This window comes from Mycobacterium sp. IDUB_17 (assembly GCF_055419465.1).
Genome location: NZ_JBVAXS010000001.1, coordinates 846,438 through 904,108 on the forward strand (window position 1 = coordinate 846,438; position 57,671 = coordinate 904,108).

Here is a 57,671-nt window from a genome sequence, read left to right on the forward strand (position 1 = left end):
TGTATCCCAGCGCGTAGTTATAGAACGGCACCCCGTAGGTGGTGCCCTCGACGTCGGTGATCGCCGTCAGCGACGGGAAGAAGTCGTTGGGCTCATACCCGGTGGTCGAGGAGATCCGGTCGTTGAGCGGCTCAAGGAACCCGGCTGCGGCGAAATCGTCCATCCACGGGTTGTCCACCACGATCAGGTCGTAGGCCGGCTCGGAAGCCTGGAACGACGACACCAGACGGTCACGCATCTGGTCGAAGGTCATGGTCTCGATCTGGACCTTGATGCTGGGGTACTTCTGGTTGAACTGCCCGACAAGGTTTTTCACGACGTCGGTGTCCGGCACATTCTCCATCAGAACCCGCACGGTGGCGCTGGTGTCGGTCGGAACATCGCCGAGCCCGGATGAGCTCTGCTCACCGGAGCCGCCGGTGCCGGCGCAGCCGGCCAGGGTGAGTCCGGCGGCGGCAACGACCGCAGGCAACCACCGGGTCGCCTTGGACGGGGCACGTCGGGCCGCCCGCCGGCTCAACATCGGAATTTTCATGCGTTCTCACTTTCCCTGATGCGGGTGGGGTGGATCGAGGCGTTCACTGGGACGGATTCCGCTCAATCCATGTAGGCACCGCCGTTGACGGACAGTGCTTCTCCGGTGATGAACCGAGCATCCTCGGAAACCAGGAACGCCACCGCGCGGGCGACGTCGTCGGGGGTCTGCAACCGACCCAGGGGGGTGGCATCGACCCAGGACTGGCGCACGCCGTCGGGAGTGGAGCCGCTGAGGGTGGCCTCCCACTCCAATTCTCGGGTCTGCATCGGGGTGGCGACGAAACCGGGGCACACGCTGTTGACAGTGATGCCGTGGGCGGCAAGCTCATAGGCCATCGCCTGGGTGAGACCCAACACGCCGAACTTGGAGGCTACATAGTCCGCCAGGAACGGCACCCGGCCCTGCTTGGCCGCCATCGATGCGGTGTTGACGATGGTTCCGCGCACGCCGGTGCGGATCATGGCGCGAGCCGCGGCCTGCCCGCATAGGAACACGCCCTTGAGGTTGATGTCGAGGCTGCGGTCGAGTTGCTCGGGAGAAACGTCGACAAAGCTGGCCATCGCCGAGATGCCTGCATTGCTGACCCATGCGTGCAGCCCTGTGCGGTCGGCTACATCATCAGCGAGCCGGCCGGCGGTGGCCGCGTCGGTGACATCGAGCCGGCCGGCCTCATGCCCGGTTCCGGCCAGACCGGCGCGGGTCTGCTCGGCCGCGACATCGTCGATATCGGTTGCCACCACCCGCCAGCCGCGGTCGGCCAGGGTGGTGGCGATCGCCCGGCCGATGCCGGAGCCGGCGCCGGTGACGACGACGGTCTGTGGCGCGTCGGTGGTGGTTGCAGAGTTGCCAGGGGAGGTCATGACCGGGCCTTTCGGGCGATGCGGTGGGAAACGGGGGTGAGCACGTCGCCGAGCTCGCGCCATTCGGTATAGGCCTCGGCGTAACGGTCGACGTGTCGGGGGTTGGGCACAACGGGTTCACCGACGGTCTGGAAGGCCTCGGTGCTGTCCCAGCCCTCGAGCATGCCGGTGCCGACGGCCGCGATGATCGCCGCGCCGAGTGAGGCGCCGGGATGGCCGATGATCGGGGAGAGTGGGGTGTCGAGTACGTCGGCGAGGATCTGCTTCCACAGCACCGATCGGCTGCCGCCGTTGGTGACCAGGGCCCGCCGCAGCGGCACGCCCATCGAGGCGAACACCTCTGTGTGATGTTTGAAGCCGTAGGCGATGGCTTCCAGCACCGAGCGGTACATGTCGGCGCGGTTGTGGGCGAGATCGAGCCCGACGAAGGCGCCGCGCAGATCGGGGTCGTGCAGCGGGCTCTTCTCGCCGAGAAAATAGGGGAGACAGAGGATTTCGGCGGGCCTGCGGGCATCGGCCTCGTCATCCAGTGCCACCAGGTCGATGCCGCCGGACAGGGTCTGGAACCAGCGGATCAGGCTGCCGCTGGTTGCCATGCAGCCGTTGGGCAGCCAGCGGCCCGGAACGGGATGGGCATCGAGGTAGAGCCGGGCGTCGATCACCGGGTGGTCGGCGGCGGCCAGGATGTCTCCGGCGCCGCCAAGCTTCACCAGCCAATCGCCCTCGTTGTTGATCCCGGCCGCGTAGGCCGAGAGCACGTGGTCGGCGCCGCCGACGATCAGCGGTAGCCCTGCGGGCAGGCCGGTGGCGGCCGCGGCGGCGGCACTGAGCTCGCCGGCCTGCGCTCCGGGGGAGAGCACCGTCGGCACCAGCCCGGCTGCCAGGTCGGCCGCGTCATACATGGGCTCGAAGCGGTGTCCGTCGACGGTGCCGAGCCCCGATTCGATGGCCCAGTTCAGCTCGACGTGCGCGGGAGCACCGAGGGCCATGAGCACCCAGTCGTATGAGCCGACCAGGTGTGCGGTGGCGCGCCAGATTTCAGGTTCGTGCCGTTGCAGCCACAGGGCGGTGGGCCCCACGGATTGTTGGGTCACCGCCGATCCGGTGGCTCGCAGCACGGCGTCGTTGTCAAGGGCATCTCGGAGTTCGGTGATCTCCGCTGTGGCGCGCGCATCGTTCTGCAGCAGGGCGCGGCGAACCGGCGCACCGTTGCTGTCGACCGGGACGACCGCCGGGACCATGCCGGTGGTCGACAGCGCGCCGATCCGCTCGGGGGAGATGCCGGAATCGGCCAATACGGCGCGGATCCCGTCGTGCACATTGTCCAGCCACTTGGCCGGGTCGGCTTCCGCCTGCCCGGGGGCGTCCGAATACAGCGGGGCGTCGCAAGTGGCCTGGGCGACGATGCGTGCTTGGCCGATATCGACGAGCACGGTCTTGGTGCCCGTGGTGCCGATGTCGATGCCGATCGTGAACTCCGGCATGCCGTCCTTCCCCTTGGGTTCGCTTGGGTGCGTTGCGCGCAGCCATTGCCGCGGTGGGACCACACTACTGATGCTGTTAGATTCTCACAAGATGTGTGGGATAGTCACGACATCTCACGAGAATCTGTACGATCACTGTGATTTAGTAACAGGTGTTGTAGCGAAACACGCCGATGACGAAGCGGAGAGACGCCCCATGAACAGTTGGCTCGACGACGTATTTGCTGTGCGAAAGCCCGTGATCGCGATGCTGCATCTCGCGGCACTGCCGGGGGACCCGGGATTCGACTCGGCCGCCGGTATTCGTGCGGTCGTGGACCGGGCTCGCGGTGAGCTGGCGGCGCTGCAGGAGGGCGGCGTCGACGGTGTGATGTTCTCCAACGAGTTCAGCCTGCCGTACCTGACCAAGACCGAACCGATCACCGCGATCACCATGGCCCGGGTGATCGGTGAGCTTCTGCCCGATATCTCGGGGCCCTACGGCGTGAACGTGCTGTGGGACGGGCGGGCCTCCATCGATCTGGCGGTGGCCACCGGTGCGCAGTGGGTCCGCGAGATCTTCACCGGCGTGTACGCCAGCGACTTCGGCCTGTGGAACACCAATGTCGGTGAGGTCGCCCGGCACCGTCACCGCATCGGTGGCGACGGGGTGAAGCTGCTGTTCAACATCGTTCCGGAGTCGGCCGTGTATCTGGCCGAGCGTGATCTCGCTTCGGTCACTGCCACCACCGTGTTCGCCACCAAGCCGGACGGTATCTGTGTCTCCGGACTGACCGCGGGTGCATCAACGGATACCCAGGCATTGCAGGTGGTCAAGGACAACGCGGGTGCGGTGCCGGTGTTCGTCAACACGGGAGTGCGCGCCCACAACGCTGCCGACCAGTTGTCGATCGCCGACGGGGCGGTCGTTGGCACCTACTTCAAGGAAGGCGGCATCTTCGAGAACCGCGCCGTGGCCTCCCGTGCCGCCGAATTGATGACCGCGGTCAAGGAATTCCGCAAGACGCTATGAGCGAACAGCTGCGCCGCCTGGCGGTCGAGGCCGCCCGGCATGGGGCCGCGGTGTGCCTGCGGCAGTGGGGTGAACCGGTGCAGGCCGAGACCAAGAGTGCGGCCGGCGATGTGGTGACCATCGTGGACCGTGCCGCCGAAGAGGCGGTGCGCGCGGTGTTGTTGAACGCTCGGCCCGACGATGGTGTGCTCGGCGAGGAGTTGGCCGAGCACACCGGCGTTGGGCCGGTGCAGTGGGTGGTAGACCCGCTCGACGGCACCACCAACTACACCCGGCGTATCGCGTATTTCGGCACGTCGGTGGCGGCGCGGTCGATGGCCGACGGTAGCTGGCTGGCCGGCGCGGTGTGTGCGCCCGCGCTGGCCACAACCTGGAGTGCCGCGAAAAATCTTGGGGCACAGGTCGACTCGGGATCGAGTGAGAGGCGTCTGCCGCTCGCGATGGTGCAATCGTCGGCGCGGCTGGTCGGTACCGGGCTGTCCTACGATCCCGGTCTTCGGCGCAGACAACTGGGCGAACTCGGTGCCCTGATGACCGATTACACCGATATGCGCCGGTTCGGTGCGGCGGCGGTCGATCTGTGTCTGCTGGCTCAGGGCAGTCTCGACGCGTTCGTCGAGGACGACCTGGCGGTGCACGATTGGGCCGCGGGCGCTCTGATCGCCGAGGAGGCCGGGGTCCGGGTGTCGCGGCCCCAGGGGCACGACTCGGTGCTGTCAGCGCGCTGGAGTTGACCGCTCTGCGTTGACGCAGATCACCGAAACTCCGGCCGACTGCAGGGCCTCGACCGCGGGATGCGTCGGCGGGCCGTCGGTGACGAGGATGGAAATGGCCGATACCGGTGCGACATTGATCAGCTGGACTCGGCCGAGCTTGGTGGCATCGGCGGCCACGATCACGCGGTCCGCCGCCCGCATGGCGGCCTGCTTCACATTGCCTTCCTCGCGATGGTATTCCGAAGCACCACGTTTCCCGTCCACTCCGGCGATGCCCATGACATAGGTGTCGCAGTTGTAGCGCTGGTAGAAGTCCTCGGCCTCGGCGCCGATCAGGCTCAGCTCGCCGGGGCGGACCTTTCCTCCGGTCAGCAGGATGGTGGTATCGGGTTCGTCGGCGAGTTCGACGGCCACCAGCACACTGGGCGTTATCACGGTGAGTCCCAGATTGCGGCCCTTGAGGGCCCGGGCCACTGCCAGGACCGTGCTGCCGCTGTCCAAGATCACGGTTTCGCGCGGGGTCAGCAGATCGGCGACCCCGCGGGCGATATGCAGTTTCTCGTCGGCGGCATCGGCGGCCCGCGAGGCAAAGGATGGTTCGGTCGACTTGCCGCCGAACGCGATCGCGCCGCCCAGTACCCGGCGGGCGATGCCTTGTTCCTCGAGCCGTTCGATATCGCGGCGGATGGTCATGGCCGAGACTTCGAATTCGTCGGCCAGGGTGGTGAAATCGACTTCGCGGTCGGTGTGGATCCGCGCGGCGATCGCCGCCCGCCGCGCGTGGGCGTTCATGCCTGGTGCCATGGTTGCAGCGTAGGGGACTGTTGTGAATTATTCACAGCAATCACAGGTGTGGGCGCGCCGGGCCGGATCGGTGCTGATGCCCCAACAGTCAGTGGTCGGAGTCCGCCGCGCTATCACCGGTGGGTCGCACCCGCTCACGCATCGACGCCCACAGCGCCGCGGTGGCCGCGGTGCACGTAGCCGCGCCGGCGACGTGCACCGCGACCAGCACAGCGGGAACCCCGGTGTAGAACTGCACGATCCCGATCAGCCCCTGTCCGCACACCAGTGCCACCAGGACACCGAGGCGGACCATGACCGGGCGTGGTGCGCGCACCGCGGTGAGTCCGAATCCCAACGCGACGATGAGCGACAGGTAGGCGACGAGCAGCGACGAATGCATGTGCACCAGCGTGGTGATCTCGACCTGTAAACGCGGGACCACGCGATCCAGGCTCTTGTCCCCGGCATGCGGGCCGGCGCCGGTCACCAGCGTGCCCGTCACCAGGACTGCGGCCAGGATGACGGCGCTCAGCGCGGTCAACTGCCGCAACGGTTTCGGCGCGGTTGCGGTGGGCGCACCGGAGTCGGGCTGACCGATCTTGACGAACAGCAGAACCGCGAGCCAGACCATCGCCATAGATGCGAGCAGGTGGATGGCCACGGTCCACCACAGCAGGCCGGTCCGCACCGTGATGCCGCCGATGATCGCCTGGACCACGGTGGACGCCGGCATCAGCCAGGCGTAGATCAACACCTCGCGGCGACGGCGGGCCCGGGTCACGGCCAGGACGGCGGCGATGGCGGTCAACACCACCAGGAAGGTGATCATCCGGTTGCCGAACTCGACCACCTGGTGCACGACGGCGACTTCGGCGTGCGGGACGGGCGTGAAGCTGCCCGGGAAACACTGGGGCCAGGTAGGACAGCCCAGGCCGGACGCGGTGACCCGGACGATCGCCCCGGTGACCGAGATACCGCCCTGGGTGAGGATCACCAGGAACGCGATCAGGCGCTGGACCCGAAGGCTCGGCATGGGCAGCAGATCGACCAGTCGCTGGAAAGCTGTTCCGCCGGGCACGGGCTGATCGTAGTTGATCAGGAACTACAGCCCGTAGTAGGGCTGGTGTGAATCAGGTGAACCGGAACCAGCGCAGCGCGCAGATCGCCGCGACGGCACCCCACACCGCCAGGACGGCCACGCCGAACCAGTCCATCGACACCGTCATCGCCTGGGTGAGGGATTCGGTGAGGGCTCCCGATGGCGTCAGCCGGGCAGCCCAACGCAACGCCGACGGAACCGGGCCGCCTTCTAGGGTCAGCGCGCCGAGACCGGCGAACACGAACCACAGCAGGTTCGCCAGGGCCAGCACGATCTCGGCCTTGAGGGTGCCGCCGAGCAACAGCCCCAACGCGGCGAACGTGGCCGTCCCCAGGGCGATGATCACCGCACCCAGCGCCAGCCCTGCCGGTGAAGGGCGCCAGCCCAGCGCGAAACCGATGGCGCCCAACAGGATCGCCTGCAAGAACACGACAGTCACGACTGCCAGCGACTTGCCGGCGATGATTCCCCACACCGGGAGCGCGGTGGCGCCGAGCCGTTTCAGGGCCCCGTAGCGGCGGTCGAAAGCCACCGCGATGGCCTGCCCGGTGAACGCCGTGGAGATCAGGGCCAGGGCCATGATGGCCGGAGTGAAGGTCGCCGCCCGATTGTCGCCGAACGAGCCCAGCGGCAGCAGTGTCATCCCGACCAGCAGCGTGATGGGGATGAACATCGTCAGCAGCAGCTGTTCGCCGTTGCGCAGCAGCAACTTCAGTTCCAGCCCGAACTGGGCGGCCAGCATGGCCGGCACCTTGGCCGGGCGGGGGTCCGGGGAGAAGGTGCCCGGGGCGAATCGATTCGTAGCACTCGTCATGACCGCAGCTCCCGTCCTGTCAGGTCGAGGAAAACATCTTCGAGGCTGCGCTGCTCCACCCGCATATCGGTGGCGAGCACGTCGAGTCGGGCGCACCACGCTGTCACGGTGGCCAGCACCTGCGGATCGATGTGCCCCTCGACCAGGTACTCGCCGGGAGCGGTCTCGGTGGCCTTGTAGTTCTCCGGTAGGGCGGCCGCCAGCAGGGACAGGTCGAGCTTGCGTGGCGCGCTGAACCGCAGCTGGTTCTCGGCACCGCTGCGGGTCAGCTCGGCCGGTGTGCCGGTGGCGACTGCAACGCCGTGATCGATGATGACGATCCGGTCGGCGAGTTCTTCGGCCTCGGTGAGATGGTGGGTCGTCAGCACGACCGTGACACCGTCGCGGCGCAGCGCATCGATCAACTCCCACACCACAATTCGGGCGTGGGCGTCCATGCCGGCGGTGGGCTCGTCGAGGAAGACCAACTCCGGGCGGCCCACTACGGCGCAGGCCAGTGCCAGGCGTTGTTGCTGACCGCCCGACAAACGCCGGTAGGTGGTGCGGGCGGATTCGGTCAGGCCGAGGGTGTCCATCAACCAGGCCGGGTCGAGGGGATCGGCGGCGTAGGAGGCGACCAGATTGAGCATCTCGCCGGCCTTCGCTGCGGGGTACCCGCCGCCGCCCTGCAGCATCACGCCGATCCGCTCGCGCACCTGCGCGTTGTCCGCAACGGGATCCAGGCCGAGGATCTCGACGCGGCCGCCGTCGGGGCGGATGAAGCCCTCGCACATCTCGACGGTGGTGGTCTTGCCCGCGCCGTTGGGGCCGAGCAGGGCGAGCACCTCGGCGCGTTGCACGTCGAGGTCGAGGTTGGCGACCGCTGTTGTCGATCCGTAGCGCTTGCTGACGCCGCGGAGCAGCACCGGATGTTCAGAACGCGAGGTCACGGGGATTCAGCGTAGGCGTCGGGGGACTGCGTGCGTGCCGGCGGTGGGCTTGTGTCCGTCTGACGTGACGCGCGCCACGGTAGCCGGCGCCACGTCAGCCCGATCAGGATCAGCACGATCAGCGCGCTGGCCAGCGTCGCCATCACGATCTGGAACAACGTGAACCGGTCGCCGTTGGCCGTCGGACCGAAGATGCCGACGACCAGCGTGATGGCGATCGTGGATCCGCGGAACCCCGGCCGGGTTGCCCACGCGGCCAACGGGATCACCGCCCACAGCAGGTACCACGGCTGGACCACCGGGAACAGCAGAATCGTGCCGCCGAGGGCGACGCCCAGACCGCCCACGGGGTGCAGGCGGCCGCGCATCACGGCCAGCAGCAGCCAGCTGACCAGGATCGCGATCAGGAAGACGCCGATGGCGCGGGTCAGGGCGAGTACCGCGGTGGTGTGATCGCCGAGCCCCAGCAGGATGCCGACCTGGCCGGTGCCCAGGGCCAGCAGTGTCGGCGGTGACATCCAACTGCGCACCACGTTGGCCGTGCCCAGGGTGCCCAGCCACCCGAAGCCCAGCCCGCTGGCCCAGCCGATCAGGGCCATCACTGCAAGAGACACCGTGCCGAGTGGGATGCTCGCCACGAAAAACGCCTTGATCGTGCCGCCCAGACGCCAGGCCAGGGCCATCGCCACGAATCCGAGTGCCAGTAGTGACGGCAGCTTGACCTGGGAGGACAGGGTGATCAGCACCGTGCCGGCCAGCAGCATCGCCGCGGGATACCAGTGCTCCCAGTCCTCGCGTGAGTGCGGCCAGGTCAGTGGCCGGGGAATTAATGGAGCCGCGGCGTCGATGCCGCGCAACGCGAACTCCGTGCCGGCCAGCATCAGCCCGAGCATCAGCGCCTCGTTGTGGATCCCGGCCACCAGGTGCATGAACAGCAGCGGATTACAGGCGCCCAGCCACAGAGCGCTGACCTCGGCGACGCCACAGCGCCGGGCCAGCCGCGGTGTGGCCCAGACGATGAGGCCGACACCGAGAAGCACCACGACGCGGTGGCACAGCACGGCGGCGACGATGTTCTCGCCGGTCAGGGCGGAGATACTCTCGCCGATCCACAGGAAAAGCGGTCCGTACGGCGCCGGGGTCTCGCGCCACAGGCTGGGCACCGACAACGTGAACACGTGATCGAGCCCGAGACCGGTCGCCGGGCCGACCTTGTAGGGGTTGAGCCCGATGTACCCGATCTCGCTCTGGGCCAGATACGAGTAGACGTCCTTGCTGTACATCGGCGGCGCGATCAGCAGGGGTATGGCCCACAGCAACAGCGTGCGGTCGAGCTGGCTGCGCGACATCCGGCGTGGGCCGAGGGCGAAGCGTCCCAGCATGAGCCAGGCCAGCGTCATCATCACCGCGCCGGTGGTGGTCATGGTCAGCGACACGGTCTGGATGCGGGAGGGCAGGTTGAGCAGCCGGACGCCGAAGGTCGGATCCTGCACGACGGGGCGGGCGCCCGCGCCGAGGGCGCCGATCGCCATGAGTACGGTTCCGGTGGCCCCGAACAGCCGGGTACGGCGCTGCGCGATGACCTCGGCGGGATTGAGCGGGGACCCGACGGTGCGTTCGTCGCCGTGCCACCGGGCGATCGATGAGCTGAAGGTCGACAGGCGGCTTGCCATCAGGGCAGCGTAACCGTCGGCGGACGCGGTCTTCGCCACGCAACGGTGGCCCAGGTCACGTAAGGGTGCCCTTGCTAGAACCCCGCGGGGAATTCCGTCACAATGGTGTTGTGAAAATACGTCGGGCGGCTGCGGGCTCGGCTTCGGTCAGTGCGCCGAAGCCGGTCAACGACGTGGTGCCGGCTTCCGACGGACATACTCGGCGCGCGATCATCCACCTCTTGCTGGAGGGGCCCATCACGGCCGGGCAGATCGGCGAGCGGCTCGGCATTTCGGCTGCCGGCGTGCGTCGTCACCTCGATGCCCTGATCGAGGCCGGCGATGCGCAAGCCAGCGCCGCCGCTGCGTGGCAGCACAACGGTCGGGGTCGCCCCGCCAAGCGCTACCGGTTGACTGCTGCGGGGCGCGCCAAACTCGGCCACACCTACGACGACCTCGCGGTCGCTGCGATTCGGCAGTTGCGCGAAATCGGTGGCAAGGAAGCCGTGCGGACGTTCGCGCGGCGCCGGATGGACACCATCCTGGCCGGGGTCACCGAGGGGCCGGGCGGAGTCGCCGACACCGCCGAGCGGGTGGCCGGCGCGTTGAGCAGGGCCGGGTATGCCACCACAACGAATCCGGTGGACGGCCCGATCCACGGTGTGCAGATCTGTCAGCATCACTGCCCGGTCTCGCACGTCGCCGAAGAGTTCCCGGAGTTCTGTGAGACGGAGAACGAGGCGTTCGCCGAGATTCTGGGCACCCACGTGCAGCGTCTGGCCACCATCGTCAACGGTGACTGCGCCTGCACCACTCACGTCCCACTCGATGCGGACAGCGTCGAAAACAAGGCAAGTACAGACAGTTCGACCAAGGTTCGGAGCACAGCCCGCGCCCGGACGACCGCCACGATCAAACAAGGAGCGGCGACATGACCATCACGCCCGAAACGCCATTGACCCAGGAAGAGACCATCGCGTCGCTGGGTAACTACGGCTACGGCTGGTCGGACTCGGACGTCGCAGGCGCCAGTGCGCAGCGCGGCCTGTCCGAAGCCGTCGTGCGTGACATCTCGGCCAAGAAGAGCGAGCCGGAGTGGATGCTGGAGACCCGGCTGCGGGCGCTGCGCACCTTCGACAAGAAGCCCATGCCGAACTGGGGTTCCAACCTCGAGGGCATCGACTTCGACAACATCAAGTACTTCGTGCGCTCCAGTGAGAAGCAGGCCGCCACGTGGGACGACCTGCCGGCCGACATCAAGAACACCTACGACAAGCTGGGTATCCCGGAGGCTGAGAAACAGCGTCTGGTTTCCGGTGTGGCCGCGCAGTACGAGTCCGAGGTGGTCTACCACTCCATTCGTGAGGACCTCGAGGCCCAGGGTGTGGTCTTCCTGGACACCGATACCGCGCTGCGTGAGCAGCCCGAGATCTTCAAGAAGTACTTCGGCACGGTGATCCCGGCCGGCGACAACAAGTTCTCGGCGCTGAACACCGCGGTGTGGTCGGGCGGTTCGTTCATCTACGTGCCGCCGGGTGTGCACGTCGACATCCCGCTGCAGGCCTACTTCCGGATCAACACCGAGAACATGGGCCAGTTCGAGCGGACGCTGATCATCGCAGACGAGGGCTCCTACGTGCACTACGTCGAGGGTTGTACCGCGCCGATCTACAAGTCCGATTCACTGCACTCCGCTGTCGTGGAGATCATCGTGAAGCCCGGTGCCCGGGTGCGGTACACCACGATCCAGAACTGGTCGAACAACGTCTACAACCTGGTCACCAAGCGGGCCCGGGCCGAGGCCGGCGCCACCATGGAATGGATCGACGGCAACATCGGCTCCAAGGTCACCATGAAGTACCCGGCGGTCTGGATGACCGGTGAGCACGCCAAGGGTGAGGTGCTCTCGGTGGCGTTCGCCGGCGAGGGCCAGCACCAGGACACCGGCGCCAAGATGCTGCATCTGGCCCCGAACACGTCGTCCAACATCGTGTCCAAGTCGGTGGCCCGTGGCGGCGGCCGAGCCTCCTACCGCGGCCTGGTCCAGATCAACAAGGGCGCGCACGGTAGCAAGTCGAGCGTCAAATGCGATGCGCTGCTGGTCGATACGATCAGTCGCTCGGACACCTACCCGTACGTCGACATCCGCGAGGACGACGTGACGATGGGTCATGAGGCCACGGTGTCGAAGGTCAGCGAGGATCAGCTGTTCTACCTGATGAGCCGCGGTATGACCGAGGACGAGGCGATGGCGATGGTGGTGCGTGGCTTTGTCGAGCCCATCGCCAAGGAACTGCCCATGGAATACGCGCTCGAGCTGAACCGGCTGATCGAGCTGCAAATGGAAGGCGCGGTCGGTTAAGTGACACAGAATCTGACTGACGGAGCAACGGCCGCTCACAGCTCAGGCTCAACGTTGGCTGCCGCCAACAAGGGCGAGCTGTTCGCATCGTTCGACGTCAACGCCTTCGAGGTGCCTGGCGGCCGCGACGAGCTGTGGCGGTTCACCCCGCTCAAGAGGCTTCGCGGTCTGCACGACGGCTCGGCTGTGGCGAACGGCAAGGCCGGCATCACCGTGACCGAGCGGCCGGGCGTGACCGTGGAGACCGTCGGCCGCGACGACAAGCGTCTCGGCGAGGGCGGTGTGCCCACCGATCGCGTTGCCGCCCAGGCCTACTCGTCGTTCGAGACGGCCACGGTGGTAACGGTCAAGCGCGACACCGAGGTGGCCGAGCCGATCGAGATCGTCGTCGACGGGCCCGGTGTCGACACCGTGGGTTACGGCCACCTTCAGATCCGGGTGGAGGAACTGTCCCGGGCGATCGTCGTGGTCGATCTGCGCGGCAGCGGAACCTACGCCGACAACGTCGAGATCATCGTCGGTGACGCGGCCGGCCTCGGCGTCATCTGGATCGCCGACTGGGCCGACGACATGGTGCACGTCAGCTCCCACCACGCCAAGCTCGGCAAGGACGCGGTGCTCGGGCACGTCAACGTCACCCTCGGTGGCGATGTCGTGCGCACCTCGGCCACCGTGCGGTTCACCGGGCCCGGCGGTGACGCCAAGATGCTCGGTACGTACTTCGCCGACGACGGTCAGTTCTTCGAGTCGCGGTTGCTGGTCGACCACGCCCAGCCGCACTGTAAGTCCGACGTCCTCTACAAGGGCGCCCTGCAAGGAGATCCGGACTCCAAGAAGCCCGACGCGCACACGGTGTGGATCGGCGACGTGTTGATCCGGGCCGAGGCCACCGGTACCGACACCTTCGAGGTGAACCGCAACCTGGTGCTCACCGACGGCGCCCGCGCCGATTCGGTACCCAACCTGGAGATCGAGACCGGCGAGATCGTCGGTGCCGGGCACGCCAGTGCCACCGGACGTTTCGACGACGAGCAGTTGTTCTACCTGCGCGCCCGCGGCATCCCCGAGGATCAGGCCCGCCGCCTGGTCGTACGCGGATTCTTCAACGAGATCATCGCCAAGATCGCTGTCCCCGAGGTGCGTGAGCGCCTGACCGCAGCCATCGAAAAAGAACTTGCCATCACCGAATCGAAAGCTACGCACTAATGACCACTCTGGAAATCAAGGACCTGCACGTCTCGGTCAACGCCGCCGAAGGCGCTGAGAACACCGAGATCCCGATCCTCAAGGGTGTCGACCTGACCGTGAAGTCGGGGGAGACCCACGCGGTCATGGGCCCCAACGGCTCCGGCAAGTCGACGCTGTCCTACGCCATCGCCGGGCACCCGAAGTACACCGTCACCTCCGGTTCGATCACCCTCGACGGCAAGGACGTCCTCGAGATGAGCATCGACGAGCGGGCGCGCGCGGGTCTCTTCCTGGCCATGCAGTACCCGGTCGAGGTGCCCGGGGTGTCGATGTCGAACTTCCTGCGCACGGCGGCCACTGCCGTTCGAGGCGAGGCGCCGAAGCTGCGCCACTGGGTCAAGGAAGTCAAGGCCGCGATGGACGAGTTGGATATCGACCCGGCGTTCGGTGAGCGCAGCGTCAACGAGGGATTCTCCGGTGGCGAGAAGAAGCGCCACGAGATCCTGCAGCTGGGCCTGCTCAAGCCGAAGATCGCGATCCTCGATGAGACCGACTCGGGCCTGGACGTCGACGCGCTGCGCATCGTCAGCGAGGGCGTCAACCGCTACGCCGAGGCCGAGCACGGCGGCGTTCTGCTGATCACCCACTACACCCGGATCCTGCGCTACATCCAGCCGCAGTTCGTGCATGTGTTCGTGGGTGGGCGCATCGTGGAATCGGGCGGGCCCGAACTCGCCGACGAGCTCGAAGAGAACGGATACGTGCGCTTCACCCAAGCCGTCGGAGCCTGAGATGACCATCTCGGCGACGACATTGGACCAAGCCGGGCTGGCCAGGATCCGAGCTGATTTCCCGATCCTGAGCCGGGTGATGCGCGGTGGGAAACAGCTCGCGTACCTGGATTCCGGTGCGACGTCGCAGAAGCCGCTACAGGTCCTCGACACGGAACGGGAATTCCTCACCACCTCCAACGGTGCGGTGCACCGCGGAGCGCACCAGCTGATGGAGGAGGCCACCGACGCCTACGAGCAGGGCCGTGCCGACATCGCGGTGTTCGTGGGTGCTGAGACCGACGAACTGGTGTTCACCAAGAACGCCACCGAGTCGATCAACCTGGTGTCGTATGTGCTGGGGGACAAGCGGTTCGAGACTGCCGTCGGTCCCGGCGATGTCATCGTCACCACCGAGCTGGAACACCACGCGAATCTGATTCCGTGGCAGGAACTGGCCCAGCGCACCGGTGCGACGCTGAAATGGTTTGGCGTCACCGATGACGGCCGCATCGATCTGGATTCGCTGGAGCTCGATGAGCGGGTGAAAGTGGTGGCATTCAGCCATCATTCGAACGTCACCGGTGCGGTTGCCCCTGTGGACGAATTGGTGTCGCGGGCCAAGGCGGTCGGTGCACTGACGGTGCTGGACGCGTGCCAGTCGGTGCCGCACCAGCCGGTCGACTTCCACGCTCTCGACGTCGATTTCGCGGCATTCTCGGGTCACAAGATGCTCGGCCCCACGGGTATCGGCGTCCTCTACGGCCGGCAGCGGCTGTTGAACGCGATGCCGCCGTTCATCACAGGCGGTTCGATGATCGAGACCGTCACGATGGAACAGACCACGTATGCGGCGGCCCCACAGCGTTTCGAGGCAGGCACCCCGATGACTTCGCAGGTGGTCGGATTAGCTGCTGCGGCAAGGTATTTGAGCGACATCGGGATGGGCGCAGTCGAGGCGCACGAAGCCGAACTGGTCGCGGCCGCGCTGGAAGAACTGTCCGAACTTCCCCAGGTGCGCATCATCGGACCGACGACGATGGATCATCGTGGGTCCCCGGTCAGTTTCGTGGTCGACGGGATCCACGCCCACGACGTCGGGCAGGTGCTCGACGACGAGGGCGTCGCGGTACGCGTCGGACACCATTGCGCCTGGCCGCTGCATCGTCGCTTCGGGATCGCCGCGACGGCTCGCGCGTCGTTCGCGGTGTACAACACGCTCGACGAGGTGGATCGCCTGGTGGCCGGCATCAAGCGCGCCGTGGAGTTCTTCTCGTGAAAATGGAACAGATGTACCAGGAAGTGATCCTGGACCATTACAAGCATCCGCATCACCGCGGACTGCGGGAGCCGTTCGCCGCCGAGGTACATCACGTCAACCCGACCTGCGGGGACGAGGTGACGCTGCGGGTCGCACTCTCCGACGACGCGGAAACGGTGGCCGACATCTCGTACGACGGGCAGGGCTGTTCGATCAGCCAGGCCGCCACCTCGGTGCTCACCGACCAGGTCATCGGCCTGAGCGTCGGCGATGCACTCAAGACGGTCGAGGCATTCACCGAGATGATTTCCTCACGCGGCAACGTGGAGGGGGACGAAGATGTACTCGGTGACGGCATCGCGTTCGCCGGTGTCGCCAAGTATCCGGCGCGGGTGAAGTGTGCGCTGCTGGGTTGGATGGCTTTTAAAGATGCGCTGGTGCAGGCCAGCGACGACGTGGAGGACAAGCGATGAGTGACACCGCTTCTGACGAACTGCTGGCCGACGTCGAGGAGGCCATGCGTGACGTGGTGGATCCCGAGCTCGGCATCAACGTCGTCGACCTGGGCCTGGTGTACGGCCTCGATGTCGAGGAGGGTGATGCCGGCAAGGTCGCCCTTATCGACATGACGCTCACCTCGGCGGCCTGCCCGCTGACCGACGTGATCGAGGATCAGTCACGCACCGCGCTGGTGGGCGCGGGCCTGGTGAACGAGATCAAGATCAATTGGGTCTGGAACCCGCCGTGGGGCCCGGACAAGATCACCGACGACGGCCGCGAGCAGCTTCGCGCCCTCGGTTTCACGGTCTGACGGCCGGGCGCCTCTCCTGGGCGCCACCCCGTTCAGCCGACAGGCTTGTCGGCACCCGGTGCTACCGATATCGCCAGTAGGCGAAACGGAGGCGCGCATGGGGCACAGTCCTGACGTAAAAGTCATTGCTGACCGGTTGGTCCTGGGGCCGGTCACGGTCGGATTCGAACGGACGTTGCGCATCCCGGAGATCGGGTTGCACCCGCTGCCGCCGAGTCTCGGCTCGTTTCCGCTACGCCGGGTTCAGGACTATCCGGATACGGTGCCGGCCGAGTGGCTGGCTCGCGGCGGGTGTTCGTGCATCTGTGTAGCGCGGCTCAGTGGACGGCGATCACGGGTGAGGTTCCGCCACCCACCCCGGTGGACCGCGACGCGTACGTTGCGGCGGCCCACGAAGGTTGTCTCGCTCAAGGGTGCGCCCGGCGACGTTGTCACCGATGGAGATTGGTAGTAACCCGGGAGCAAACCCGCCTCCTGCGGATACCGTGTGGGCTCATGGTCACGGTCCCGGCGTTCGTCTGGCGCAGCGGCTTCGTGGGCCGGGCGATGATCATCGGCGCCGGGGTGGGCGCGGTCGTGGGTGTGCTCGCCTGGCTGGACTCGGGTTTCTGGGTCTCGGGCGTACTGGTCTTCGTGATCGTCGGCGTGTTTTACGGCATCGGGATGGCGCGCCGGATGGCGAGGTACTGGCCGATGTCGAAGGAGCTCGCCGGGACCGATCGGGAGGCGGTCGTGCGGGCTGCCCGCGGCGGTGAACGGATCGACGATCCGCGATTGGTGGACGCCGCCCGCGATTACAGCCGGGGAGTGCACGCGGCTGCGGAGACAGCCCGCCCGTTCCGGTGGCTGCTGCCGGTGGTGCTCGTCGTCGCCGCAGCGAGTGCGTTGTGGGACGCCGTGTTCGGTTCGGTCGGAAATGTCGTGGTGTCGGTTATCTACTTGGCGGCTCTGGCGGTGGAGTTGGCCTGGTGGCCCAGGCGTCAAGCCCAGCTGCTGGCCAATACCCGGCAGGCCTGTGGATAACTTTGGCGCTGCGCTGACTTCTTGTCGGCCCACGGCGCTAGCTTCCAGCTCATCGGGAACCGATGGAGTTCCCGGACAGTCGGAAGGAACTGCGATGAGTTCAGACGTCGAGAAGTTGTACGGGGCATGCCTGCGCGATCTCGGTGATCCGCAGCGCTGGTTCAGCCCGCGCGGATATCCGGATTCGTTGGCGCTGTGTGTGATCGATTCGATCTACTCGACCGGGGCGCGCTACGTCACCGTTGAGAAGGTCGTCGCCCGGTACCGCGGCTATCGGGCGGCCCAGGGGGCGGATGCTGAGACTGATGGCGCCACCGAGCTCCTACAGAACATCGCCGAGCTGGGCGGTCCTGACCCGTGGGCCTCGCAGATCGGGAACCGTCGGCCCACATCGACCGCGGTGAGCGCTCCACTGAAGTCCGTGGCCGTCGCGCAGGCAGCGGAAGTGCTTGTCGCCCTGGGTATTCGGACGACCGACGAGCTGCGGGCGATGGTCGAAGACGGGCCCCGCCGCGAAGAAGTCAAGGCGGCCTGGTGTGCCGTGCCGGGGCAGCGGTCCGGAATTACCTGGGAGTACGCGCAGATCTTGGCGAAGATCCCTGGCGTGAAAGCCGACCGGATGGTGCTCGGCTATGTCTGTCGGGAAGTGGGGCCGGTCGATGCGGTCCGGGCGGCCGAACTGGTCTATGCGACGGCAGAAGCGGGCGGTTGGAACGTCATCGACCTCGACCACGCCATCTGGCGATTCGAGTCGAAACGCCCGTATCAGCGGGACGTGCCAGCGTGACGGCTGGCCGGTAGATCAGCGGCTTTCGGCGGGGCGCGCTCGGTTTCACTGTCTGGGGCCGCGTGAGGTCAGCCGAACGCGTCTCGCAGGGTGACCGTCTGCAGATTGCGGCTCGTGATCAGATCGTGGAGCTGGGCGTAGCAGTGCGTGACCGTCGGCAGGTTGGCGTGCGCCAGGATGATCTGCTGTGGGTTGAACGAGCGGGTGGCCGCCGCGATCAGGCTGGCTTCGTTCTCGGGGAGTGAATCTCCGACGGTGCCGCTCCACATCGTCACCGTCGTGTATCCCTGGTCTGCTGCGACGCCGTCGATGTCGGCATTGTGCACGCCGTACGGCGGCCGGAAGTACGGGGTTCCGTCGCTGCCGTAAGTGTTGCGCAAGAAGTCGGCGTTCCGCCGGATCTCGTCGCCGACCTGGGCAAGCGACAGCTGGTTCAGGAACGGATGGGACCAAGTGTGGTTGCCCATCTGGATCTGGCCGGAGTCGACCATCGGCCGCAGTGCCGGCGCGTTGTCGGTCCAGGAAGCGTTGTCACCGTTGACGAAGAAGGTCAGCCTGGTCCCGGTGTCGCGGCAGAACTGCGCGAACGCGCCGACCACCATACTGCTCTTACCGTCGTCGACGGTGAGAGCCAGCTGGTTGCCCTCTCCGGGTAACCGGGAGATCACCGCCACCGGCATCCGCGCGAGCGGTATGGGTACCCGGATGGCGCTAGCCACGGGTGCCCGGGTCAGGGCGGAAATCACGCCCAACGTGATGCCGGCAAGCACAGTGCGCCGGTCAACGCACGGCATGTTCTGATAGTACGCAAGTCCGGCTGCGGCCGAGTCCAATTGTTTTCTGCTGCTTTGCTTCTCATCTGCTGCAAACTGGCTGTGGGGTGGGGATCGCCGGGTTTCAGCGGGGGTGTGATCCCGCTTCGGTGCTGGTTTGCGGTGGCTGTCCGCGCTGCCCGACCGGGACGGACGCGCACAGGTTGAGACTGGCTGGTGCTCGCGGGTTCCGGTTTGCTCGACCACAATGCTGGGAACAGGCTGTATCAATCCGACGTTAGGAAAAGTGTGAGTACGCAGGACATCACCGCAGACCAGTTCAATGACATCGTCAACGACAACGACATCGTGCTGGTGGATTTCTGGGCGTCGTGGTGCGGACCGTGTCGTGCGTTCGCGCCGACGTTCAAGGCCGCCTCCGAGCAGCACCCCGACGTCGTCTTCGCCAAGGTGGACACCGAGGCCGAGCAGGGGCTCGCCGCGGCTGCCGACATCCGGTCGATCCCGACCCTGATGGCGTTCAAGAAGGGCAAGTTGGTCTTCAACCAGGCCGGAGCACTGCCGCCGGCGGCGCTGGAGGATCTGGTTCAGAAGATCAAGGAATTCGACATCGATGCGGCCATGAAAGAGCAGGCCGCTCAGGGCGACGCCGAACAGGTGTGATGAACGGCACGCGATAGCGTGCTGTCCGTGACTGCGCAGAACGAATTCGTACTGGTTGACCGTCCGCGACCGGACGTGGCCCTGGTGACCCTCAACCGGCCTGAGCGGATGAACTCGATGGCGTTCGACGTCATGGTGCCGCTCAAGGGCGTCCTCGAAGAGCTCCGCTACGACAACAGCGTGCGCGTCGTGGTGCTGACCGGGGCCGGCCGCGGCTTCTCGTCCGGGGCCGATCACAAGTCGGCCGGCTCGGTTCCGCACGTCGCCGGTCTGACCAGACCGACGTACGCCCTGCGGTCGATGGAGATCCTCGACGATGTGATTCTCGCCCTACGCCGGCTGCACCAGCCGGTGATCGCCGCCGTCAACGGCGCGGCCATCGGGGGTGGTCTCTGCCTGGCGCTGGCGTGTGACGTCCGGGTCGCCGCCGAAGGTGCCTACTTCCGCGCCGCCGGGATCAACAACGGGCTTACCGCCAGTGAGCTGGGCTTGTCCTACCTGCTGCCGCGGGCCATCGGGTCGTCACGGGCGTTCGAGATCATGTTGACCGGCCGTGACGTCGACGCGCAGGAGGCAGAGCGCATCGGTTTGGTCTCCAGCGTGGTGGCCGAGGAGGCGCTCCTGGACACCTGCTACGCGATGGCGGACCGCATGGCGGCGTTCTCCCGGCCGGGTATCGAGTTGACCAAGCGCACTCTTTGGAGTGGACTGGACGCCGCTAGTCTGGAGGGGCACATGCAGGCCGAGGGCCTGGGACAACTCTTCGTGCGCCTGCTCACCGCAAACTTTGAGGAAGCGGTTGCCGCGCGCGCGGAGAAGCGCCCCGCCGTATTTACCGACCAGAAGTAAGACAAACACTGAGGAGGACGCAGCGTGATCACCGCAACGGACCTGGAGGTCCGCGCCGGCGCGCGCACGCTGCTGTCCTTCGAGGGCTCTGCGTTGCGGGTGCAGCCCGGCGACCGGATCGGACTGGTCGGGCGCAACGGCGCAGGCAAGACCACCACCATGCGCATCCTGGCCGGGGAGGGCGAACCGTACGCCGGCAGCATCTCGCGTACGGGTGAGGTCGGTTACCTGCCACAGGACCCCAAAGAAGGCGACCTCGACGTCCTGGCCCGGGACCGGGTGCTCTCGGCTCGCGGTCTCGACACGCTGCTGGCGGACCTGGAGAAGCAGCAGGTCTTGATGGCCGAGGTGGCCGATGATGCGGCCCGCGACAAAGCGGTGCGCCGCTACGGGCAGTTGGAGGAGCGGTTCTCGGCGCTGGGTGGTTACGCCGCCGAGAGCGAGGCCGGCCGGATCTGCGCCAGCCTGGGCCTGCCCGATCGGGTGCTGACGCAGCCGCTGCGCACGCTCTCCGGTGGACAGCGCCGGCGTGTCGAGCTGGCCCGCATCCTGTTCGCGGCCAGCGACACCGGTTCGGGATCTGCCACCACGCTGCTGCTCGACGAGCCCACCAACCACCTCGACGCCGACTCGATCGGCTGGCTTCGCGACTTCCTTCACAACCACACCGGTGGACTCGTGGTCATCAGCCACGATGTCGAGCTGCTCGACGAGGTCGTCAACCGGGTGTGGTTCCTCGACGCGGTACGCGGTGAGGCCGACGTTTACAACATGGGCTGGAAGAAGTACCTCGATGCGCGCGCGACCGACGAACAGCGTCGTCGCCGCGAACGTGCCAACGCCGAGAAGAAAGCCGGCGCGTTGCGCGCCCAGGCCGCCAAGATGGGCGCAAAGGCCACCAAAGCCGTTGCCGCACAGAACATGTTGCGTCGGGCCGAGCGGATGATCGCCGAGCTCGACGCCGAGCGGGTGGCCGACAAGGTGGCCCGCATCAAGTTCCCCACGCCGGCGCCGTGCGGGAAGACCCCGCTGGTGGCCAAGGGGTTGACGAAAACTTACGGGTCGCTGGAGATCTTCACCGGTGTCGACCTGGCGATCGACCGCGGCTCGCGGGTGGTGGTACTCGGCCTCAACGGTGCGGGCAAGACGACGCTGCTGCGGCTGCTCGCCGGCGCTGAGACCGCCGACGCCGGAGTCCTGGAACCCGGCCACGGCTGCAAGATCGGGTATTTCGCCCAGGAACACGACACCCTCGACAACGAGTCGACCGTCTGGGAGAACATCCGCCACGCCGCGCCGGACACCGGGGAGCAGGACCTTCGAGGTCTGTTGGGCGCGTTCATGTTCACCGGCCCGCAGCTGGATCAGCCCGCCGGCACGCTGTCCGGCGGTGAGAAGACGCGGTTGGCGCTGGCCGGCCTGGTTGCTTCGACGGCCAATGTGTTGTTGCTGGACGAGCCGACCAACAACCTCGATCCCGCGTCACGAGAGCAGGTTCTCGACGCGCTGCGCAGCTACCAGGGTGCGGTGGTGTTGGTTACGCACGATCCGGGCGCAGCCGAGGCCCTCGATCCGCAGCGCGTGGTGCTACTACCGGACGGTACCGAGGACTTCTGGTCCACCGAATACCGGGATCTCATCGAGCTCGCCTGACAGCGAATTCTCAAGAACCACCGCACCTTCGAGAACGTCAATTTAAGACGTTGGACAAATCGACCCCTCGGTGTGTGGGTGGTTCCTACTCTGGGTATCCGTCGGGACATCACAAGCGGGGAGATGTCGATGAGGGAAATGAACAAGAATCGCGGCGAGCTGCTGGCAGAACTTCGAAAGGCGTACGAGGGGGGTGCCAGCATCCGCACGCTTGTGGCGACGACCGGACGTTCTTACGGCTCGATCCACAGCTTGCTGCGTGAGTCGGGAACGACGATGCGCAGCCGCGGCGGTCCCAACCACCGCACCCGGTCGAGGGTGTGATGAGCACAACCGCTGTGCGGTAACAGGATTCAGCTATCCGCCGGCGTCTGCTGCCGCACGCTGTCCTCGACCAGGTCCAGCACCGCGGTGAGGTTCTTCGGGTCCTCGCCGGAGGCGATGCGGGCTACCAGGCCGTCGAGAACCAGATCCAGGTAGATATGCAGGACCGCACTCGGCACGTCGTCACGTAGGCGCCCGGCCTGTTTCTGGCGGCGCAGGCGCTCGGTGATCGCGGCATCCAGCTCGGCGGACCGTTCCGCCCAGCCTTGGTGAAAGGCCGGATCGTTGCGCAGCTTGCGGGCGATTTCCAGCCGGGTGGCCAGCCAGTCGAACTGCTCGGGCGCGGCAAGCATGTTCCGCATCACCTGGATCAGGCCTTCGCGGGCGGCCACTTCGGCCATCCGCTCGGCGTCCTCCCTGGCCAGTTCGAAGAACAAGGTGTCCTTGTCCTTGAAGTGATGAAAGATTGCGCCGCGCGACAGCCCGATGGTTTCTTCGAGCCGTCGCACGGTCGCACTCTCATATCCGTACTGACCGAAGCAGCGCCGGGCGCCGTCGAGAATCTGACGACGCCGGGCGGCAAGATGATCGTCCGTCACCCTGGGCACTGGAGAACTCCTCGCCCAAGCGCGGCTCGGCGCCGCGCCTGTGCTGCTTCGGTTGTCGGATTCAGGATTACTTCGACTTCAGCATGTTGCGCAGAACGTACTGCAGGATGCCGCCGTTTCGGTAGTAGTCGGCCTCGCCGGGGGTGTCGATACGGACCACCGCGTCGAACTCCACCTTGGATCCATCTTCCTTGGTGGCGGTCACCTTCACAGTCTTCGGCGTCTTGCCCTTGTTGAGATCCTCGATGCCGGTGATGTCGAAGGTCTCGGTGCCGTCGAGCTTGAGGCTCGCAGCCGACTCACCCGCCGGGAACTGCAGCGGGATGACGCCCATACCGATCAGGTTCGACCGGTGGATGCGCTCGAAGGACTCGGTGATGACGGCCTTGACGCCGAGCAGCACGGTGCCCTTGGCCGCCCAGTCACGCGAGGAGCCCGAGCCGTATTCCTTGCCGCCCAGGACGACCAGCGGGATGCCGGCCTCCTTGTAGTTCACCGAGGCGTCGTAGATGAACGCCTGCGGGCCGCCGGGCTGGGTGAAGTCCCGCGTGTAGCCGCCGGAGACGTCGTCGAGCAGCTGGTTGCGCAGCCGGATGTTGGCGAAGGTGCCACGGATCATCACCTCGTGGTTGCCGCGTCGCGACCCCAGCGAGTTGTAGTCCTTGCGCGCAACGCCGTTGGCGTCCAGGTACTGCGCGGCCGGGGTGCCCGGCTTGATCGAACCTGCCGGGCTGATGTGATCGGTGGTCACCGAATCGCCCAGCAGGGCAAGGACTCTGGCGCCCTTGATGTCGCCGACCGGCTCCGGCTCGGCGGGCATGCCGTCGAAGTACGGCGCCTTGCGCACGTAGGTGGAGGCGTCGTCCCACTCGAAGATGTTGCCCTCCGGGGTGGACAGCGAACGCCAGCGGTCGTCGCCCTTGAACACGTCGGCGTAGGAGTCGGTGAACATCTCCCGGTTGATCGAGGAGGCGATGGTCTCCTCGATTTCTTGCGCAGAAGGCCAGATGTCCTTGAGGAAGACGTCGTTGCCCTGCTGATCCTGGCCGAGCGGATCGGTCTCGAAGTCGAAGTCCATGGTGCCCGCGATGCCGTATGCGATCACCAGCGGCGGCGAGGCCAGGTAGTTCATCTTGACGTCGGGGGAGATACGGCCTTCGAAGTTGCGGTTACCCGAGAGCACCGCGGTGACCGACAGATCGTTGTCGTTGATGGCCTTGGAGATCTCGTCGGGCAGCGGACCGGTGTTGCCGATGCACGTGGTGCAGCCGTAGCCGCCGAGGTAGTAGCCCAGCTTCTCCAGGTAGGGCCACAGGCCGGCCTTGTTGTAGTAGTCGGTGACGACCTGGCTGCCCGGCGCCATGTTGGTCTTGACCCACGGCTTGCTGGTCAGGCCCTTCTCGACGGCCTTCTTGGCCAACAGAGCGGCGCCGAGCATGACGGACGGGTTGGAGGTGTTGGTGCAGGACGTGATGCCCGCGACGACGACCGCGCCGTGGTCGAGCACGAATTCGCCCCGCTCGTCAGACTTCACGGTGATCGGCTTCGACGGCCGGCCCTCGGCGCCGTTGGCGGCCGACGGACGGGCGTCGACCGCGCCGTCGTCCGCGAACGACAGCGACACCGAGTCGCTGGCCGGGAAGGACTCGTCGACCGCTTCGTCGAGCTTGGTCTCCGGGGTCGGGAGGTGCTCCTCGACGTAGTTGTGGATGTCCTTGCGGAACGCGTTCTTGGCGTCCGACAGCTCGATGCGGTCCTGTGGGCGCTTCGGGCCGGAGATCGAGGGCACCACGGTCGACAGGTCGAGCTCGAGGTACTCGGAGAACGCGGGCTCATGGTCGGCGTCGTGCCACATGCCCTGCGTCTTGGCGTACGCCTCGACCAGTGCCAGCTGCTCCTCGGTACGCCCGGTCAGCCGCAGGTAGTTGATGGTCTCTTCGTCGATCGGGAAGATCGCTGCGGTGGAACCGAATTCGGGGCTCATGTTGCCCAGGGTGGCGCGGTTGGCCAGCGGCACCTCGGCCACGCCCTTGCCGTAGAACTCGACGAACTTGCCGACGACGCCGTGCTTGCGCAGCATGTCGGTGACGGTCAGCACCACGTCGGTGGCGGTCACGCCCGGCTTGATCTCACCGGTCAGCTTGAAGCCGACGACGCGGGGGATGAGCATCGAGACGGGCTGGCCCAGCATGGCGGCCTCGGCCTCGATACCGCCGACGCCCCAGCCGAGCACGCCGAGACCGTTCTCCATGGTGGTGTGGCTGTCGGTGCCCACGCAGGTGTCCGGGTAGGCCACCCCGTCGCGCTCGAACACCACCCGGGCCAGGTACTCGATGTTGACCTGATGCACGATCCCGGTGCCCGGGGGGACGACCTTGAAGTCGTCGAACGCGCCCTGGCCCCAGCGCAGGAACTGGTAGCGCTCGGAGTTGCGCTCATATTCGAGTTCGACGTTGCGCTCGAAGGCGCCGGCATTGCCGAACACGTCGAGGATCACCGAGTGGTCAATGACCATCTCGGCCGGCGAGAGCGGGTTCACCTTGTCCGGGTCCCCACCCAGGGCCGCGACTGCCTCGCGCATGGTAGCCAGGTCGACGATGCACGGCACGCCGGTGAAGTCCTGCATCAACACCCGCGCCGGGGTGAACTGGATCTCGATGCTCGGCTCGGCCGAGGGATCCCAGTTGGCGATAGCCTCGATGTGGTCCTTGGTGATGTTGGCGCCGTCCTCGGTCCGCAGGAGGTTCTCCGCGAGCACCTTGAGGCTGTAGGGCAGTTTCTCGGTACCAGGTACCGCGTCGAGGCGGTAGATCTCGTAGCTCTTGTCCCCGACAGCCAATGTGTCGCGGGCACCAAATGAGTTAAGGGACGAATTTTCCGTATTCTCGCTGCTCACATCAACTCCCGGCTCGATCTCGCCGCGACGGGCTGTGTCGGCGGCGTTCCGATGTTAACAGTACGCTTGTCCTGCAATGCCCAGCGGGCCGGGGTCCAGTCTTCCCTTGTCGGGTTCTGGTTGCTACCCCGTTCGGCCGATCCGTGCGATCCGCCCGCTCGGTCCGGGGCAATGCGGCGGCGATGAGGCGTGGCACCGCGAGCGTCACTCCGGCGTGACGATAGGCGGTCGATGCGGTGACGATTCCAGTGTCGCTGCGCAGCGGCGGATGGGCTCGGGATACCGTGCGTCTGTGACCGGACCCCATGTCATCCCGTTCCTGCCGGCCTATATCCCGGTCGAGGTCTGCGAGACCGTCGGGATGGATCCGGCGCAACCCGACGGAGTGGCCAAGTGCATGGCGGCCGTGCAGGCCGACGTTCGCGACGACGGTGTCAGCGCGCCCGACGCCGATGTTGAGGCTCTGCGCCAGGTCGTCAGCGATGCCCGTCAGGGCGGGGTCGATCTCAAGATCGTGGTTCTGCCGCAGAACCCCGGTATCGACACGCCGCTGCGTGATATCGCCAGCGAGGTCGGGGCGGCCAATCCGGGTGCGACGGTGCTCGCGCTGAGCCCGTCGTTTGCCGGTACGTACAGCCCGACAATCGACCGCGTGACTTTGGAAGCCGGGCAGGATGTGGCCAAGACCGGTAATCCGGTGTTGTCGGCAAAGAATTTCGTCGGGGAGATTTCGACCCCCGACTTTCCCTGGACTGCGCTCACGATCGTGCTGACGCTCGGGGTTGCCGCGGCGGCCGCGCTGACTCGCGCCCTGCAGGTGCGCAGCAAACGATTGGCCGGGTCAGGGGCCTCGAGCGCCCCCTCAGTCGAGGTCTGAAAAACCCGTCGAACATTAGTTCGGAATACCGTCCAAATATCACTAATTGGTCACACTATTCGCAATTACATTCCTGTAATTTGTGACTAAAGTTTCTTTGGTTTCAGATGTGACGTACGGTGCAATCGGTAGCCATTGTTGCAGTTGTGCTTCATGTGACTTCTGTGCAAAGGCCCCGAGCAAACGCCGGCACGCCGACGTTGAGCCATAGGAGACTTGAGTCGAATGAGACGCACCGTTGGCGTCCCGCGCACGCGCGGAGCAGATGGGGCTTCGCATGCGCGAGCAGCAGATGGGGTCTCTGCATCGCGTCTGCGCGGCCGTTTCTGGGCGGTGCCGCTGACCGCGGCGATGCTGTTGGCGACAGCGTTGTCGGGTGGCGTCCCGGCCGCGGCGGATCCGGGGGCGCCAGATCAGATCGCAACGCTCGTGGCCGCGGTGGCCAACGCCGACCAGAAGCTGCAGGAGCTGGGCGCTGCCATCCAGACTCAGCAGGAAGCCGTCAACAAGGCAATCGTCGATGTGCAGGACGCCCGCGATGCAGCCGCTACGGCGCAGCAGGAGGTCGACGCCAGCCAACAAGGCATCGCCGACGCCAATCGCGCCATCGCCGAGGCGCAGAAGAGGTTCGACACCTTCGCGGCGGCCACCTACGTCAACGGGCCATCGAGCTCGTACCTGACTGCGTCCGACCCCGCCGACATCGCGCGCACCGCGGCGACCGGTCAAACCCTGGCCGCCAGCACCGACAAGGTGATCGCCGATCTGCAGCGGGCCCGCACCGAGCAGGTCAACCGCGAATCGGCTGCCCGGCTGGCCAAGCAGAATGCCGACCGGGCCACGGCCAACGCTCAGACCAGTCAAGACAGCGCCGTCGCCGCACTGCAACAGGCGCAGCAGACCTTCAGTGCCCAGCAGGGCGAGCTGCAGCGGCTGACGGCCGAACGGGCAACGGCCCAAGCTCAACTCGCTCAGGTGCACAAGGCATCAGCACCGGCCGCTCCGGTGCAGGGGCCGGTGCCGCAGGCGGCGGCGGGGGACTGGGACAGAGCTCCGGGCGCGCCGGCTCAAGCGGGCCAGAAATGGGACGGCGAATGGGATCCCACGCTGCCGGCGATTCCCAGCGCGTTCGTCAGCGGTGACCCGATCGCCATCATCAACACGGTCCTGGGGATCTCGTCGACCTCGGCGCAGGTCACCCAGAACATGGGGCGCCAGTTCCTGCAGAAAATGGGCATCCTGCCCACGCCGACCGGCTACACGAACGGGTCCATTCCCCGGGTGTACGGACGGCAGGCATCTGAATACGTCATCCAGCGGGCCGGTTCCCAGATGGGCGTTCCGTACTCCTGGGGTGGTGGCAACGCCGCCGGTCCGAGTCGCGGCATCGATTCGGGGGCCAACACCGTCGGGTTCGACTGCTCGGGCCTGATCCTCTACGGGTTCGCCGGTGTCGGCATCAAGTTGCCGCATTACTCGGGCTCGCAGTACAACGCCGGCCGCAAGATCCCGTCCTCGCAGATGCGGCGCGGCGACGTGATCTTCTACGGCCCCGGCGGCAGCCAGCACGTGACGCTCTACCTCGGCAACGGCCAGATGCTCGAAGCGCCGTACACGGGTTCGCAGGTCAAGATCTCGCCGGTCCGCACGAGCGGGATGACCCCGTACGTCGTCCGCTACATCGAATACTGATGGGAATACATTGCGCTCCTTCGTCTTACGATGCCTGATCCTGATCGCCGCAACTGCGTTCGCGGCGATCGGTCTGGTGACGCCGGCCAGTGCCGCGCCCGACGACGGGCAGTGGGATCCCACCCTCCCGAAGATCGTCAGCTCCGGGGCACCGGGTGATCCGGTGGCTATCGCCAACGCTTCGTTCCAGGTCAGCCAGCTCGCGCTACAGACCACCCAGAACCTCGGACAGCAGTTCCTACAGACCATCGGGCTGGCCCCGAAACAAGCGGCCTCCACGTTCCCCGGCGGCCGGGTACGCGGTCCGCAGGCCATCGAATACGCCATCCGGCGCGGAGGTTCCCAGATGGGCGTGCCTTACTCGTGGGGTGGTGGCACGCTGACCGGTCCCGGCCCCGGTGTGGACTACGACGCCGGCAAGATGGGCTACGACTGCTCGGGCTTCACCCGATATGCGTTCGCCGGGGTCGGAGTGCAGATTCCCAAGTACTCCGGGGACCAGTACAACACCGGCCGCAAGGTGCCGGTGGCCCAGGCGAAGCGGGGTGACCTCTTGTTCTGGGGTCCGGGCGGTAGCCAGCACGTCGCGATGTACCTCGGCGGCGGAAAGATGTTGGAGGCGTCGGGCAGTGCGGGCAAAGTGACGGTGAGCCCGGTCCGCACCGGAGGCATCCAGCCCTATGCGGCCCGCATCATCGAATCCTGAGCGGAACCTTAACTCTTCCGGGCAGCGTCGACGGATCTCGAAGTGCCTGGAATAGTTGACGGCGGGCTCCCGATTGCCCGTAGAGCAAAAAATGCAAGACCAGCGTTTGTAGTCGAATACCGTGGGAGGAAGTTGATGACGTCACCGAGTGGACCGCCGCAGGGCGCCGGAGGTTATCCCGGCTCGAGCCCGGCGCCAGGTTTCCCGCCCGGATCGACCGGCTCCCCTGCCGCGCCGGCCGCACCACCAGCAGCGACCAACGGCAGTCTGCAGGCCGAGGTGCACACCCTGGAACGCGCCATCTTCGAGGTCAAGCGGATCATCGTCGGCCAGGATCAGCTCGTCGAGCGGATGCTCGTCGGACTTCTCGCCAAGGGCCATGTGCTGCTCGAAGGCGTGCCCGGTGTGGCCAAGACGCTGGCCGTCGAGACGTTCGCCAAGGTCGTCGGCGGCACCTTTGCCCGCATCCAGTTCACCCCTGACCTGGTGCCCACCGACATCATCGGTACCCGCATCTACCGGCAGGGCAAGGAAGACTTCGACATCGAGCTCGGCCCGGTGGTGGTCAACTTCCTGCTCGCCGACGAGATCAACCGTGCGCCTGCCAAGGTTCAGTCGGCCCTGCTCGAGGTGATGGCCGAGCGCAAGATCTCCATCGGCGGCAAGACCTTCCCGCTGCCCAGCCCGTTCCTGGTGATGGCCACCCAGAACCCGATCGAGCAGGAAGGCGTCTACGCGCTCCCGGAAGCCCAGCGCGACCGCTTCCTGTTCAAGCTCAACGTCGACTACCCGTCGCCGGAGGAAGAGCGCGAGATCATCTACCGGATGGGCGTCAAGCCCCCGGAGCCCAAGCAGATCCTGAACACCGGCGACCTGCTGCGGTTGCAGGAACTCGCGGCCAACACCTTCGTGCACCACGCGCTGGTGGACTACGTGGTGCGAATCGTCACCGCCACGCGCGAGCCCGAGAAGTTCGGCATGCCCGACGCCAAGGCGTGGATCGCCTACGGTGCTTCGCCGCGTGCCTCGCTCGGCATCATCTCGGCCGCCCGCGCGCTGGCCCTGGTGCGCGGGCGTGACTACGTCATCCCGCAGGACGTCGTCGAGGTGATCCCCGACGTGCTGCGGCACCGCCTGGTGCTCACCTACGACGCGCTGGCCGACGAGGTCTCCGCGGAGACCGTGGTCAACCGGATCCTGCAGACGGTTGCCCTGCCGCAGGTGAACGCTCTACCGCAGCAAGGCCATTCAGTTCCGCCCGCCGTACCCGCCGCGGCCGGCGCGGCGGGTGGTCGGTGACCAGTTCCCGACGCACCGTCGACCTGCCGTCTCTGAAGCGCGGGGAGATTCGGGACCCGGCGTTGACGGCGGCGTTGCGCAAGCTTGAGCTGACGGTGCGGCGCAAGCTCGACGGGGTTCTGCACGGCGACCACCTCGGTCTGATCCCGGGTCCGGGATCAGAGCCGGGGGACTCGCGGATCTACCAGCCCGGCGATGACGTGCGCCGGATGGACTGGTCGGTGACGGCGCGGACACAGACGCCCCACGTGCGACAGATGATCGCCGACCGCGAACTGGAGACCTGGCTGGTCGTCGACATGTCGGCCAGCATGGACTTCGGTACTACCGGCTGCGAGAAGCGTGATCTGGCGGTGGCGGCCGCGGCCGCGATCGCGTTCCTCAACAGCGGTGGCGGCAACCGGATCGGCGCGATCATCGCCAACGGGGAGACCGTGCGACGGGTTCCGGCATTGAGTGGGCGTCTGCACGAGCAGGAGCTGCTGCGGGCGATCGCCACCACGCCGAAGGCCGCGCCCGGGGTGCGGGGCGACCTGGCCGGTGCCATCGATGCTCTCCGTCGTCCCGAGCGCAGGCGCGGCATGGCAGTGATCATCAGTGACTTCCTTGGGCCGATCAACTGGATGCGCCCGCTGCGGGCCATCGCCGGGCGCCACGAGGTACTGGGCATCGAGATCCTCGACCCGCGCGACGTCGAGTTGCCTGCTGTCGGCGATGTGGTGCTGCAGGACACCGAGACCGGTGTCACCCGCGAGTTCACCATCGACGAGCAGTTGCGCAGCGATTTCGAGCGGGCCGCCGCGGCCCATCGTGAGGAAGTGGCCCGCACATTGCGGCGGTGCGATGCACCGCTGCTGAGCCTCCGCACCGACCGGGACTGGATCGCCGATGTGGTCCGGTTTGTGGCGAGTCGGCGGCGCGGCGCCCTGGCCAGCCGATGAGCGCTTGCGCGAAGAGCAACGGGCACAGGTAGACGAAGCTTGACCAGCAACCAACCGAAATGACTTCTAGCACATGACTTTACCGATTCTCGGTCCGATGAGCCTGACGGGCTTCGCGCACGCGTGGTGGTTCCTGTTTCTCTTCGTGGTACTGGGCCTGTTGGCGTACTACGTCATCGTGCAGCGTGCGCGGAAGCAGCGGATCCTGCGGTTCGCCAACATGGAGCTGCTCGAAAGTGTGGCGCCCAAGCAGCCGACCCGCTGGCGGCATCTGCCGGCGGCGCTGTTGGCCGTCGCACTCGTCCTGTTGACGGTCGCGATGGCCGGTCCTACCCATGATGTGCGGATTCCGCGCAACCGTGCAGTGGTGATGCTGGTGATCGACGTGTCGCAATCGATGCGTGCGACCGACGTCGCGCCCAGCCGGTTGGCCGCCGCGCAGGAAGCCGCCAAGCAGTTCGCCGATCAGCTGACCCCGGGGATCAACCTCGGCCTCATCGCCTACGCCGGCACGGCGACTGTGCTGGTGCAGCCGACCACCAACCGTGAGGCCACCAAGAACGGCCTGGACAAGCTGCAGTTGGCCGACCGGACCGCCACCGGTGAGGGCATTTTCACCGCGCTGCAGGCGATCGCCACCGTCGGCGCGGTGATCGGCGGCGGTGACGAGAAGCCGCCGGCGCGCATCGTGCTGATGTCCGACGGCAAGGAGACCGTGCCGTCCAACCCGGACAATCCCAAGGGCGCGTACACCGCCGCCCGCACCGCCAAGGACCAGGGAGTGCCGATCTCCACGGTGTCCTTCGGCACGCCGTACGGCTACGTCGAGATCAATGATCAGCGCCAGCCGGTGCCCGTCGACGACGAGATGCTCGGCAAGATCGCCAAGCTGTCCGGCGGTGACGCCTTCACCGCGTCCAGCCTGGAACAGCTCAAGCAGGTATTCACCTCGCTGCAGCAGCAGATCGGCTACGAGACCATCAAGGGCGACGCCAGCCTCGGCTGGCTGCGGCTGGGTGCGTTGGTGCTGGCCGCCGCCGGTGTGCTCGCCCTGCTGATCAATCGCAGACTCCCCGGTTAGGACCCGATCCGGCGCCCACGGGCGCCGGTCCACACGGGTGATGCGATTTTCAGACCATGCTGGTGAGGAGATAAGTTGGCGGGCATGAGTGACGCTGTTGTCGCGAAAGCCGACGCCGAAACCGTTTCCGAAAGCGCCGCTGGAGAAGCCGGCGGCCGACCGGCCTTTGTTCCCCGTTCCGTGCTGGTCACCGGTGGAAACCGGGGGATCGGCCTGGCGATCGCGCAGCGACTGGCCGCCGACGGGCACAAGGTGGCCGTCACCCACCGCGGATCCGGAGCGCCCGACGGGCTGTTCGGCGTCGTGTGCGACGTCACCGACAACGAAGCCGTCGACCGTGCGTTCAAGGAAGTCGAAGAGCATCAGGGTCCGGTCGAGGTACTGGTGTCCAACGCCGGTATCTCCCAGGACGCGTTCCTCATGCGGATGACCGAGGAACGCTTCGAGAACGTCATCAACGCGAACCTCACCGGGGCATTCCGGGTGGCGCAGCGCGCGTCGCGCAGCATGCAGCGCAAGCGTTTCGGCCGGATCATCTTCATCGGTTCGGTCTCGGGCATGTGGGGTATCGGCAACCAGGCCAACTATGCGGCGGCCAAGGCCGGCCTGATCGGCATGGCCCGCTCGATCTCCCGGGAGCTGTCCAAGGCCGGCGTCACCGCGAACGTGGTGGCCCCGGGCTACATCGACACCGAGATGACCCGTGCCCTCGACGAGCGGATCCAGGCGGGCGCCCTGGAGTTCATTCCGGCCAAGCGCGTCGGCACCGCAGACGAAGTGGCCGGTGCGGTCAGCTTCCTGGCCTCCGAGGACGCCGGGTACATCGCCGGTGCGGTGATCCCCGTCGACGGCGGCATGGGCATGGGGCACTGATCTAAAAGCTCTGGATTGCAAGAACTTTCGCACAACTCTTCACCGAAGTAGGAGTCAGGACAATGGCAGGTTTGCTCGAAGGCAAGCGCATTCTGGTCACCGGGATCATCACGGACTCGTCGATCGCGTTCCACATCGCCAAGGTGGCCCAGGAGGCCGGCGCTGAGCTGGTGCTCACCGGGTTCGACCGGATGAAGCTGATCCAGCGCATCGCCGACCGGCTGCCCAAGCCGGCCCCGCTGCTGGAGCTCGACGTGCAGAACGAGGAGCACCTGGCAAGCCTGGCCGACCGGGTCGCCGAGGTCATCGGCGCGGGCAACAAGCTCGACGGTGTGGTGCACTCGATCGGCTTCATGCCGCAGACCGGCATGGGCGTCAACCCCTTCTTCGACGCCCCCTACGAGGACGTTGCCAAGGGCATCCACATCTCGGCGTACTCCTACGCCTCGCTGGCCAAGGCCACGCTGCCGATCATGAACGAAGGCGGCAGCATCGTCGGCATGGACTTCGACCCGACCCGGGCGATGCCGGCCTACAACTGGATGACGGTGGCCAAGAGCGCACTCGAGTCGGTCAACCGGTTCGTCGCCCGCGAGGCCGGCCCGTTCGGTGTCCGCTCCAACCTTGTTGCGGCGGGACCGATCCGGACGCTGGCCATGAGCGCCATCGTCGGCGGCGCGCTGGGTGCCGAAGCCGGGGATCAGATGCGGCTGCTCGAAGAGGGCTGGGATCAGCGTGCGCCCGTCGGCTGGAACATGAAGGACCCGGAGCCGGTCGCCAAGACGGTGTGCGCGTTGCTGTCGGATTGGCTGCCCGCCACCACCGGCACCATCATCTACGCCGACGGCGGCGCCAGCACCCAGCTGCTCTGACTTGTTTTATGCCGAAACCGCATTCCAGCAGGTGTGTACTCGCACAAATCCTGCCGGAATGCGGTTTCGCGGTTAGGGGAGAGGCAAGCTGATGGAGTTTGACGCAGTTCTGCTGCTGTCCTTCGGGGGACCGGAGGCGCCGGACCAGGTGATGCCGTTCCTGGAGAACGTGACCCGGGGCCGCGGCATCCCCGCCGAGCGGTTGGCCGACGTCGCCGAGCACTACCTGCATTTCGGCGGGGTGTCGCCGATCAACGGGATCAACCGGGCACTCATCGAGCAGTTGCGGGCCGAGATGCCCGGTATCCCCGTCTACTTCGGCAACCGGAACTGGGAACCGTATGTCGAAGACACGGTTGCGGCGATGCGAGACAACGGGATTCGACGGGCGGCGGTGTTCACCACATCGGCCTGGGGCGGTTATTCCAGCTGCACCCAGTATGTCGAGGACATCGCCCGGGCACGCACCGCGGTGGGTGATGACGCGCCGGAGTTGGTCAAACTGCGCCAGTACTTCGACCATCCGCTGTTGGTGGAGATGTTCGCCGACGCGATCTCGGTCGCGGCAGCCACACTGCCCGCCGAACTGCGCGACGAGGCCCGGTTGGTGTTCACCGCGCATTCGATCCCCACCGCCGCCGATGAGCGGCACGGCCCGCGGCTCTACAGTCGCCAGGTCGACTACGCGACCCGGCTGGTGGCCGCCGCCGCGGGTTACGAGGACTTCGACCAGGTGTGGCAGTCGCGTTCGGGTCCGCCTCGGATCCCGTGGCTGGAGCCTGACGTTGCCGATCACCTGACTGTGTTGGGCCAGAAGGGAACCCGGGCGGTCATCGTGTGCCCGATCGGGTTCGTCGCCGACCACATCGAGGTCGTGTGGGATCTCGATCACGAGCTGCGACTGCAAGCCGAACAAGCAGGTATCGCCTTCGCGCGGGCCAGCACTCCGAACGCCGACAAGCGTTTCGCTCGGTTGGCCGCCGGGTTGATCGATGAGTTGCGCACCGGCGCGGTACCGCTGCGGGCGGCAGGCCCCGACCCGGTCGCCGGCTACGGATTCAGCATCAACGGTGCGCCGTGCTCGCCGCACTGCTGTGGCACGCGGTCCTAGCGCGCGAACCATCAGGGTCCGGAAAAGTCAGTCCCGCCAGGCGGATTGCAGGATCGCCTCGAGGGCGGCCAGCCGTGCCGAGCGGACCACCCGGTCCAACGGCCGGATGGCATCGCCGGCGATCTGCACCTCTGAGGAGCTCTGCAGGCCGATCGGCATCAGTCCCGAGCTCACCGTGACGATCGCCTCCACATGGGCGGCGTTCTCCAGCACCCGCACGGCCCGGGTCGGGGCATGGTCGGGGATCGTGTGCAACCGGCCGGCTTCGAGGATGTCTTCCACCATGCCGCGGGGATCGTCGACATCGACACCGACGCCCGCCCGCAACGCGACCAGGGTGTCGGCGGCCGAGCGCACCGCCGACCGCAACTCGTACTCGGCCTCACCCAGATCGTAGTGCTGCGGCGCCGGCAGAACCGGCAGTGAGTACACGGTCCACGACAGCGCCCGCGGCTCCGGCTCGAACGCGGATTCGGTTTCCACGTCGTCGAATTCGAAGTACTCGAACTCCGGCACCAGCCCGACCCCGTCCAGTTCGTCATGAGTCACCAGCACCGCTTCACCGACGGTCAGCGCATCCCGCTGGAACTGCGAGCCGGCAGGCAATCCGCGGACGTCGCCGGGAACCGGTAGGGCCACCCTGATCGACGGCCTGGTGCCGGATCTGCCGACGGCCGTGCGGAGGGTCTGCAGCAGCGACACCGAACCGGAGTCCTCCAACTCCGGCCAAGGCAGCCCGGTGCGGACTGCGGCCTGCGAGTCGTAGGCGGTTACAGAATGCATTGGTGCCCACTGGGATAACGCGTCGAGGACGTCGTCAGGCGCGGCTGAGCCGGCGAGCCAGGCGTTGGCCCACATCGAAAGGGTTGCACTTGGACACCACATGATGTTGGCAGTGTAATTGCCGGTCGCCGATCAGGCCTGACCCGATAGGGTGGGCGTATGCCCCTACCGCTGATCTGGCTCATCCTGGCGCTGGGACTCGCCGGGGCGGAGGCGCTGACCGGCGACATGTTTCTGCTGATGCTGGCCGGCGGCGCACTGGCCGCGAGCGGTTCGAGTTGGCTGTTCGACCTGCCGCTGTGGGCTGACGGTGCGGTGTTTCTCGTGGTTTCGGTGCTTTTGCTGGTCTTGGTGCGGCCCGCGCTACGGCGCCGTTTCGAGATCGGACGAGGGCTTCCCGAACCGGTCAAGGCGCTGGAGGGAAAGTCCGCGCTGGTGCTGGACCGGGTGGCGCAGCACGAGGGGCAGGTCAAGCTCGACGGCGAGGTCTGGACGGCGCGCCCCCTCAACGACCACGATGTGTACGAACCGGGTGACCACGTGACCGTCGTGAGGATCGACGGCGCCACCGCGGTGGTCTTCAAAACGATGTAGTACCGCTTCAAATCGACGTAGTACCCAGGGAGGGGTTCACCATGGACGGTGCCGTAGCCGGGCTGGTTTTGCTGCTTGTGCTTGTGGTGTTCGCGATCATTGTCGTGGCCAAGTCGGTTGCGCTCATTCCTCAGGCCGAGGCCGCGGTGATCGAGCGTCTAGGTCGCTACAGCCGCACCGTCAGCGGTCAGCTGACGCTGCTGGTGCCGTTCATCGATCGGATCCGGGCCCGGGTGGACCTGCGCGAGCGGGTGGTGTCCTTCCCACCGCAGCCGGTGATCACCGAGGACAACCTGACGCTCAACATCGACACCGTGGTCTATTTCCAGGTGACGAATCCGCAGGCCGCCGTGTACTCGATCAGCAACTACATCGTCGGTGTGGAACAGCTGACCACCACCACGCTGCGCAATGTCGTCGGTGGCATGACCCTGGAGCAGACTCTGACTTCGCGTGACTCGATCAATGGCCAGTTGCGCGGCGTGCTCGACGAGGCGACCGGCCGGTGGGGGCTTCGCGTGGCGCGGGTGGAGTTGCGCAGCATCGATCCGCCGCCGTCGATCCAGGAGTCGATGGAAAAGCAGATGAAGGCCGATCGCGAGAAGCGGGCCATGATCCTGACCGCCGAGGGTGTGCGGGAGTCGTCGATCAAGCAGGCCGAGGGGCAGAAGCAGTCTCAGATCCTGGCGGCCGAGGGCGCCAAGCAGGCCGCGATTCTGGCCGCCGAGGCCGACCGGCAGTCCCGGATGTTGCGGGCCCAGGGTGAGCGGGCCGCCCAATATCTGCAGGCGCAGGGCCAGGCCAAGGCCATCGAGAAGACCTTCGCCGCGATCAAGGCAGGCCGGCCCACCCCCGAGATGCTGGCCTATCAGTACCTCCAGACGTTGCCGCAGATGGCCAAGGGGGAGGCCAACAAGGTCTGGGTGGTGCCCAGCGACTTCGGTTCGGCGTTACAGGGTTTCACCAAGCTGCTGGGGGCACCGGGCGAGGACGGCGTGTTCCGGTATACGCCGTCGCCCGTCGATGAGGATCTGCCAAAGCCCGAGGACGACAGCGACGAGGTCGCCGCGTGGTTCAACACGGAGACCGATCCGGAGATCGCCCGGGCCGTGGCCAAGGCCGAGGCCGAGGCGCGGGCCAGCACTCCGCCGCTGGGTGCCAGGCCGCCGCAGGCGTCGTTGGAGACCCCGCCGCAGACCCCGCCCAATGAACTGGAGGGCGGCGCGCACCGCGCGCTGTAAGGCGGGCGGTCAGCGCTGAGGCTGTAGCCGGATCTCGACCAGCGGCAGCGGGGTGTCGGTTTCGGTGATCGGTTGGCCGAGCGTTTCTTCGAGGACGAGTTTGAACTGCTGCCACGTCGCCGGGTGGCGCTGCCGGTAGTCGGTCAGGACCTGGTCGGCGCTGCGCTGGTCGAGGACATGCGCGACGCCGGCCACCGGCCGGTGGCTGCCGAGCCACACCCGGACCTGCGGATTGACGGCGATGTTGCGGAACCACTGGGCTTTCGCGCCGAAACCGGAGGCGACGATGACGGCGTCGGGACCGGGGCGGTCCACCACCTCGAGCACGACGTAGCGGCGCGCGCCGGAGGTGCGGCCGATGTGTTCGAGCATCATCATTCTCGCGCCGAGTAACGCCCCCGCCCGCATCCGGTAGAGCCATATCGGGGCACGCACCAGCCGGCGGTTGCGTAAGAGCCGAGCACCGAGATCGGGCAGTGCGCTCAAGCGTTGTCTCCCTCCGCCTCGCGCCGCGTCCCCGTCACGCGGGGACCGCGCTCACGGCTCCGTGAATGTGTGCGAAATGCCAACCGATTGAGGTGTGTCGGCCTGCGGACGCGCGCGCTCGCGGTGGTGCAGGCGCATCTCGTACACCAGTCCAGCCACCCCGAGTGCAGCGGTGCTCAGCGACACCAGGACCAACGCCGGGCTGATGTTTCCGGTCAACGCGTCACCGAGGACGACGACCGCCGCCGTGCCGGGGAACAGTCCCACCAACGTCGCCAGGGTGTAGGGCACGACCCGCACGGCAGAGGCGCCCGCGGCGTAGTTCAGCACCGAGAACGGCACCACCGGGATCAGCCGCATGGACAGCACCACCGGCCAGCCACGCCGCCGCAGCCGGGTATCCAGCGAGTCGATCCGAGGATGGGGCACCAGCCGGTTGAGCTGCCAGCCGGCCGCACGGATCAGGAACAAGGCCAGCACCGCGCTCACCGCGCTGGCCGCCACCGCGATCGCCACGCCCAGCACCGGCCCGAACAGCAGGCCCGCGGCCAGGGTGAAGGCGGTCCGGGGGAACGGGAAGACGGTCACCACGATGTGCGCGCCGAGGAACGCCAGCGGGAACCACGGACCCACCGAGGTGGCCCAGTCCCGCATCTGCATCGCTGTCGGCAACGGAACCAGCACGGCAACTGCGACGAGAATCACAATGCCTGCCAGCAGCCCGACGATCCGCCGAGGTGGCAACTGGGAAGCCGTCGCAATTACCGCGGCGCGCACCACGCGCAGGGTTCTGACGACGGGTTTCACGTCTTACAACAGTACGGGCCGTCGGCGGTGAACACCGCTGTGCGCTGCCGTGAGTCCACCGACCAGCGGTCAGCGCCGTGATGGCGATCATTTAGCCTGATGGGCGAGTGGGTAGGTCACACGCTGCGATAACAGGAGATGCGGGTGTCGTTACAGGGGACTAGTGCGGTCGAGTCGGACCGCCGGCAGTGGCGGACGGCGGTCGCCGGCGTGCTGGCCAAGAGCAGTCGGCGCGATGTGGCCGATCTGCCGGCCGAGCCGGAACGCCTGCTGGATTCGCAGACCTATGAGGGTTTCGCCATCAGGCCGCTCTACACGAGCCTGGACGCTCGGCCGGAGTCCACCCTGCCGGGGCAATGGCCGTTCGTTCGCGGCGGCGACGCCCTGCGTGACGTGAAATCCGGCTGGAAGGTCGTCGAGAGCTTCCCCGCTGTCGCGGGTAGCGCTGCGGGCACGATCAACGGTGCGGCGCTGGTGGCGCTGACCGAGGGCGCCAGCGCGCTGGCGCTGCGGGTCGGCGGCGAGGGAGGTATCTCCCTGGGCGAACTGGACCGTGTGTTGGACGGTGTATTCCTGGATCTGGTGCCGGTGATCCTGGAATGCACCGGAGCGGACCTGGCTGCCACTGCCGACGCGGTACTGCCCCTGCTCAAAGACCTTGACGACGACCAGCGCTCGCGGTTGGCGATCGACCTCGGCGCCGACCCGCTGACCGCACCGCTGTCCGGGCAGGCCACCGTCGGCGGAGCCGACAATTCAGTCACGGCCGATGACTCGGACTTACTCGCTACCGTCGCCAAGCTCACCGGCCATGCCGGTGGAGTGCGTGCGGTAACCGTCGACGGCCCGGCCTTCCACAACCTCGGCGCCAGCGCGGCATGGGAGCTCGCCGGCACGGTCGCCGCGGCCGTCGCGTACCTGCGGATCCTCAACGATGGCGGAGTGGCGACACCGGATGCGTTGCGGCAGATCAGTTTCCGCTACGCCGCCGATGACGATCAGTTCATGACGATCGCCAAGTTGCGCGTTGCGCGGCAGCTGTGGGCCCGGGTCGCCGAGGTGGTCGGTGCTCCTGAGGCCGGAGCCGCCCGGATCCATGCCGTGACCTCGCTGCCGATGATGACCCAGCGGGATCCGTGGGTGAACATGCTGCGCACCACTCTGGCCGCCTTCTCGGCGGGCGTCGGGGGAGCCGACACCGTGCAGGTGCATTCGTTCGATGCGGCGATTCCCGACGGCCTGGACGGGACGTCGACGAGTTTCGCCCGCCGCATCGCCCGCAACACCCAGCTGCTGCTGCTTGAGGAATCGCACATCGGTCAGGTGCTCGACCCGGCCGGTGGTTCGTGGTTTGTCGAGGACCTGACGGCTCAACTCGCCGACCAGGCCTGGGCGCATTTCCAGGACATCGAGGCGCGCGGCGGATTCGTCGCGGCCCGCGACTACATCACCGCCCAGATCGCCGAGGTCGCTGCACGGCGCAGTGCCGACATCGCGCACCGCCGCACCGCGATCACCGGTGTCAACGAGTTCCCCAACCTCGACGAAAAGCCGCTCCCGCAAGGTGGTTCGGCGTCGTCGATCGCTCGGTATGCGGCCGGGTTCGAGGCGCTGCGCGACCGCTCGGACGCCTTCCTGGCAGCGACCGGCGCCCGCCCCAAGGTTCTGCTGCTGCCGGTGGGGCCGCTGGCCGAGCACAACATCCGCACCACGTTCGCATCGAACCTGTTGGCTTCCGGCGGGATCGAGGCCATCAACCCGGGCGCCGTCGACGCCGCATCGATCGCCGGAGCGGTGGCCGATGCCGGTACGCCGGCGGTGGCCGTGCTGTGCGGCACCGACGTCCGCTACGGCGCGGAGGCCTCCGACGCGGTGGCGGCAGCTCACGCCGCCGGCGTCCGCGAGGTGCTCCTGGCCGGCCCGGAAAAGGCCGTCGCCGAATCTGATTCGAAGCCCGATGGATATCTGACCGCAAAAATCGATGCGGTCGAAGCACTGTCGAAACTGCTCACCGGACTGGGGGCCTGAGATGACTGCCACAACAGGATCAGAGATCCGTAGCTTCGCCGACGTCCCGCTGCGCAGTGAAGAGCCGGGTCGGCCCGTCACCCCGGAAGCGGTGACCGAGCACGTTGCAGCGGCCGCCGCTGCCCACGGCTACGCGCCTGAGCAGCTCACGTGGGCCACGCCCGAGGGTATCGACGTCAAGCCGGTGTACATCGCCGCCGACCGTGACGAGGCGGCCGAAGCCGGCTATCCGCTCGACAGCTTCCCCGGCGCACCGCCTTTCGTGCGCGGGCCGTACCCGACGATGTACGTCAACCAGCCGTGGACCATCCGCCAGTACGCCGGGTTCTCGACCGCCGCCGAATCCAACGCGTTCTACCGGCGCAACCTGGCCGCCGGCCAGAAGGGCCTGTCGGTGGCCTTCGACCTGGCCACCCACCGCGGCTACGACTCCGACCACCCGCGCGTGCAGGGTGACGTCGGAATGGCCGGTGTGGCTATCGATTCCATCCTCGACATGCGGCAGCTGTTCGACGGCATCGACCTGGGTCAGGTCAGCGTCTCGATGACCATGAACGGCGCGGTGCTGCCGATCCTGGCGCTCTACGTCGTCGCCGCCGAGGAACAGGGTGTGCCGCCGGAGAAGCTGGCCGGGACCATCCAGAACGACATCCTCAAAGAGTTCATGGTCCGCAACACCTACATCTATCCGCCCAAGCCGTCGATGCGGATCATCTCGGACATCTTCGCCTACACCAGCTCGAAGATGCCGAAGTTCAACTCGATCTCGATCTCGGGCTACCACATCCAAGAGGCCGGTGCCACAGCCGATCTGGAGCTCGCCTACACGCTGGCGGACGGCGTCGAGTACATCAAGGCCGGGCTGGACGCCGGACTGGACATCGACAAGTTCGCACCGCGGCTGAGCTTCTTCTGGGGCATCGGCATGAACTTCTTCATGGAGGTGGCCAAGCTTCGGGCCGGCCGGCTGCTGTGGAGCGAGCTGGTGGCCCAGTTCGAGCCCAAGAACGACAAGTCGCTGTCGCTGCGTACCCACTCGCAGACCTCGGGCTGGTCGCTGACCGCGCAGGACGTGTTCAACAACGTCGCGCGCACCTGTATCGAGGCGATGGCCGCCACGCAGGGCCACACGCAGTCTCTGCACACCAACGCCCTGGACGAGGCGCTGGCGCTGCCGACCGACTTCTCGGCGCGGATCGCCCGCAACACACAGCTCCTGTTGCAACAGGAGTCGGGCACCACCCGGCCGATCGATCCGTGGGGCGGCTCGTACTACGTCGAGTGGCTGACGCATCAGTTGGCGGAGAAGGCACGTGCTCACATCCACGAGGTGAACGAGCACGGCGGCATGGCGCAGGCGATCAGCGACGGGATTCCGAAGCTGCGTATCGAGGAGGCGGCCGCCCGGACCCAGGCCCGTATCGACTCCGGTGCCCAACCGCTGATCGGCGTCAACAAGTACCAGGTGGAAGAGGACCAGGAGATCGAGGTCCTCAAGGTCGAGAACAGCCGGGTACGCGCCGAGCAGCTGGCCAAGCTGCAGCAGCTGCGTGCCGATCGCGACGAGTCGGCGACTCAGGCTGCACTGGCCGAGCTGACCCGCGCCGCCGAGGCCACCGGGTCCGCGGGCGAAGACGGACTCGGCAACAACCTGCTGGCCCTGGCCATCAATGCGGCCCGCGCCAAGGCCACCCTGGGTGAGATCTCCGACGCGCTGGAGAAGGTGTACGGGCGCCACCAGGCCGAGATCCGTACGATTTCGGGCGTCTACCGCGACGAAATAGGGGGAGCTGGAAAGGTCGGCGGAATGTCTACCGCGACGGAGCTGGTGAACAAGTTCGCCGAGGCCGACGGCCGTCGGCCCCGCATCCTGGTGGCCAAGATGGGCCAGGACGGACACGACCGTGGGCAGAAGGTGATCGCGACGGCGTTCGCCGACATCGGCTTCGACGTCGACGTGGGCTCGCTGTTCTCCACCCCGGAGGAGGTGGCCCGTCAGGCCGCCGACAACGACGTGCATGTGGTCGGGGTGTCCTCGCTTGCTGCGGGGCATCTCACCTTGGTGCCAGCGCTGCGTGACGCGCTGGCCGAGGTGGGCCGCCCCGACATCATGATCGTCGTCGGCGGGGTCATCCCGCCCGGGGATTTCGACGAGCTGTACGAGGCCGGGGCGACCGCGATCTTCCCGCCTGGCACCGTGATCGCCGATGCCGCCATCGGCCTGCTGCAGAAGTTGGCGGACCGGCTCGGGTACCAGCTGAGCGAATAGTGGCTTCCGTTCGTGAACTGGCGGCGGCCGTCCGCAGTGGTGACCGCGCCGCGCTGGCGCGGGCCATCACGATGGTCGAGTCCACCCGGGCCGATCATCGTGACCAGGCTCAGCAGTTGCTGCTGGAGCTCATGCCAGACGCAGGCAAAGCCCAACACGTCGGTATCACCGGGGTGCCGGGGGTCGGCAAGTCGACGACGATCGAAGCCCTCGGCATGTACCTGATCGAGGCCGGCCACCGGGTCGCGGTCCTGGCAGTGGACCCGTCGTCGACCCGGACCGGCGGCTCGATCCTGGGGGACAAGACCAGAATGACCCGCCTGGCGGTCCATCCGGATGCCTATATCCGGCCGTCGCCGACCTCCGGGACGCTCGGCGGGGTCGCCAAGGCCACCCGGGAGACCATCGTGCTGCTCGAGGCGGCGGGCTACGACGTCATCCTGGTCGAGACCGTCGGGGTGGGGCAGTCCGAGGTCACGGTGTCGAACATGGTCGACACCTTCGTGTTCCTCACCCTGGCCCGCACCGGCGACCAGTTGCAGGGCATCAAAAAGGGTGTGCTCGAGCTGGCCGATGTCATCGTCGTCAACAAGGCCGACGGCGAACACGCCATCGAGGCCAAGGCGGCCGCCCGTGAACTGACCGGCGCCATACGGCTGATCTACCCGCGCGAAACGCTATGGCGGCCACCGGTTCTCACGATGAGCGCGATCGAAGGCCACGGGTTGGCCGAGCTGTGGGAGACGGTGCTCAAACACCGTGAGGTGCTCACCGAGGCGGGGGAGTTCGAGGCCAGACGTCGTGCCCAACAGGTGGACTGGACCTGGTCGATGGTGCGTGACACCGTGCTGGACCGGGTGATGTCGCATCCGGGTGTGCGCAGCATCCGCGACGAGGTGGAACGCCGGGTGCGCGAGGGCGAGTTGACCCCGGCGCTGGCTGCCCAGGAAATTCTCGACGCGGCCGACTGACACCTCGTCTACCGCACTTAGGCTGTTCGCAGCGACACCGAAGCGAAAGGCTGGGCTGACCCGGAGATGAGGGACGTGAACGCGAAACTGCGTGCGCTCGTGGCGGCCGCGATGGTCGGTGGTGCGGTGCTGACCGCGTGCGGCGGCGGGGCGACCGGCCCGTCGACCGGTGCACAGCCCACCGTGGCCAAGACCAAGCTGCAAACCATGGCCAAGGAGAAGCTAGAAGCCGCGGCCAAGACCAAGGCCAAGTCCGTGACCTGCGACGACGGTATCGTCGGCAAGGTGGGGGCGACCCAACATTGTGTGCTGACGGCCAAGAACGGCACCAAATATGGCGTCACGGCTACGGTCAAGGCGGTCGAGTCCGGCAAGGTCAATATCGACTTCAAGGTGGACGAGAAGCCAAGTTCCTGACCGGGCGGCCGAGCCTCGGCTAACAGGTAGGTAACGCTTGTAAAATTTGCCGGGGGTCCAGGTAAATTCAAGTGTGTGACCGATCACAGCGGTGAGCGCGACGAGGCGCTCCCACACGGCGTCCAAGGCGCGGCGGACAGGAACTTCTCCTGTACGGTCCGCGGGTTCTCGAAGTTGTTCCCCGGCCGGAAGTACGGCGGCGGAGCGCTGGTGATCCTTCAGGACGGTGAGCCTGTCGTCGACGTCTGGACCGGTTACTCGGACCGCGACGGTACCCAGCATTGGACAGCCGACACCGGCGCGATGGTGTTCTCCGCGACGAAGGGGATGGCCTCGACGGTCGTCCATCGCCTCGTCGACCGCGGTCTGATCGAATACGACTGCCCGGTGAGCGCGTATTGGCCTGATTTTGGGGCCAATGGCAAATCCTCGATCACGGTGCGGCAGGTGATGGCGCACGAGGCCGGGCTGTCTCAACTCAACGGCGTCAGCAAAGCCGATCTGATGGATCACCTGGTGATGGAGAGTCGGGTTGCCACTGCGCCGGTGAACTCACTTCTGTTCGGAAAGCCGGCCTATCACGCGCTGACCTACGGCTGGCTGCTGTCGGGCCTGGCTCGTGCGGTGACGGGGCAGAGCATGCGCGAGCTGTTCCGCATCGAGCTGGCAGAGCCGTTGGGGACAGACGGTCTGCACCTGGGGCGACCACCCGTGCAGGCTCCCACCCGGGCCGCACAGATTCTGCTTCCGCAACGGCGGTGGCCTAACCACGTCTTCGACTTCGTGGCGCCACGGATCGCCGCGCTGAACTTCTCGGGTGCGTTCGGATCGATGTACTTCCCCGGCGTGATGTCGCTGGTTCAAGGCGATACCCCGTTCTTGGACTCGGAGGCGCCCGCGGTCAACGGCGTCGCGACGGCCCGCGGCCTGGCCAGGATGTACGGCGCGATCGCGAACCGGGGCCGTCTCGATGGCGTGGAATACCTGTCTGAGCACACCGTGGCCGGGCTGACCGGTCCGCCCGGCATACGTGCGGACCGAAATCTGGGGGTGCCGCTCGGCTTCCATCTCGGATATCACTCGGTTCCGTTCGGGGTCATGCCCGGATTCGGCCACGTAGGGCTCGGTGGTTCGGTCGGCTGGGCGGACCCGGCCAGTGGCCTGGCGATCGGCTTTGTGCACAACCGCTTGTTGACCCCGATGGTGCTCGACATGGCTGCGTTCGTCGGTCTGAACGCACTGATTCGCAAGGACGTGGCTCGCGCCCGTGAGCGGGGATACGTGGCTGTACCCGATCTCGGTGCGGCCCCACACGAGGTGCCCAAGCCCGCGGCGGGGTAGTTCTCTCTTATCGACACGAGCCGGCCTGACGGATGACGTCAGGCCGGCTCATGTCGTTGCGGGGGGTACGGGCGGGCCTCTGATACCGGCCGCAGCCCTTCTACCTGCAGTGATATACATCACATCCAGTCCCATTCATGGGACACCTTTCCTTACTGTGCAGCGCATCTCCGCCGTTAACCCTGGTTCGTTTGCTTTCTGTGCCGATAGTGGGTTCAGTCACGGGTTCAACCGTGACGTGGGCTGAGTCTCAGGAGGCGCCCGGTGGCCGCCTCCATTGGTGCATCGCCGCGCACAGGGGTTGCGAAATTCTTGCGATCTCCATGATCGCTGCTGGTTGTTAGGTTGCGGTGTCAACAAAACCCATTAGCTGATGCGGTTCTCGGGTACGCAATCGTACCATTATCCGGGCCATGCTTGCGTGGAACATGAATTGGGTTCAACTACGGTTTCGATAGTTTGCGTGTCGGTCACTGGCTAACTATTTGAAGACAACCTATGAATTTACTGTACGCGGCAAACTGAACACCGTTTTCAAACGATGGACAACCTGTGAAAACGTGTTTCAGTGTTCAAAACTAGTGCCGCACTAGTTAGCGGGATAATTTCTCACCGCATCTTGGAATGCTCGGCTTTGCCATGAAACATGCTGTGGCACAGTAGGAGTCGTGCATTATGAGGTGCCGGGAGTTGCCCTCGTGGGGCCTCGCTAGTGAAATTGTCCGGCCCTGCCATTTCGCGAGAATGGATCGGCGTAGCGAACATCGGAGTGTTTTTGCGATCAGATGTTTCCAACATCTAGGTTGGCCCACGCGCTAGGCTACGGAGCCGCGTTGGCAACGACTCGTGCCGGATACGGGGATTCGGTACCGTCCGTTGTGGGCGACGTAGCGCACATTCTTTTCCGCGTTCTAAGTATGTTGGTCGATGCTTTGCTGGTCGATCGCATCGAGAGAGGTGAGCCAACTTGGCCGAAACACCAGTCACCCCGATTGCCGTCATTGGCATGGGCTGCCGGCTGCCCGGCGGGATCGACTCACCGGCGGGGTTCTGGCAGGCGCTCCTGCGACGCGATGACCTCGTCACGAAGGTTCCGCTGGATCGCTGGGACGCTGACGAGTATTACGACCCGGAGCCAGGCGTGCCCGGTCGTTCGGTGTCCAAGTGGGGTGCGTTCCTCGACGATGTCACGGGGTTCGATGCCGACTTCTTCGGATACGGCGAGCGTGAGGCGCCGTCCATCGATCCGCAGCACCGTCTGCTCCTCGAGACGTCGTGGGAGGCCCTCGAGCACGCAGGGTTGGCCCCGACCGACGTTTCCGGCTCGCTGACCGGCGTGTTCCTCGGCATGACGCACAACGACTACCAGATGGTGGCCGCCGAGGCCGATGCACTCGACGGCGCCTACGGCTTCGCCGGGACGAACTTCAGCCTCGCGTCGGGTCGCGTTGCCTACGCGCTCGGTGTTCACGGGCCCGCGCTGACAGTGGACTCGGCATGCTCATCGGGCTTGCTGGCCATTCACATGGCGTGCCGGAGCCTGCACGAGTCGGAAAGCGACCTGGCCCTGGCCGGCGGCGCTTCGCTCTTGCTCGATCCGAAGAAGATGGTCGCGGGTTCGGCACAGGGAATGCTGTCGCCCACAGGTCGCTGCCACGCGTTCGACGTCAGTGCCGATGGGTTCGTCTCCGGTGAAGGCGTCGCGATGGTGCTGTTGAAGCGCCTTGCCGACGCGGAGCGGGACGGCGACCGGGTGCTCGCCGTGATCCGTGGGACCGCGGCGAACCAGGACGGCCACACGATCAACATCGCGACCCCGTCGGAGGAGTCGCAGAGTGCGGTCTACCGCGCGGCCCTGGCTGCCGGTGGGGTCGATCCCGTGACGGTCGGCATGATCGAAGCCCACGGGACCGGAACTCCGGTCGGCGATCCCATCGAGTTCGCGAGTTTGGCCGCGGTGTACGGCAGCGACGGACCGTGCGCACTCGGTTCGGTGAAGACGAACATCGGACACGCCCAGTCGGCATCAGGCGCGATCGGTCTGATCAAGGCCGTGCTCGCGCTGCAGCACGGCTCTGTCCCGGCGAACCTGCATTTCACCGAATTGCCCGAGCCGATGGCTCGACTCAAGAGCTCGCTGGTGGTGCCCACCGAACTGATGCAGTGGCCCGTCGAGGGGGCGCATCCCCGTCGCGCGGCGGTGTCGTCCTACGGCTTGTCGGGCACCAACGTGCACGCTGTGCTCGAGCAGGCGCCTGACGCCGGGTCCGAACCTGCCGGCGAGTCGAACGGCGACTCCGAGGCCATGATCTTCGCGGTGTCCTCCACCTCCGCCGATGAACTGCGCCGCACCGCGGGCCGGCTGGCCAACTGGCTGACCCATGAGGCCGGCGATCAGCCGTTGCCTGATCTGGCGTACACGCTGACGAGGCGGCGCGCTCATCGGCCGGTCCGAACCACGGTGACGGCGGCGACCGCCGAGGAACTCACCGCAGCCCTGCGCGAGGTCGCCGAGGGCGACGCCGTCTACGAGCCGGCGGTGGGTACCGGCGAGCGCGGACCCGTGTGGTTGTTCTCGGGTCAGGGCTCGCAGTGGGCCGGGATGGGCGCCCAGCTTCTTGCCAACGAGCCTGCCTTCGCGGCAGCCATTGCCGAGCTGGAGCCCCTGATCGCGGCAGAGTCGGGTTTCTCTGTGACCGAAGCGATTTCAGATCCCGAGCCAGTCAAGGGAATTGACCGGGTGCAGCCGACGATCTTCGCGATGCAGGTCGCGCTCGCTGCGGCGTTGAAGTCAAGGGGAGTGCTGCCCGGAGCGGTGATCGGCCATTCGATGGGCGAGGCCGCCGCCGCGGTGGTGGCGGGCGCGCTGTCGCTGCAGGACGGCGTGAAGGTGATCTGCAGGCGTTCGACCCTGATGATGCGCATCTCGGGTTCGGGCGCGATGGCATCGGTCGAACTGCCCGCTCAGCATGTGTTGTCCGAACTCGCCGCACGCGGGATCACCGACGTCGTGATCTCGGTGATCGCCTCGCCGCGGTCCACCGTGGTCGGAGGCACCACCGAACGCATTCGGGAACTGGTCGCCGACTGGGAACAACGGGACATCATGGCGCGCGAGGTCGCGGTCGACGTCGCGTCGCACTCGCCGCAGGTCGACCCGATCCTCGACGACCTCGTCGAGGCGCTCGCGGACCTGACCCCACTCACTCCGTCGGTGCCGTACTACTCGTCGACCTCATACGACCCTCGTGACGAGCCGTATACGGATGCCGATTACTGGGTCGACAATCTGCGCCACGCGGTGCGGTTCTCGGCAGCGGTCCAGGCCGCACTTGAGGACGGCTACCGGGTGTTCGGTGAGCTGGCCCCGCATCCTCTGCTGGTCCACCCGGCCGAACAGGTCGCCCGCAGCCTGGACATCAGCATCGCGGCGCTGCCGAGCATGCGACGCGAGACGCAGATGCCTACCGGCCTGCTGCAGTATGTCGGAGACCTCCACAGTGCTGGTGCGGCAGTCGACTTCGCGACGCTGTACCCGGCGGGCACCCTGTCCGACGCGCCGCTTCCCACCTGGACCCGCCAGCCCATGACCGTCAGCCGGGATGCTCGCGAGCACCTTCCGGGCGGTGGGCATCTGCTCAGCGTCCACCCGTTGCTGGGTGCGCACGTGGTCCTTCCCGAGGATCCCGAGCGGCATGTCTGGCAGGCCGACGTCGGTGTCGAAGCGCAGCCGTGGCTGGCCGACCATCAGGTCCACAATGTGGCCGCACTTCCGGGCGCCGCGTATTGCGAGATGGCTTTGGTCGCCGGTCGCTCGCTGTTGGGCGATGCCTGCGAGGTACGGGACATCACCTTCGAGCAGATGCTGCTGCTCGACGACGAGACCCTGGTCTCCGCCGAGGCGACGGTGACACCCGAGGGCGCGGTGGACTTCCTGGTCGAGACGGCCAAGCAGGGCGAACGGATCCGGCGTGCGGCGGCGGTGATCGTCGAGGCCGATCCGTCCGATGTTCCGGCCCGGCACGATCTCACCGAACTCAAGGCCGCCCACCCTCGCCGTGTCGAGGGGGATGGGCTGCGTAAATGGTTCGCGGAGAAGGGCATTCAGTACGGGCCAGCATTCTCCGGCCTGGCGGCGGCATATACCGCCGAGGGTCCGGTCACCAGTGTCCTGGCTGAGGTGGCCCTGCCCAGTGCGATTCGGTCCCAACAGGGCGCCTACCAGATCCATCCGGCCCTGCTCGACGTGTGCTTCCAGTCTGTGGCGGCGTACGCCGAGGGCGAGGATCCGGGCGGGCTGCTGCTCCCGCTCGGCGTGAACAGCCTGCGGGCATCCGGTTCGACCCGGGCAGCGCATTACTGCCTGCTGCAGGTCACCAGCGCCGACGCCACCAGCGTGGAAGCCGATCTCGATCTCCTCGATGAGGACGGTGAGGTGCTGCTGGTCGTTCGGGGCCTGCGCCTGGGCACCGGAATGTCTGAAAGCGGTCAGCGGGAACGCGTCTTCAACGAGCGCCTGCTCGCCGTCGATTGGCAAGAGCAGGAGCTTCCGGAGGTGCAGACGTCCGGAACGGGCCGGTGGTTGCTGATCACGCCCGACGAAGCGGATCTGCTGGCCACCGAATTGGCCGATGCGCTCGAACCTGATCTCGGCGACGTGTCGACCGTGGTCTGGCCCGAAGGGGCGAACCACTCGGCCCATGTCGAATCACTGCGCAACCACCTCGACGCCGACTCGTACAGCAATGTCGTCGTGGTCTTGGCCGGCGCGGCGGATGCGGGGGACCGGCAATCGGCTTCCCGGGGTCTGCAACATGTCCAGCGGGTGGTTCACATCGTGCGTGAACTCGTCGAGGTCGACGATCAAGCCCCCCGTCTCCATCTGATCACTCGTAGTGCGCAATCGGTGCTGTCCGGCGACGCGATCAACCTCGACCAGATCGGCCTTCGCGGGCTGGTCCGGGTGATCGGGAACGAACAACCGCAGCTGCATGCGACTCAGATCGACATCGATGAGCGGACCGACGCCAAAGACATTGCCCGTCAACTGCTCACCGGCAGTCCCGAGGACGAGACCGCCTGGCGAGACGGCAAGTGGTACACCGCGCGACTGGGAGCGAGTCCGCTGGCTGCCGACGAGCGTCTGTCCACCACCGTCGACATGTCCACCGACGCGGTGCGCCTGAGCATCCGTACGCCGGGTGACTTCGGTTCTCTGGAGCTCACCGCCTTTGAGCGGACCGCTCCCGAGCGCGGTTGCATTGAGGTGAGGGTCGGCGCGTCGAGCCTGAATTTCATCGACGTCCTGGCCGCCTCCGGCCGGTATCCCGGTCTGGCGGAGCAATCCGCAACGCTGGGCCGCGATTTCGCCGGAGTCGTCACGGCCGTCGGACCCGACGTCGCCGACCACAAGGTGGGCGATCGGGTCGCCGGTGTGTCGACAACAGGCTGCTGGGGCACGTTCGTCACGTGTGCCTCCGACCTTGCCGTCGCACTGCCCGACGGGCTGGCGACGGCAAGCGCCGCCGCTGTGCCCACCGCACACGCAACGGCGTGGTACGCGCTGCGTGATCTGGCGCGGATATCGGCGCAGGACAAGGTGCTGATTCATTCGGCAACCGGCGGCCTCGGTCTGGCGGCCATCGCCATCGCACGCGAAGCAGGTGCCGAGGTATTCGCCACCGCGGGCAGTCCCGAGCGTCGACAACTGTTGCGCGACATGGGCATCAAGTACGTCTACGACTCACGCACGCTGAGTTTTGCCGATGAGATCCGCCGCGACACCAATGGATACGGTGTCGACGTCGTGCTCAACTCGCTGACCGGGTCGGCGCAGCGTGCCGGGCTGGAACTGCTCGCCTTCGGTGGCCGGTTCGTGGAGACCGGGGTGGCCGATCTCCGCGGCGACGCCAGCCTCACGCCGGCGATGATCCGAGAGGGCCTGTCCTTCCACGCGGTCGACCTGTCGACGCTGAGCCAGCGGCGACCCGACGTCGTCCGTCGTCTGCTGGAAACCGTGTTCGGCAAGATTGCCGAAGGCGCACTACCCCTTCCGGAGATCAAGACCTATCCGTTCACCCAGTGGGCGGCGGCGATGGAACTGATGGATGCGGCAGGGCATGCCGGCAAGCTCGTGTTGGAGGTCCCGGAGTCGGGATCCGATACGGCCGTGGTGCCGCCCGAGCACGCACCGGCCTTCCGCTCCGACGGCGCGTATGTGATCACCGGTGGACTCGGCGGTCTTGGACGGTTCCTCGCCGAGAAGATGGCGTCGGCCGGTTGCGGCCGGATCGTGCTCAACGCCAGGTCCCAGCCGTCCGCCGAAGCGCTGGTCGAACTCGACCGGATTCGGGGCCTCGGTACCGAGGTGGAGGTGGTGACCGGCGACATCGCCGATGCGGCCACCGCCGAGGCGCTGGTGTCGGCGGCAACGGCCACCGGGCTTGCGCTACGGGGTGTCCTGCACGCGGCGGCGGTCGTGGAAGACGCCACACTGACCAACATCACCGATGATCTGGTGGCCCGAGATTGGACGCCAAAAGCCGTGGGCGCGTGGAACCTCCACGAGGCGACGCGGTCGGAATCGCTGGACTGGTTCTGCTGCTTCTCGTCGGCTGCGGCTCTAGTGGGCTCGCCCGGGCAGGGTGCATATGCGGCGGCCAACAGCTGGTTGGACGGATTCACCCGGTGGCGGCGCAATGAAGGACTGCGCTCCAGTGCAATCGCCTGGGGAGCGTGGACCGAGATCGGTAAGGGCACCGGATTCGCCGAGGCCTCCGACTCGGCGATCGTTCCCGACGAAGGTGCACATGCCTTCGAGACGATCCTGCGACACGACCGCGGGTACGCCGGCTACACGCCGATCGTGGGTGTGTCCTGGCTTGCCGACTTCGCCAAGCGTGTCCCGTTCGCCGAGTCGTTCCGTCCTGCCAGTTCCGGGGATTCCGACGCCAGCGGCTTCCTCACGGAGTTGTATGCCACTCCGCAGGACGAATGGCCTTCGCGGTTGCGTCGTCTGGTCTCCGACCAGATCAGTGTGCTGCTGCGTCGTTCGATCGACCCGGACCGTCCGCTGGCCGAGTACGGCATCGACTCGCTCGGCAACCTCGAGGTACGGACCAGGATCGAGACCGAGACCGGGGTGCGGATCAGCCCGGCGGACATCACGACCGTTCGCGGGCTCGCCGACAAGCTGTGCGAGAAATTGATCGCCAGTGCCGACACGGAGCTGACACCGACGGCGTGATGCCGAATTCGGTTGATTTTATAGAGGAGTCACGTTGCTGTTAGGTTCCGTTGCGATCGGTTCGATCGAGGAGTGGGAAGCTCCGCCCGGTTCTGCTGTGTCCTGGCGTGCTTCGCCCGGTTCGTGCGCCAAGGCCGCTGAAGCGCCTGTCAGCGACGTGCCGGTCAGCTACATGCAGGCCCAGCACCTGCGGGGCTTCGTCGATCAGCGAGCCAAGGGCCTGGACTACTCCCGTCTGGTGATCGTGACATGTGATATTCCAGGGCAATGCGACATCAGGGCGATGACATATGTGGTCAATGCCCATGTGCGCCGGCATGACACGTTCCGCAGCTGGTTCGAGTACCACGATGTGCACAACATCGTGCGTCACCAGATGACGAACCCGGCCGACATCAAGTTCGTGCCCACCCGGCACGGCGATCTCACGTCGGAGGAGCTGCGTCAGCTCACGCTGTCGACACCGGATCCGCTGCACTGGGATTGCTTCACCTACGGCATCGTTCAGTACCCGGATCGATTCACGATCTACGTGAGCATCGACCACCTGCACATGGATGCGACGTTCGCGGGTGTCACGCTCATGGAGTTCCACGCGATGTACACCACCCTCGTCGGTGGTGGCGCTCCGCTGGCACTTCCGGAGGCGGGGAGCTACGACGCCTTCTGCATGCGTCAGAAGGAACTTCTCGGCTCGTTGACGGCGGACTCGCCGGAAGTCAAGGCATGGGCCGACTTCGCGACGAACAACAACGGCAGCCTGCCGGACTTCCCACTGCCCCTAGGCGATCCGCTCGAGCCGTGTGGAGCGGAGATGTGGGTCGAGACCCTCATGGACGAGGAGCAGACAGCCAATTTCGAGTCGGCATGCGTCGCTGCCGGGGCCCGCTTCATCGGTGGCATGCTCGCCTGCACGGGGCTGGCCGAGCATGAGTTGACCGGAGCGGACACCTACTACGGGCTGACCCCGAGCGATACCCGCAAGACCACCGCCGATCTCATGACGATGGGCTGGTTTACCGGGCTGGTGCCGATCACCGTTCCGATCGCGGGCAGGTCCTTTGCCGAATCGGCCGTTGCGGCACAGAAATCCTTCGACGCCGGACATCAGCTCGTGGATGTCCCGTTCTACCGGGTGCTCGAGTTGAGACCCGAATTGGATTGGCCGAGGCCGAACTTCCAGGTGATCAACTTCCTGGACGCCGGAGCGGCGCCATTGTCGGTCCTGCTCACCACCGAGCTGGAATCGATGCGGATCGGAATGTTCAGCGACGGTGTGTACTCGTACCAGATGACCGTGTTCCTGGTGCGTCTGAAGGACCGGACGGCGGTCTCTGTGGTCTACCCGAACAACCCCGAAGCGCATGAATCGGTCGGTCGGTACGTCAAGGTGCTGAAATCGACGTGTGCGCGGGTGCTGGAGAACCTCGGCGCAGGGTCGCGCAAGTGAGTCGCGGAATGAAGTCAGAACAGGAAGGCACACTTGATGGCTGAGTCAACACTCAACGGCGTGCTGCGTGAACGGGCGAGCATGCAGCCCAACGATATCGCCTACACCTTCGTCGATTACGAACGTGACTGGGATGGCGTCGAGGAGACCCTGACCTGGGGCCAGCTCTACCGGCGCATCCGAAATCTGGCGGGGGAGCTGCAGGCCCACGCCGCATCGGGAGACCGCGCCGTGGTCCTCGCACCGCAGGGCCTGGACTACATCGTCGCCTTCCTGGCTTCGCTGGAAGCCGGCGTGGTCTGTGTTCCGCTGTCGACGCCGATGGTCGGCAATCACGATGAGCGGGTCACCGCTGTCCTCCGTGACGCGGCGCCCACCGTCATCCTCACCACGTCCGCCATCTCCGAGACTGTGACTCCGTATGCGGTGGCGCAGGACGGCAGCCCGGCGCCCGTCGTGCTCGAGGTCGACAAGCTCGACCTCGATGCCCGCAAGGCGGTTCGCCTGAGGCGCGAGGCCGCTCCGGATACCGCGTACCTCCAGTACACCTCCGGCTCGACGCGGATCCCCGCGGGCGTGATGGTGTCGAACCGCAACCTGACGGCCAACTTCGAGCAGATGATGGCCAGTTTCTACCCGGACTACAACCGGGTGCCGCCGTCAGACACAACGGTCGTGACGTGGCTGCCGCTGTACCACGACATGGGCATGATGGCCGGCATCGTTGCGCCGATTCTGGGTGGCTGGCGCACCGTGATGATGAGCCCGCTGGCGTTCCTGGCCCGGCCGGCACGCTGGATGCAGCAGCTCGGCAGCGTCCCCACCGGCTTGACCGCCGGACCCAACTTCGCCTTCGACCTGGCCTCGGCCAAGACCACCGATGACGATATGGCGGGTTGCGATCTGGGCAACGTGCTGAGCATCATCAGCGGGGCCGAGCGCGTCCACCAGGCGACCGTCGAACGCTTCACCAAGCGGTTCGCGGCATTCAATCTGCAGGGCAAGGTGATTCGCCCGTCCTATGGTCTGGCCGAGGCCACGCTGTACGTCGCGACGCGCGAGCCGGGGAAGCCGCCGGTGGTGGCTCATTTCGAGCCCGAGAAACTGGCGGCCGGGCACGCCGAGCGGTGTGCCAGTGGAACCGCGCTGATCAGCTACGGGACCCCGCAGAGCCCGGAGGTACGGATCGTCGATCCGGAAACCCGTATCGAGGTGCCCGCCGGGATGATCGGTGAGATCTGGGCACAGGGCGAGAACGTCGCGGCCGGGTACTGGAACCGGCCCGACGAGACGCAGGAGACGTTCGGCGCGACGGTCGACGGCGTACCCGACGGAACCTGGCTGCGTACCGGCGATCTGGGCTTCATCTCCGAAGGAGAGTTGTTCATCATCGGCCGGGTCAAGGATCTCCTGATCGTCCGCGGGCGCAACCACTACCCGGACGACATCGAGGCCACGGTGTCGGCGATCTCCCGTGGGCGCGTCGCTGCGATTGCGGTGAACCACGACGAGGAAGAGAAGCTGGTCGCCGTCATCGAGGTCAAGAAGCGTTCCGACGAAAGCCCGGAGGCCCTGGCCGAGCGTCTCACGTTGATGAAACGCGAAGTGATCTCCGCCATCTCGACGGCCCATGGACTCAACCCCGCCGACCTGGCACTGGTCGCCCCCGGCTCGCTCCCGATCACCACCAGCGGCAAGGTCCGTCGTCAGGCGAGTGCAGAGCTGTACCGCCGACAGGAGTTTGCGAGGTTGGACGCCTGATCGGGGCTGAACCGAAGCGCTGAAACCACTATGTGGGCAACCCTTTTGCTGATGGCCATCGCGGTCAGCCTCGAACCGGTGCGGATCGGGCTGACCGTGCTGATGCTGAACCGGCCCCGGCCGGTGCATCAATTGCTGGCGTTCCTGTGCGGCGGGTTCCTCATGGGCCTGGTGGTCGGCGGGACGGCGTTGCTTGTCCTCGACGCCGCACCGCTGGCCGCAGGCACGCTCACCGTGCCGAGGATGCAGATCGGGATCGGCATCCTCGCCCTGATCGCCGCGGCGTTGGTGGCGGCGAATGTGGGGGCGCGGCGGGCGCAACCGACAGAGGCGGCGCCTGAGGAGTCCGGCTCCGGCCAGGTGGCACTCGCGGCGCCGCGAGTCGGTCTGCGAGACCGGATACGGGCAGTGATGCAAGGTAATTCGCTGTGGGTCGCCGGTGTCAGCGGGCTGGGTATCGCGTTGCCTTCGGTCGACTACCTGGCGGCACTGGCGGTCATACACGCGTCCGGTGTCGCACCCGGCACACAGGTTGGTGCGGTGATCGCTTTCAACCTGGTGGCCTTTGCACTCGTGGAGATCCCACTCCTGAGTTACCTGATCGCCCCACAACGTACGCTGGTGTGGATGACCCGCGTGCATACCTGGATCCGTTCGTGCACGCGGCGCGACGTGGCGATGATTCTTACTGCGGCAGGGGCTTTGTTCATCACGATCGGCCTGCTTGGGATATGAGCGACAGCATGACACCGCCGACGGGTGGTGCTCAGAAGGGAGACGGCAGGATGCCTGGAGTCAACGGAGGACGTCGGCGTCGCGAAGCAGTCCGTGGTCGGAGCCGGTCACGAGATGCCGTTCGACGCGTGCCGCAGGGCCTGCTGGCCGGATCCTTCGCCGTCGGTCTTGTCGCCGCAGGAACGGTGTTCGGCGCCGGGACGGCGTCGGCCGAGTCCGCGCTGATCTTCGG

Annotated in this window: 51 protein-coding genes (2 of these 51 cut by a window edge); 37 read left to right on the top strand and 14 right to left on the bottom strand. The window is 66.5% G+C overall.

Translation table 11 applies throughout. The features are described 5' to 3' along the window. From ACZYZ7_RS04150 to ACZYZ7_RS04160, 3 genes are all read right to left on the bottom strand, one after another. Window positions 1–535, bottom strand: the 5' portion of a protein-coding gene (locus ACZYZ7_RS04150) for an ABC transporter substrate-binding protein (protein ID WP_135454293.1). It extends 803 nt beyond the left edge of the window; the window shows 535 of its 1,338 coding nt (coding positions 1–535); the start codon lies at window positions 533–535; its stop codon lies beyond the left edge, outside the window. A gap of 62 nt (window positions 536–597) precedes the next feature. Continuing rightward, window positions 598–1,398: an SDR family NAD(P)-dependent oxidoreductase gene (locus ACZYZ7_RS04155; RefSeq protein ID WP_463740272.1), complete on the bottom strand. Its 801-nt coding sequence runs from the start codon at window positions 1,396–1,398 to the stop codon at window positions 598–600. Continuing rightward, window positions 1,395–2,882, bottom strand: a complete 1,488-nt coding sequence (locus ACZYZ7_RS04160; RefSeq protein ID WP_463740273.1) for an FGGY-family carbohydrate kinase — start codon at window positions 2,880–2,882, stop codon at window positions 1,395–1,397. Before ACZYZ7_RS04160 ends, ACZYZ7_RS04155 begins: the two co-directional genes overlap by 4 nt. Window positions 2,883–3,078: 196 nt before the next feature. Between ACZYZ7_RS04160 and ACZYZ7_RS04165 the strand changes: the two genes are divergently transcribed. Then, a complete protein-coding gene (locus tag ACZYZ7_RS04165; protein ID WP_135454299.1) occupies window positions 3,079–3,894 on the top strand; it encodes a BtpA/SgcQ family protein in 816 nt (271 codons plus the stop codon). Further along, window positions 3,891–4,628: an inositol monophosphatase family protein gene (locus ACZYZ7_RS04170; RefSeq protein WP_135454301.1), complete on the top strand. Its 738-nt coding sequence runs from the start codon at window positions 3,891–3,893 to the stop codon at window positions 4,626–4,628. Before ACZYZ7_RS04165 ends, ACZYZ7_RS04170 begins: the two co-directional genes overlap by 4 nt. On the opposite strand, the gene ACZYZ7_RS04175 is transcribed toward ACZYZ7_RS04170, so the two are convergent. The 5 genes from ACZYZ7_RS04175 to mptB all read right to left on the bottom strand — a co-directional run bounded on the left by ACZYZ7_RS04175 (window position 4,611) and on the right by mptB (window position 9,911). After that, complete coding sequence (locus tag ACZYZ7_RS04175; protein ID WP_135454303.1) at window positions 4,611–5,414, bottom strand: DeoR/GlpR family DNA-binding transcription regulator; 804 nt, start codon at window positions 5,412–5,414, stop codon at window positions 4,611–4,613. The genes ACZYZ7_RS04170 and ACZYZ7_RS04175 overlap by 18 nt on opposite strands. An 88-nt stretch (window positions 5,415–5,502) precedes the next feature. Then, window positions 5,503–6,429, bottom strand: coding sequence for a COX15/CtaA family protein (locus ACZYZ7_RS04180; RefSeq protein WP_463740545.1), 927 nt, complete (start codon window positions 6,427–6,429; stop codon window positions 5,503–5,505). 97 nt (window positions 6,430–6,526) lie between these two features. Next, window positions 6,527–7,309 carry an ABC transporter permease gene (locus ACZYZ7_RS04185; RefSeq protein WP_135454305.1) on the bottom strand — a complete coding sequence of 261 codons (783 nt, stop codon included), beginning with the start codon at window positions 7,307–7,309 and terminating at the stop codon, window positions 6,527–6,529. Continuing rightward, complete coding sequence (locus ACZYZ7_RS04190; RefSeq protein ID WP_463740274.1) at window positions 7,306–8,238, bottom strand: ABC transporter ATP-binding protein; 933 nt, start codon at window positions 8,236–8,238, stop codon at window positions 7,306–7,308. Before ACZYZ7_RS04190 ends, ACZYZ7_RS04185 begins: the two co-directional genes overlap by 4 nt. Beyond that, a complete protein-coding gene (gene mptB, locus ACZYZ7_RS04195) occupies window positions 8,235–9,911 on the bottom strand; it encodes a polyprenol phosphomannose-dependent alpha 1,6 mannosyltransferase MptB (protein WP_463740275.1) in 1,677 nt (558 codons plus the stop codon). Before mptB ends, ACZYZ7_RS04190 begins: the two co-directional genes overlap by 4 nt. A gap of 65 nt (window positions 9,912–9,976) precedes the next feature. Here mptB and ACZYZ7_RS04200 point away from each other — a divergent pair, with 65 nt between their 5' ends. From ACZYZ7_RS04200 to ACZYZ7_RS04245, 10 genes are all read left to right on the top strand, one after another. Next, a complete protein-coding gene (locus tag ACZYZ7_RS04200) occupies window positions 9,977–10,825 on the top strand; it encodes a helix-turn-helix transcriptional regulator (RefSeq protein ID WP_210115513.1) in 849 nt (282 codons plus the stop codon). After that, a complete protein-coding gene (gene sufB / locus ACZYZ7_RS04205; protein ID WP_463740276.1) occupies window positions 10,822–12,252 on the top strand; it encodes a Fe-S cluster assembly protein SufB in 1,431 nt (476 codons plus the stop codon). The genes ACZYZ7_RS04200 and sufB overlap by 4 nt, the downstream gene beginning before the upstream one ends. A gap of 54 nt (window positions 12,253–12,306) precedes the next feature. Continuing rightward, window positions 12,307–13,458, top strand: a complete 1,152-nt coding sequence (sufD, locus tag ACZYZ7_RS04210; RefSeq protein ID WP_210115654.1) for a Fe-S cluster assembly protein SufD — start codon at window positions 12,307–12,309, stop codon at window positions 13,456–13,458. After that, a complete protein-coding gene (gene sufC, locus ACZYZ7_RS04215) occupies window positions 13,458–14,231 on the top strand; it encodes a Fe-S cluster assembly ATPase SufC (protein ID WP_135454314.1) in 774 nt (257 codons plus the stop codon). Before sufD ends, sufC begins: the two co-directional genes overlap by 1 nt. A 1-nt stretch (window position 14,232) precedes the next feature. Beyond that, window positions 14,233–15,489, top strand: a complete 1,257-nt coding sequence (locus ACZYZ7_RS04220; RefSeq protein WP_463740277.1) for a cysteine desulfurase — start codon at window positions 14,233–14,235, stop codon at window positions 15,487–15,489. Window positions 15,490–15,491: 2 nt separating this feature from the next. Further along, window positions 15,492–15,944 carry a Fe-S cluster assembly sulfur transfer protein SufU gene (sufU, locus tag ACZYZ7_RS04225; RefSeq protein WP_210741441.1) on the top strand — a complete coding sequence of 151 codons (453 nt, stop codon included), beginning with the start codon at window positions 15,492–15,494 and terminating at the stop codon, window positions 15,942–15,944. After that, the gene (locus tag ACZYZ7_RS04230) at window positions 15,941–16,282 is read left to right on the top strand and encodes a metal-sulfur cluster assembly factor (RefSeq protein WP_135454321.1); all 342 of its coding nucleotides are present in this window, start codon (window positions 15,941–15,943) and stop codon (window positions 16,280–16,282) included. Before sufU ends, ACZYZ7_RS04230 begins: the two co-directional genes overlap by 4 nt. Window positions 16,283–16,379: 97 nt before the next feature. After that, entirely contained in the window at window positions 16,380–16,733 is a 354-nt protein-coding gene (locus ACZYZ7_RS04235) for a hypothetical protein (RefSeq protein ID WP_450069159.1), read from the top strand. Window positions 16,734–16,777: 44 nt separating this feature from the next. Next, window positions 16,778–17,305: a hypothetical protein gene (locus tag ACZYZ7_RS04240; protein WP_450069160.1), complete on the top strand. Its 528-nt coding sequence runs from the start codon at window positions 16,778–16,780 to the stop codon at window positions 17,303–17,305. Between the two features lie 94 nt (window positions 17,306–17,399). Beyond that, entirely contained in the window at window positions 17,400–18,092 is a 693-nt protein-coding gene (locus tag ACZYZ7_RS04245; protein WP_450069161.1) for a heme peroxidase, read from the top strand. A gap of 68 nt (window positions 18,093–18,160) precedes the next feature. Here the strand turns inward: ACZYZ7_RS04245 and ACZYZ7_RS04250 are convergent, their stop codons facing one another. Continuing rightward, window positions 18,161–18,886 carry a polysaccharide deacetylase family protein gene (locus ACZYZ7_RS04250; RefSeq protein ID WP_450069162.1) on the bottom strand — a complete coding sequence of 242 codons (726 nt, stop codon included), beginning with the start codon at window positions 18,884–18,886 and terminating at the stop codon, window positions 18,161–18,163. A 267-nt stretch (window positions 18,887–19,153) separates the two neighbouring features. Between ACZYZ7_RS04250 and trxA the strand changes: the two genes are divergently transcribed. The 4 genes from trxA (at window position 19,154) to ACZYZ7_RS04270 (ending at window position 22,354) form a co-directional block, all read left to right on the top strand. After that, window positions 19,154–19,528 (top strand): thioredoxin, encoded by a 375-nt coding sequence (gene trxA / locus ACZYZ7_RS04255; protein ID WP_135454330.1) that lies wholly within the window; start codon window positions 19,154–19,156, stop codon window positions 19,526–19,528. A gap of 18 nt (window positions 19,529–19,546) precedes the next feature. Continuing rightward, window positions 19,547–20,377 (top strand): enoyl-CoA hydratase, encoded by an 831-nt coding sequence (locus ACZYZ7_RS04260; RefSeq protein ID WP_450069163.1) that lies wholly within the window; start codon window positions 19,547–19,549, stop codon window positions 20,375–20,377. 24 nt (window positions 20,378–20,401) lie between these two features. Then, complete coding sequence (locus ACZYZ7_RS04265; RefSeq protein WP_135454335.1) at window positions 20,402–22,030, top strand: ABC-F family ATP-binding cassette domain-containing protein; 1,629 nt, start codon at window positions 20,402–20,404, stop codon at window positions 22,028–22,030. A gap of 129 nt (window positions 22,031–22,159) precedes the next feature. Then, window positions 22,160–22,354, top strand: a complete 195-nt coding sequence (locus ACZYZ7_RS04270) for a helix-turn-helix domain-containing protein (RefSeq protein ID WP_135454337.1) — start codon at window positions 22,160–22,162, stop codon at window positions 22,352–22,354. Window positions 22,355–22,383: 29 nt separating this feature from the next. Here the strand turns inward: ACZYZ7_RS04270 and ACZYZ7_RS04275 are convergent, their stop codons facing one another. After that, window positions 22,384–22,962 (bottom strand): TetR/AcrR family transcriptional regulator, encoded by a 579-nt coding sequence (locus ACZYZ7_RS04275; protein WP_044518305.1) that lies wholly within the window; start codon window positions 22,960–22,962, stop codon window positions 22,384–22,386. Between the two features lie 67 nt (window positions 22,963–23,029). After that, window positions 23,030–25,858: an aconitate hydratase gene (locus tag ACZYZ7_RS04280; protein ID WP_450069164.1), complete on the bottom strand. Its 2,829-nt coding sequence runs from the start codon at window positions 25,856–25,858 to the stop codon at window positions 23,030–23,032. A 292-nt stretch (window positions 25,859–26,150) separates the two neighbouring features. On the opposite strand from ACZYZ7_RS04280, the gene ACZYZ7_RS04285 reads away from it, so the two are divergent. The 9 genes from ACZYZ7_RS04285 (at window position 26,151) to ACZYZ7_RS04325 (ending at window position 35,310) form a co-directional block, all read left to right on the top strand. Then, the gene (locus ACZYZ7_RS04285; protein ID WP_135454342.1) at window positions 26,151–26,735 is read left to right on the top strand and encodes an Rv1476 family membrane protein; all 585 of its coding nucleotides are present in this window, start codon (window positions 26,151–26,153) and stop codon (window positions 26,733–26,735) included. A gap of 225 nt (window positions 26,736–26,960) precedes the next feature. After that, the gene (gene ripA, locus ACZYZ7_RS04290) at window positions 26,961–28,427 is read left to right on the top strand and encodes an NlpC/P60 family peptidoglycan endopeptidase RipA (RefSeq protein ID WP_286174931.1); all 1,467 of its coding nucleotides are present in this window, start codon (window positions 26,961–26,963) and stop codon (window positions 28,425–28,427) included. Window positions 28,428–28,437: 10 nt separating this feature from the next. Beyond that, window positions 28,438–29,133, top strand: coding sequence for an NlpC/P60 family peptidoglycan endopeptidase RipB (ripB, locus tag ACZYZ7_RS04295; RefSeq protein ID WP_135454344.1), 696 nt, complete (start codon window positions 28,438–28,440; stop codon window positions 29,131–29,133). Between the two features lie 135 nt (window positions 29,134–29,268). Next, the gene (moxR1, locus tag ACZYZ7_RS04300) at window positions 29,269–30,432 is read left to right on the top strand and encodes a chaperone MoxR1 (protein WP_135454346.1); all 1,164 of its coding nucleotides are present in this window, start codon (window positions 29,269–29,271) and stop codon (window positions 30,430–30,432) included. Then, complete coding sequence (locus ACZYZ7_RS04305) at window positions 30,429–31,373, top strand: DUF58 domain-containing protein (RefSeq protein WP_044518315.1); 945 nt, start codon at window positions 30,429–30,431, stop codon at window positions 31,371–31,373. The genes moxR1 and ACZYZ7_RS04305 overlap by 4 nt, the downstream gene beginning before the upstream one ends. 73 nt (window positions 31,374–31,446) lie before the next feature. Then, a complete protein-coding gene (locus ACZYZ7_RS04310; protein WP_135454350.1) occupies window positions 31,447–32,454 on the top strand; it encodes a VWA domain-containing protein in 1,008 nt (335 codons plus the stop codon). A gap of 84 nt (window positions 32,455–32,538) precedes the next feature. Further along, window positions 32,539–33,327 (top strand): 3-oxoacyl-ACP reductase FabG1, encoded by a 789-nt coding sequence (gene fabG1, locus ACZYZ7_RS04315; protein ID WP_135454352.1) that lies wholly within the window; start codon window positions 32,539–32,541, stop codon window positions 33,325–33,327. A 62-nt stretch (window positions 33,328–33,389) separates the two neighbouring features. Further along, on the top strand, window positions 33,390–34,199 hold the full coding sequence (gene inhA / locus ACZYZ7_RS04320; protein WP_135454354.1) for an NADH-dependent enoyl-ACP reductase InhA: 810 nt from the start codon (window positions 33,390–33,392) through the stop codon (window positions 34,197–34,199). A 91-nt stretch (window positions 34,200–34,290) separates the two neighbouring features. Then, window positions 34,291–35,310 carry a ferrochelatase gene (locus ACZYZ7_RS04325; RefSeq protein WP_463740278.1) on the top strand — a complete coding sequence of 340 codons (1,020 nt, stop codon included), beginning with the start codon at window positions 34,291–34,293 and terminating at the stop codon, window positions 35,308–35,310. A 27-nt stretch (window positions 35,311–35,337) separates the two neighbouring features. Here the strand turns inward: ACZYZ7_RS04325 and ACZYZ7_RS04330 are convergent, their stop codons facing one another. Beyond that, entirely contained in the window at window positions 35,338–36,195 is an 858-nt protein-coding gene (locus tag ACZYZ7_RS04330) for a hypothetical protein (protein WP_463740279.1), read from the bottom strand. A gap of 57 nt (window positions 36,196–36,252) precedes the next feature. On the opposite strand from ACZYZ7_RS04330, the gene ACZYZ7_RS04335 reads away from it, so the two are divergent. After that, the gene (locus ACZYZ7_RS04335) at window positions 36,253–36,687 is read left to right on the top strand and encodes an NfeD family protein (RefSeq protein ID WP_450069166.1); all 435 of its coding nucleotides are present in this window, start codon (window positions 36,253–36,255) and stop codon (window positions 36,685–36,687) included. Between the two features lie 41 nt (window positions 36,688–36,728). Continuing rightward, a complete protein-coding gene (locus ACZYZ7_RS04340) occupies window positions 36,729–37,928 on the top strand; it encodes an SPFH domain-containing protein (RefSeq protein WP_135454364.1) in 1,200 nt (399 codons plus the stop codon). A 9-nt stretch (window positions 37,929–37,937) separates the two neighbouring features. On the opposite strand, the gene ACZYZ7_RS04345 is transcribed toward ACZYZ7_RS04340, so the two are convergent. Both ACZYZ7_RS04345 and ACZYZ7_RS04350 read right to left on the bottom strand, forming a co-directional pair. Next, window positions 37,938–38,414, bottom strand: a complete 477-nt coding sequence (locus tag ACZYZ7_RS04345; protein WP_463740280.1) for a nitroreductase family deazaflavin-dependent oxidoreductase — start codon at window positions 38,412–38,414, stop codon at window positions 37,938–37,940. A gap of 51 nt (window positions 38,415–38,465) precedes the next feature. Continuing rightward, window positions 38,466–39,221 (bottom strand): TVP38/TMEM64 family protein, encoded by a 756-nt coding sequence (locus tag ACZYZ7_RS04350; protein ID WP_463740281.1) that lies wholly within the window; start codon window positions 39,219–39,221, stop codon window positions 38,466–38,468. 138 nt (window positions 39,222–39,359) lie between these two features. On the opposite strand from ACZYZ7_RS04350, the gene mutA reads away from it, so the two are divergent. The 10 genes from mutA to ACZYZ7_RS04400 all read left to right on the top strand — a co-directional run. Beyond that, the gene (gene mutA / locus ACZYZ7_RS04355; protein ID WP_450069168.1) at window positions 39,360–41,249 is read left to right on the top strand and encodes a methylmalonyl-CoA mutase small subunit; all 1,890 of its coding nucleotides are present in this window, start codon (window positions 39,360–39,362) and stop codon (window positions 41,247–41,249) included. 1 nt (window position 41,250) lies between these two features. Next, window positions 41,251–43,518 carry a methylmalonyl-CoA mutase gene (gene scpA / locus ACZYZ7_RS04360; protein WP_463740282.1) on the top strand — a complete coding sequence of 756 codons (2,268 nt, stop codon included), beginning with the start codon at window positions 41,251–41,253 and terminating at the stop codon, window positions 43,516–43,518. Then, window positions 43,515–44,489, top strand: coding sequence for a methylmalonyl Co-A mutase-associated GTPase MeaB (gene meaB, locus ACZYZ7_RS04365; RefSeq protein WP_463740546.1), 975 nt, complete (start codon window positions 43,515–43,517; stop codon window positions 44,487–44,489). The genes scpA and meaB overlap by 4 nt, the downstream gene beginning before the upstream one ends. Before the next feature lie 66 nt (window positions 44,490–44,555). After that, a complete protein-coding gene (locus ACZYZ7_RS04370; protein WP_167857840.1) occupies window positions 44,556–44,906 on the top strand; it encodes a DUF4333 domain-containing protein in 351 nt (116 codons plus the stop codon). Window positions 44,907–44,981: 75 nt separating this feature from the next. After that, entirely contained in the window at window positions 44,982–46,247 is a 1,266-nt protein-coding gene (lipL, locus tag ACZYZ7_RS04375; RefSeq protein WP_463740283.1) for an esterase/beta-lactamase LipL, read from the top strand. Window positions 46,248–47,214: 967 nt separating this feature from the next. After that, the gene (pks2, locus tag ACZYZ7_RS04380) at window positions 47,215–53,493 is read left to right on the top strand and encodes a sulfolipid-1 biosynthesis phthioceranic/hydroxyphthioceranic acid synthase (RefSeq protein WP_463740284.1); all 6,279 of its coding nucleotides are present in this window, start codon (window positions 47,215–47,217) and stop codon (window positions 53,491–53,493) included. Between the two features lie 34 nt (window positions 53,494–53,527). After that, on the top strand, window positions 53,528–54,943 hold the full coding sequence (locus tag ACZYZ7_RS04385) for a condensation domain-containing protein (protein ID WP_135454385.1): 1,416 nt from the start codon (window positions 53,528–53,530) through the stop codon (window positions 54,941–54,943). 36 nt (window positions 54,944–54,979) lie between these two features. Beyond that, window positions 54,980–56,704 (top strand): AMP-binding protein, encoded by a 1,725-nt coding sequence (locus ACZYZ7_RS04390; RefSeq protein ID WP_463740285.1) that lies wholly within the window; start codon window positions 54,980–54,982, stop codon window positions 56,702–56,704. A gap of 30 nt (window positions 56,705–56,734) precedes the next feature. After that, window positions 56,735–57,439, top strand: coding sequence for a GAP family protein (locus ACZYZ7_RS04395; RefSeq protein ID WP_463740286.1), 705 nt, complete (start codon window positions 56,735–56,737; stop codon window positions 57,437–57,439). Window positions 57,440–57,567: 128 nt separating this feature from the next. Continuing rightward, window positions 57,568–57,671 carry the beginning of a PE-PPE domain-containing protein gene (locus ACZYZ7_RS04400; RefSeq protein ID WP_463740287.1) on the top strand. It continues 1,087 nt past the right edge of the window, so only the first 104 of its 1,191 coding nucleotides appear in the window; the start codon lies at window positions 57,568–57,570; its stop codon lies off the right edge, out of view.

Excerpts from the sequence above, each read along its gene's own strand:
- ACZYZ7_RS04155 (WP_463740272.1), bottom strand. The coding sequence starts at position 1,398 with ATGACCTCCCCTGGCAACTCTGCAACCACCACCGACGCGCCACAGACC.
- ACZYZ7_RS04160 (WP_463740273.1), bottom strand. The coding sequence starts at position 2,882 with ATGCCGGAGTTCACGATCGGCATCGACATCGGCACCACGGGCACCAAG.
- ACZYZ7_RS04165 (WP_135454299.1), top strand. The coding sequence starts at position 3,079 with ATGAACAGTTGGCTCGACGACGTATTTGCTGTGCGAAAGCCCGTGATC.
- ACZYZ7_RS04170 (WP_135454301.1), top strand. The coding sequence starts at position 3,891 with ATGAGCGAACAGCTGCGCCGCCTGGCGGTCGAGGCCGCCCGGCATGGG.
- ACZYZ7_RS04175 (WP_135454303.1), bottom strand. The coding sequence starts at position 5,414 with ATGGCACCAGGCATGAACGCCCACGCGCGGCGGGCGGCGATCGCCGCG.
- ACZYZ7_RS04180 (WP_463740545.1), bottom strand. The coding sequence starts at position 6,429 with ATGCCGAGCCTTCGGGTCCAGCGCCTGATCGCGTTCCTGGTGATCCTC.
- ACZYZ7_RS04185 (WP_135454305.1), bottom strand. The coding sequence starts at position 7,309 with ATGACGAGTGCTACGAATCGATTCGCCCCGGGCACCTTCTCCCCGGAC.
- mptB (WP_463740275.1), bottom strand. The coding sequence starts at position 9,911 with ATGGCAAGCCGCCTGTCGACCTTCAGCTCATCGATCGCCCGGTGGCAC.
- sufB (WP_463740276.1), top strand. The coding sequence starts at position 10,822 with ATGACCATCACGCCCGAAACGCCATTGACCCAGGAAGAGACCATCGCG.
- sufC (WP_135454314.1), top strand. The coding sequence starts at position 13,458 with ATGACCACTCTGGAAATCAAGGACCTGCACGTCTCGGTCAACGCCGCC.
- ACZYZ7_RS04220 (WP_463740277.1), top strand. The coding sequence starts at position 14,233 with ATGACCATCTCGGCGACGACATTGGACCAAGCCGGGCTGGCCAGGATC.
- sufU (WP_210741441.1), top strand. The coding sequence starts at position 15,492 with ATGGAACAGATGTACCAGGAAGTGATCCTGGACCATTACAAGCATCCG.
- ACZYZ7_RS04230 (WP_135454321.1), top strand. The coding sequence starts at position 15,941 with ATGAGTGACACCGCTTCTGACGAACTGCTGGCCGACGTCGAGGAGGCC.
- ACZYZ7_RS04235 (WP_450069159.1), top strand. The coding sequence starts at position 16,380 with ATGGGGCACAGTCCTGACGTAAAAGTCATTGCTGACCGGTTGGTCCTG.
- ACZYZ7_RS04240 (WP_450069160.1), top strand. The coding sequence starts at position 16,778 with ATGGTCACGGTCCCGGCGTTCGTCTGGCGCAGCGGCTTCGTGGGCCGG.
- ACZYZ7_RS04245 (WP_450069161.1), top strand. The coding sequence starts at position 17,400 with ATGAGTTCAGACGTCGAGAAGTTGTACGGGGCATGCCTGCGCGATCTC.
- ACZYZ7_RS04250 (WP_450069162.1), bottom strand. The coding sequence starts at position 18,886 with ATGCCGTGCGTTGACCGGCGCACTGTGCTTGCCGGCATCACGTTGGGC.
- ACZYZ7_RS04270 (WP_135454337.1), top strand. The coding sequence starts at position 22,160 with ATGAGGGAAATGAACAAGAATCGCGGCGAGCTGCTGGCAGAACTTCGA.
- ripA (WP_286174931.1), top strand. The coding sequence starts at position 26,961 with ATGAGACGCACCGTTGGCGTCCCGCGCACGCGCGGAGCAGATGGGGCT.
- moxR1 (WP_135454346.1), top strand. The coding sequence starts at position 29,269 with ATGACGTCACCGAGTGGACCGCCGCAGGGCGCCGGAGGTTATCCCGGC.
- ACZYZ7_RS04310 (WP_135454350.1), top strand. The coding sequence starts at position 31,447 with ATGACTTTACCGATTCTCGGTCCGATGAGCCTGACGGGCTTCGCGCAC.
- fabG1 (WP_135454352.1), top strand. The coding sequence starts at position 32,539 with ATGAGTGACGCTGTTGTCGCGAAAGCCGACGCCGAAACCGTTTCCGAA.
- inhA (WP_135454354.1), top strand. The coding sequence starts at position 33,390 with ATGGCAGGTTTGCTCGAAGGCAAGCGCATTCTGGTCACCGGGATCATC.
- ACZYZ7_RS04325 (WP_463740278.1), top strand. The coding sequence starts at position 34,291 with ATGGAGTTTGACGCAGTTCTGCTGCTGTCCTTCGGGGGACCGGAGGCG.
- ACZYZ7_RS04330 (WP_463740279.1), bottom strand. The coding sequence starts at position 36,195 with ATGTGGTGTCCAAGTGCAACCCTTTCGATGTGGGCCAACGCCTGGCTC.
- ACZYZ7_RS04335 (WP_450069166.1), top strand. The coding sequence starts at position 36,253 with ATGCCCCTACCGCTGATCTGGCTCATCCTGGCGCTGGGACTCGCCGGG.
- ACZYZ7_RS04340 (WP_135454364.1), top strand. The coding sequence starts at position 36,729 with ATGGACGGTGCCGTAGCCGGGCTGGTTTTGCTGCTTGTGCTTGTGGTG.
- mutA (WP_450069168.1), top strand. The coding sequence starts at position 39,360 with ATGCGGGTGTCGTTACAGGGGACTAGTGCGGTCGAGTCGGACCGCCGG.
- scpA (WP_463740282.1), top strand. The coding sequence starts at position 41,251 with ATGACTGCCACAACAGGATCAGAGATCCGTAGCTTCGCCGACGTCCCG.
- ACZYZ7_RS04370 (WP_167857840.1), top strand. The coding sequence starts at position 44,556 with ATGAGGGACGTGAACGCGAAACTGCGTGCGCTCGTGGCGGCCGCGATG.
- ACZYZ7_RS04390 (WP_463740285.1), top strand. The coding sequence starts at position 54,980 with ATGGCTGAGTCAACACTCAACGGCGTGCTGCGTGAACGGGCGAGCATG.
- ACZYZ7_RS04395 (WP_463740286.1), top strand. The coding sequence starts at position 56,735 with ATGTGGGCAACCCTTTTGCTGATGGCCATCGCGGTCAGCCTCGAACCG.